Source organism: Shimia sp. W99 (assembly GCF_053851455.3).
Genome location: NZ_JBSQBU020000001.1, coordinates 2,501 through 60,171, shown reverse-complemented (window position 1 = coordinate 60,171; position 57,671 = coordinate 2,501). Strand labels below are relative to the sequence as shown.

General features: G+C 60.3%; 46 protein-coding genes, 1 tRNA gene and 2 rRNA genes (1 of these 49 cut by a window edge). 31 read left to right on the top strand and 18 right to left on the bottom strand.

Going from position 1 to position 57,671, the window contains the following annotated elements; translation table 11 throughout:
• On the top strand, positions 1-2,189 hold the 3' portion of the coding sequence (locus ACS3QZ_RS00260; protein WP_456036034.1) for a 3-hydroxyacyl-CoA dehydrogenase NAD-binding domain-containing protein. It extends 7 nt beyond the left edge of the window; the window shows 2,189 of its 2,196 coding nt (coding positions 8-2,196); the start codon falls outside the window, past its left edge; the stop codon is at positions 2,187-2,189.
• Positions 2,190-2,266: 77 nt separating this feature from the next.
• Here the strand turns inward: ACS3QZ_RS00260 and ACS3QZ_RS00255 are convergent, their stop codons facing one another.
• A complete protein-coding gene (locus tag ACS3QZ_RS00255; RefSeq protein ID WP_456036033.1) occupies positions 2,267-2,917 on the bottom strand; it encodes a Hint domain-containing protein in 651 nt (216 codons plus the stop codon).
• 139 nt (positions 2,918-3,056) lie between these two features.
• Positions 3,057-3,971 carry a DMT family transporter gene (locus ACS3QZ_RS00250; RefSeq protein ID WP_456036032.1) on the bottom strand — a complete coding sequence of 305 codons (915 nt, stop codon included), beginning with the start codon at positions 3,969-3,971 and terminating at the stop codon, positions 3,057-3,059.
• Between the two features lie 156 nt (positions 3,972-4,127).
• On the opposite strand from ACS3QZ_RS00250, the gene ACS3QZ_RS00245 reads away from it, so the two are divergent.
• Both ACS3QZ_RS00245 and ACS3QZ_RS00240 read left to right on the top strand, forming a co-directional pair.
• Entirely contained in the window at positions 4,128-5,756 is a 1,629-nt protein-coding gene (locus tag ACS3QZ_RS00245) for an AMP-binding protein (RefSeq protein ID WP_456036031.1), read from the top strand.
• 182 nt (positions 5,757-5,938) lie between these two features.
• A complete protein-coding gene (locus ACS3QZ_RS00240) occupies positions 5,939-6,946 on the top strand; it encodes a hypothetical protein (protein WP_456036030.1) in 1,008 nt (335 codons plus the stop codon).
• 16 nt (positions 6,947-6,962) lie between these two features.
• On the opposite strand, the gene ACS3QZ_RS00235 is transcribed toward ACS3QZ_RS00240, so the two are convergent.
• The 6 genes from ACS3QZ_RS00235 to ACS3QZ_RS00210 form a co-directional block, all read right to left on the bottom strand.
• Positions 6,963-8,426, bottom strand: coding sequence for an SPOR domain-containing protein (locus ACS3QZ_RS00235; RefSeq protein ID WP_456036029.1), 1,464 nt, complete (start codon positions 8,424-8,426; stop codon positions 6,963-6,965).
• A gap of 77 nt (positions 8,427-8,503) precedes the next feature.
• Complete coding sequence (gene upp / locus ACS3QZ_RS00230) at positions 8,504-9,136, bottom strand: uracil phosphoribosyltransferase (protein WP_093095273.1); 633 nt, start codon at positions 9,134-9,136, stop codon at positions 8,504-8,506.
• Positions 9,133-10,131, bottom strand: a complete 999-nt coding sequence (locus tag ACS3QZ_RS00225) for an adenosine deaminase (protein ID WP_456036028.1) — start codon at positions 10,129-10,131, stop codon at positions 9,133-9,135. Before ACS3QZ_RS00225 ends, upp begins: the two co-directional genes overlap by 4 nt.
• Positions 10,128-11,336, bottom strand: coding sequence for a phosphopentomutase (locus tag ACS3QZ_RS00220; protein ID WP_456036027.1), 1,209 nt, complete (start codon positions 11,334-11,336; stop codon positions 10,128-10,130). The genes ACS3QZ_RS00225 and ACS3QZ_RS00220 overlap by 4 nt, the downstream gene beginning before the upstream one ends.
• Positions 11,336-12,640: a thymidine phosphorylase gene (locus tag ACS3QZ_RS00215; RefSeq protein WP_456036026.1), complete on the bottom strand. Its 1,305-nt coding sequence runs from the start codon at positions 12,638-12,640 to the stop codon at positions 11,336-11,338. The genes ACS3QZ_RS00220 and ACS3QZ_RS00215 overlap by 1 nt, the downstream gene beginning before the upstream one ends.
• A gap of 1 nt (position 12,641) precedes the next feature.
• Positions 12,642-13,049, bottom strand: coding sequence for a cytidine deaminase (locus ACS3QZ_RS00210; protein ID WP_456036025.1), 408 nt, complete (start codon positions 13,047-13,049; stop codon positions 12,642-12,644).
• Between the two features lie 373 nt (positions 13,050-13,422).
• Between ACS3QZ_RS00210 and ACS3QZ_RS00205 the strand changes: the two genes are divergently transcribed.
• The 3 genes from ACS3QZ_RS00205 (at position 13,423) to ACS3QZ_RS00195 (ending at position 18,553) form a co-directional block, all read left to right on the top strand.
• Complete coding sequence (locus ACS3QZ_RS00205; protein WP_456036024.1) at positions 13,423-15,702, top strand: NADP-dependent malic enzyme; 2,280 nt, start codon at positions 13,423-13,425, stop codon at positions 15,700-15,702.
• Positions 15,703-15,981: 279 nt separating this feature from the next.
• Positions 15,982-17,874 carry a propionate-CoA ligase PrpE gene (gene prpE, locus ACS3QZ_RS00200; RefSeq protein WP_093095259.1) on the top strand — a complete coding sequence of 631 codons (1,893 nt, stop codon included), beginning with the start codon at positions 15,982-15,984 and terminating at the stop codon, positions 17,872-17,874.
• A gap of 133 nt (positions 17,875-18,007) precedes the next feature.
• Positions 18,008-18,553 (top strand): CIA30 family protein, encoded by a 546-nt coding sequence (locus ACS3QZ_RS00195; protein WP_456036023.1) that lies wholly within the window; start codon positions 18,008-18,010, stop codon positions 18,551-18,553.
• Between the two features lie 10 nt (positions 18,554-18,563).
• Here ACS3QZ_RS00195 and ACS3QZ_RS00190 read toward each other — a convergent pair whose 3' ends face one another.
• Positions 18,564-19,325 (bottom strand): NAD kinase, encoded by a 762-nt coding sequence (locus ACS3QZ_RS00190; RefSeq protein ID WP_456036022.1) that lies wholly within the window; start codon positions 19,323-19,325, stop codon positions 18,564-18,566.
• Positions 19,326-19,505: 180 nt separating this feature from the next.
• Between ACS3QZ_RS00190 and glyA the strand changes: the two genes are divergently transcribed.
• From glyA to ACS3QZ_RS00175, 3 genes are all read left to right on the top strand, one after another.
• Positions 19,506-20,798 (top strand): serine hydroxymethyltransferase, encoded by a 1,293-nt coding sequence (gene glyA / locus ACS3QZ_RS00185; protein ID WP_456036021.1) that lies wholly within the window; start codon positions 19,506-19,508, stop codon positions 20,796-20,798.
• A 180-nt stretch (positions 20,799-20,978) separates the two neighbouring features.
• Positions 20,979-22,154, top strand: a complete 1,176-nt coding sequence (locus tag ACS3QZ_RS00180) for a winged helix-turn-helix domain-containing protein (RefSeq protein WP_456036020.1) — start codon at positions 20,979-20,981, stop codon at positions 22,152-22,154.
• A 47-nt stretch (positions 22,155-22,201) separates the two neighbouring features.
• A complete protein-coding gene (locus ACS3QZ_RS00175; protein WP_456036019.1) occupies positions 22,202-23,107 on the top strand; it encodes a DUF817 domain-containing protein in 906 nt (301 codons plus the stop codon).
• Here ACS3QZ_RS00175 and ACS3QZ_RS00170 read toward each other — a convergent pair.
• Positions 23,046-23,420, bottom strand: a complete 375-nt coding sequence (locus tag ACS3QZ_RS00170) for a hypothetical protein (RefSeq protein ID WP_456036018.1) — start codon at positions 23,418-23,420, stop codon at positions 23,046-23,048. The two genes, ACS3QZ_RS00175 and ACS3QZ_RS00170, sit on opposite strands and share 62 nt — an antisense overlap.
• Before the next feature lie 76 nt (positions 23,421-23,496).
• Here ACS3QZ_RS00170 and ACS3QZ_RS00165 point away from each other — a divergent pair, with 76 nt between their 5' ends.
• Positions 23,497-24,267: an alpha/beta fold hydrolase gene (locus ACS3QZ_RS00165; protein ID WP_456036017.1), complete on the top strand. Its 771-nt coding sequence runs from the start codon at positions 23,497-23,499 to the stop codon at positions 24,265-24,267.
• On the opposite strand, the gene ACS3QZ_RS00160 is transcribed toward ACS3QZ_RS00165, so the two are convergent.
• A complete protein-coding gene (locus tag ACS3QZ_RS00160; protein WP_093095240.1) occupies positions 24,249-24,437 on the bottom strand; it encodes a CTP synthetase in 189 nt (62 codons plus the stop codon). The two genes, ACS3QZ_RS00165 and ACS3QZ_RS00160, sit on opposite strands and share 19 nt — an antisense overlap.
• Before the next feature lie 85 nt (positions 24,438-24,522).
• Positions 24,523-25,263, bottom strand: coding sequence for a YbaY family lipoprotein (locus ACS3QZ_RS00155; RefSeq protein WP_456036016.1), 741 nt, complete (start codon positions 25,261-25,263; stop codon positions 24,523-24,525).
• A gap of 165 nt (positions 25,264-25,428) precedes the next feature.
• Here ACS3QZ_RS00155 and ACS3QZ_RS00150 point away from each other — a divergent pair, with 165 nt between their 5' ends.
• From ACS3QZ_RS00150 to ACS3QZ_RS00130, 5 genes are all read left to right on the top strand, one after another.
• Positions 25,429-26,118, top strand: coding sequence for a response regulator (locus tag ACS3QZ_RS00150; RefSeq protein WP_456036015.1), 690 nt, complete (start codon positions 25,429-25,431; stop codon positions 26,116-26,118).
• 38 nt (positions 26,119-26,156) lie between these two features.
• Positions 26,157-27,329 carry an FIST N-terminal domain-containing protein gene (locus ACS3QZ_RS00145; protein WP_456036014.1) on the top strand — a complete coding sequence of 391 codons (1,173 nt, stop codon included), beginning with the start codon at positions 26,157-26,159 and terminating at the stop codon, positions 27,327-27,329.
• Positions 27,330-27,332: 3 nt separating this feature from the next.
• The gene (locus ACS3QZ_RS00140; RefSeq protein WP_456036013.1) at positions 27,333-29,600 is read left to right on the top strand and encodes a hybrid sensor histidine kinase/response regulator; all 2,268 of its coding nucleotides are present in this window, start codon (positions 27,333-27,335) and stop codon (positions 29,598-29,600) included.
• A gap of 96 nt (positions 29,601-29,696) precedes the next feature.
• Positions 29,697-30,263: a DUF4202 domain-containing protein gene (locus ACS3QZ_RS00135; protein ID WP_456036012.1), complete on the top strand. Its 567-nt coding sequence runs from the start codon at positions 29,697-29,699 to the stop codon at positions 30,261-30,263.
• Positions 30,260-30,961: a sirohydrochlorin chelatase gene (locus ACS3QZ_RS00130; protein WP_456036011.1), complete on the top strand. Its 702-nt coding sequence runs from the start codon at positions 30,260-30,262 to the stop codon at positions 30,959-30,961. Before ACS3QZ_RS00135 ends, ACS3QZ_RS00130 begins: the two co-directional genes overlap by 4 nt.
• 19 nt (positions 30,962-30,980) lie before the next feature.
• On the opposite strand, the gene ACS3QZ_RS00125 is transcribed toward ACS3QZ_RS00130, so the two are convergent.
• Complete coding sequence (locus tag ACS3QZ_RS00125; RefSeq protein WP_456036010.1) at positions 30,981-31,982, bottom strand: LacI family DNA-binding transcriptional regulator; 1,002 nt, start codon at positions 31,980-31,982, stop codon at positions 30,981-30,983.
• A gap of 177 nt (positions 31,983-32,159) precedes the next feature.
• Between ACS3QZ_RS00125 and gap the strand changes: the two genes are divergently transcribed.
• Genes gap through eda form a run of 4 tightly spaced genes read left to right on the top strand, consistent with a single transcriptional unit; the run spans position 32,160 to position 37,153 of the window.
• Positions 32,160-33,197, top strand: a complete 1,038-nt coding sequence (gene gap / locus ACS3QZ_RS00120) for a type I glyceraldehyde-3-phosphate dehydrogenase (protein ID WP_456036009.1) — start codon at positions 32,160-32,162, stop codon at positions 33,195-33,197.
• Positions 33,198-33,203: 6 nt separating this feature from the next.
• Positions 33,204-34,655 (top strand): glucose-6-phosphate dehydrogenase, encoded by a 1,452-nt coding sequence (gene zwf / locus ACS3QZ_RS00115; RefSeq protein WP_456036008.1) that lies wholly within the window; start codon positions 33,204-33,206, stop codon positions 34,653-34,655.
• A 38-nt stretch (positions 34,656-34,693) separates the two neighbouring features.
• Positions 34,694-36,502 carry a phosphogluconate dehydratase gene (gene edd, locus ACS3QZ_RS00110; protein ID WP_456036007.1) on the top strand — a complete coding sequence of 603 codons (1,809 nt, stop codon included), beginning with the start codon at positions 34,694-34,696 and terminating at the stop codon, positions 36,500-36,502.
• A gap of 3 nt (positions 36,503-36,505) precedes the next feature.
• A complete protein-coding gene (gene eda, locus ACS3QZ_RS00105) occupies positions 36,506-37,153 on the top strand; it encodes a bifunctional 4-hydroxy-2-oxoglutarate aldolase/2-dehydro-3-deoxy-phosphogluconate aldolase (protein ID WP_456036006.1) in 648 nt (215 codons plus the stop codon).
• Here the strand turns inward: eda and ACS3QZ_RS00100 are convergent.
• On the bottom strand, positions 37,136-38,041 hold the full coding sequence (locus ACS3QZ_RS00100; protein WP_456036005.1) for a hydrogen peroxide-inducible genes activator: 906 nt from the start codon (positions 38,039-38,041) through the stop codon (positions 37,136-37,138). The genes eda and ACS3QZ_RS00100 overlap by 18 nt on opposite strands.
• Before the next feature lie 173 nt (positions 38,042-38,214).
• On the opposite strand from ACS3QZ_RS00100, the gene katG reads away from it, so the two are divergent.
• The 8 genes from katG to mnhG all read left to right on the top strand — a co-directional run bounded on the left by katG (position 38,215) and on the right by mnhG (position 48,095).
• Positions 38,215-40,431 (top strand): catalase/peroxidase HPI, encoded by a 2,217-nt coding sequence (gene katG / locus ACS3QZ_RS00095; RefSeq protein WP_456036004.1) that lies wholly within the window; start codon positions 38,215-38,217, stop codon positions 40,429-40,431.
• A 199-nt stretch (positions 40,432-40,630) separates the two neighbouring features.
• Positions 40,631-41,395, top strand: coding sequence for an SDR family oxidoreductase (locus ACS3QZ_RS00090; protein WP_456036003.1), 765 nt, complete (start codon positions 40,631-40,633; stop codon positions 41,393-41,395).
• A 764-nt stretch (positions 41,396-42,159) separates the two neighbouring features.
• Complete coding sequence (locus ACS3QZ_RS00085; RefSeq protein ID WP_456036002.1) at positions 42,160-45,042, top strand: monovalent cation/H+ antiporter subunit A; 2,883 nt, start codon at positions 42,160-42,162, stop codon at positions 45,040-45,042.
• A 1-nt stretch (position 45,043) separates the two neighbouring features.
• The gene (locus ACS3QZ_RS00080) at positions 45,044-45,400 is read left to right on the top strand and encodes a Na+/H+ antiporter subunit C (protein WP_456036001.1); all 357 of its coding nucleotides are present in this window, start codon (positions 45,044-45,046) and stop codon (positions 45,398-45,400) included.
• Positions 45,397-46,938, top strand: coding sequence for a monovalent cation/H+ antiporter subunit D (locus ACS3QZ_RS00075; RefSeq protein WP_456036000.1), 1,542 nt, complete (start codon positions 45,397-45,399; stop codon positions 46,936-46,938). Before ACS3QZ_RS00080 ends, ACS3QZ_RS00075 begins: the two co-directional genes overlap by 4 nt.
• A 1-nt stretch (position 46,939) precedes the next feature.
• A complete protein-coding gene (locus ACS3QZ_RS00070) occupies positions 46,940-47,440 on the top strand; it encodes a Na+/H+ antiporter subunit E (RefSeq protein WP_456035999.1) in 501 nt (166 codons plus the stop codon).
• A gap of 8 nt (positions 47,441-47,448) precedes the next feature.
• A complete protein-coding gene (locus ACS3QZ_RS00065) occupies positions 47,449-47,724 on the top strand; it encodes a K+/H+ antiporter subunit F (RefSeq protein ID WP_423227764.1) in 276 nt (91 codons plus the stop codon).
• A complete protein-coding gene (gene mnhG, locus ACS3QZ_RS00060; RefSeq protein WP_456035998.1) occupies positions 47,721-48,095 on the top strand; it encodes a monovalent cation/H(+) antiporter subunit G in 375 nt (124 codons plus the stop codon). Before ACS3QZ_RS00065 ends, mnhG begins: the two co-directional genes overlap by 4 nt.
• A gap of 228 nt (positions 48,096-48,323) precedes the next feature.
• On the opposite strand, the gene ACS3QZ_RS00055 is transcribed toward mnhG, so the two are convergent.
• Positions 48,324-49,001 carry a TRAP transporter large permease subunit gene (locus ACS3QZ_RS00055; protein ID WP_456035997.1) on the bottom strand — a complete coding sequence of 226 codons (678 nt, stop codon included), beginning with the start codon at positions 48,999-49,001 and terminating at the stop codon, positions 48,324-48,326.
• Between ACS3QZ_RS00055 and istA the strand changes: the two genes are divergently transcribed.
• From istA to ACS3QZ_RS00035, 4 genes are all read left to right on the top strand, one after another.
• Positions 49,000-50,529 carry an IS21 family transposase gene (istA, locus tag ACS3QZ_RS00050; protein ID WP_456035996.1) on the top strand — a complete coding sequence of 510 codons (1,530 nt, stop codon included), beginning with the start codon at positions 49,000-49,002 and terminating at the stop codon, positions 50,527-50,529. The genes ACS3QZ_RS00055 and istA overlap by 2 nt on opposite strands.
• Positions 50,519-51,298 carry an IS21-like element helper ATPase IstB gene (istB, locus tag ACS3QZ_RS00045; RefSeq protein WP_456035995.1) on the top strand — a complete coding sequence of 260 codons (780 nt, stop codon included), beginning with the start codon at positions 50,519-50,521 and terminating at the stop codon, positions 51,296-51,298. The genes istA and istB overlap by 11 nt, the downstream gene beginning before the upstream one ends.
• A 303-nt stretch (positions 51,299-51,601) precedes the next feature.
• A protein-coding gene (locus ACS3QZ_RS00040; protein ID WP_456035994.1) for an IS3 family transposase occupies positions 51,602-52,740 on the top strand; the annotation gives its coding sequence in 2 pieces (ribosomal slippage) (positions 51,602-51,851 and positions 51,851-52,740; 1,140 coding nt in all).
• Between the two features lie 65 nt (positions 52,741-52,805).
• A protein-coding gene (locus ACS3QZ_RS00035) for an IS3 family transposase (RefSeq protein WP_456035993.1) occupies positions 52,806-53,965 on the top strand; the annotation gives its coding sequence in 2 pieces (ribosomal slippage) (positions 52,806-53,055 and positions 53,055-53,965; 1,161 coding nt in all).
• 161 nt (positions 53,966-54,126) lie between these two features.
• On the opposite strand, the gene ACS3QZ_RS00030 is transcribed toward ACS3QZ_RS00035, so the two are convergent.
• From ACS3QZ_RS00030 to ACS3QZ_RS00020, 3 genes are all read right to left on the bottom strand, one after another.
• A tRNA-Met gene (locus ACS3QZ_RS00030) sits at positions 54,127-54,203 on the bottom strand.
• Between the two features lie 94 nt (positions 54,204-54,297).
• A 5S ribosomal RNA gene (rrf, locus tag ACS3QZ_RS00025) occupies positions 54,298-54,412 on the bottom strand.
• Positions 54,413-54,514: 102 nt separating this feature from the next.
• Positions 54,515-57,343, bottom strand: a 23S ribosomal RNA gene (locus tag ACS3QZ_RS00020).
• Between the last annotated feature and the right edge of the window lie 328 nt (positions 57,344-57,671).

Sequence of the window (57,671 nt, the reverse complement as noted above, 5' to 3'; positions counted from 1 at the left end):
ATTTCACAATGAACGTGGGCGACGACGGCGTCGCCATCATCACCTGGGACGTGGCCGGCAAGAGCATGAACGTGCTGAGCGTCGACGCGTTCCCTGTCCTCGAAGGTTTTATCGACGAGGTTCTCTCCAACGACGCCATCAAGGGCGCCGTGATCACCTCGGGCAAAGACACCTTTGCAGGCGGCATGGACCTCAACGTGCTGGGCTCGATCCGCGCCAATGCGGGCGACGAACCGGCCCAGGCGCTGTTCGACTTCACGATGAACGGCCATAATTTCCTGCGCAAGATTGAACGCGCAGGCATGGACCCCAAAACCAACAAGGGCGGCAAGCCGATTGCCGCCGCCCTGCCCGGCACCGCGCTTGGCATCGGCCTGGAACTGCCGCTGGCCACGCATCGCATCTTCTGTGCCGACAACCCCAAGGCCAAGATCGGCCTGCCGGAAATCATGGTTGGCATCTTCCCGGGCATGGGCGGCACCACCCGCTTCGTGCGCAAGATGGGCGCCATGGCCGCCTCACCCTTCCTGCTACAGGGCAAAATGGTGGACCCCAAGAAAGCCAAGGCCGCAGGCATCATCGACGAAGTGGTCGACGATCCGGTTGCCGCCGCACGCGAATGGGTCCTCAACGCCAAGGACGCGGACCTCGTGAAACCCTGGGATGCCAAGGGCTACAAGATGCCCGGCGGCGAACCCTATCACCCCGCAGGCTTCATGACCTTCGTGGGCGCATCGGCCATGGTCAACGGCAACACCTGGGGTGTTTACCCCGCCGCCAAGGCCCTGCTGAGCGCCGTCTATGAAGGCGCAATGGTGCCGTTTGACACCGCGCTCAAGATCGAGGCGCGCTGGTTCGTCAACGTGCTGATGAACCCGTCCTCCTCGGCCATGATCCAGTCCCTGTTCATCAACAAGGAAGCTCTGGAAAAAGGCGCCAACCGTCCCGACGTACCGGACCAGACCGTCAAGAAGGTCGGCGTTCTGGGCGCGGGCATGATGGGCGCGGGCATCGCGCTGGTCTCGGCCAAGGCGGGCATGGATGTCGTGCTGATCGACACCTCGCAGGAAGCCGCTGACCGGGGCAAGGCCTATTCGGCCAACTTCATGGACAAGGGCATCAAGCGCAAGAAAGCCACCGAAGAGCAGAAAGAGGCGATGCTGGCCAAGATCAACGCCACCACCGATCTCAACGCGCTTTCGGACGTGGACCTGATCATCGAGGCTGTCTTCGAAGATCCCGGCGTCAAGGCGGAGATGACCAAGAAAGTCGAAGCAATCATCCCCGAGGATGCGATCTTTGCCTCCAACACCTCGACCCTGCCGATCACCGGTCTGGCCGAAGCGAGCGTGCGTAAAGATCAGTTCATCGGCATCCACTTCTTCTCGCCGGTCGAGAAAATGATGCTGGTCGAGATCATCAAGGGCAAGGAAACCGGCCCGCGCGCCGTAGCCAAGGCGCTCGACTATGTCCGCCAGATCCGCAAGACCCCGATCGTCGTCAATGACGAACGCTTCTTCTATGCCAACCGCTGTATCATCCCCTACATCAATGAAGGCGTGATGATGGCTGGCGAAGGCGTGGCGCGTCCGCTACTGGACCACGCTGCCCAGCTTCTGGGCTTCCCGGTGGGACCGATCCAGCTGGTCGATGAAACCTCGCTCGATCTCGGCGCCAAGATCGCCAAGGCGACCATGGCCGCGATGGGCGACGCCTATCCGAAGTCGATCGCCGATGATGTGACCTTCTGGATGGTCGACGAAGGCCGTTTTGGTCGCAAATCCAAGGCCGGGTTCTTCGACTATGACGAAAACGGCAAGCGTCTGGGCTACTGGAAAGGCTTCAACGACAAGTTCCCGCTGCTCGAAGAGCAGCCGGAAGTCATCGAAGTTCAGCACCGCCTGATCTTTGCACAGGTTCTCGAAGCCGTGCGCGCGCTGGAAGCCGGCGTTCTGGAAGACATCCGCGAAGGCGACGTCGGTGCGATCCTTGGCTGGGGCTTCATGCCGTGGTCGGGTGGCCCCTTCTCGTGGCTCGACATCGTTGGCGCGCCTTGGGCCGCCGAACGTTGTGACGAACTGACCGCCAAGTTCGGCGACCGTTTCGCCTGCCCGCCGCTTCTGCGTGAAATGGCCGACAAGGGTCAGACCTTCTATGGTCGCTACGGGCCAAAGGCCAAAGCCGCCTGATACGCTCGGGTTTGAAAAAGAAAAACGCCCGGTTGCCGCAGCAACCGGGCGTTTTTTTTTGCTTTCGGTGGTCCGGATCAGGCGACGGCGGCGTCATCCCCTGCGTCCAGCATCACCTCCAAAAGCGCTTTCGCAGCCCCCACCGTCAGCATCCGGTACCCGGTCACGCCGTTGTTCCTGGGCAACAGCCCCTCACGCAATCCCCAGTGGCTGGGACAGAACATCAGGCCACCATGGTTTGCAAAAATCATTTGATCCTGATCGAAAACCGGCATGAACGCGTCTGCCGACCCGCCCGGTTGCTGGCGATGAACACCGGGCAACTCCTCAAGCGCGGCCCCCGGCGCCACCGCATAAGGGTCGCCATGCACGTCCGACACATCCTCACATTCGATCAGCACGCCCTGATGTGGCAGCACCCAAAGGTCTTCGCGATTGTCCAGCGTGCCGGCAGGCACAACCAATGGCCAGAGCACTTTGGGGCACAGCTTCTCTTCGCTCCACGCCTCGTCGCGAATAAGGGCTGTCAGTTTCTGGAACCCATGGTCGAATGTCAGCACCTCGTCTCCGACAGAGAGGTGCTCAATCGGGACCCATCCGCCCCGACCCGCCACGCGAGTGCCTTCGATCAGGCCACACCCCGCGCCCGTCAAAACCGGATCATTCAAGGTCCGGTGCCGCCCTGCCTCAACATCCCGGCGCCGTGCGTTGCGTTTGATGCCGAACATCCTGTTCCTCACTTGGGAGACGACCTCATTCTCGTCTCAACCAATAAGCGAATAAATTTCGAAACAAGTTTGCTTCAAATGCGGTGGTTTTGCGGCATTGTCCGGGAAAATCAAACAGTTGTTTCCAATCAGACGTCAATCACCGCGAACGCAGGGCAATCACGGTGCCTGCCAGCACGATCAGGCCAATACCGACGCCCTGCCATAGCCCAAGGGTCTGGCCAAACATGACCCATGCCATTGCCGGGGCAAAGATCATTACCGAATATTCAAAGACCGCGACATTCGCCGGTTCGTCCATCTGGTAGGCACGGATGATCAAAAAGACCCCGCCCAGTGACCCAACTGCCTGCAAAACCACCCATGGCAACGCGTCCTGCACAGGCCAGACCCACGGCCGGGTCAGGTACTCGGTGCCCGACCCGCCGCCCAGGCTCAAACCGACAAGCACCATGGCCGCCAACCCACCCAGCATGATCATGTTCGCGCCCAGCAACGCCAGCGCACTCTCACCCGCACACCAGCTGCGCGTGGCAATGGCCGAAATCGCATAGAAGAACCCCGCAGCCACGGGCATCAGCATGACGGGGCTGAAGCGTTCGGTGTCCGGTTGCAGCACCAACAGGATACCGACAAACCCACACGCCACCGCCAGAATTCGAAAAGGCCCAATCCGCTGGCCCTGCACGACCACATTGATCAGCAGAACAAAGATCGGCGAGGTGAACAGCCCCGCCAGCGCCTGGGAAATCGGCATCAATCCCAGCGCGCCGAAATAGAGGAACATGGACGTCGCCAAAGCCGTTGCACGCCCCAGAACCGGCACCCAGCGACGGGGTCTGAGTGTGCCAAAACCAATCCGCGCCATGATAATGAGCAAAGGCAGCATGAGCACGCTGCGCATGACCACAAATTGCCAAAGACCCATGGTCTCGGAAATCACCGCGATGAAATTGTCGATGAATCCGATCACCACCATGGCGGACAGCATGGAAAGCGCCGCGCCGAGCGGACGGTTGCCGCCGACCCCGCTCTGGGATGCATCAAGGCTCATGTTGGATATGCTCTGCGTGTCATGTGGCGAGGAAACAGGATTTTTGCGTCATTGCAAGCCAACCTGCGACACCGCGCGCGGGATTGCCTCTTTTCAAGTGCGGCACCGCACCGCAAAATCGCCCGACCAAGACAGACCGCCAAGGGGAGGAATCGCATGGGCTGGATGAAGGATGAAACCGGGCTGGACAAATGCGCCGCCAATTACGTGCCGCTGACCCCGCTGTCGGGATTGAACCGGGCGCTTGAGGTTTTCCCCGATCATCTTGCCGTGGCCTATGGCGCGCATCGCAAGACCTACCGGGAATACCATGAGCGCGTGACCCGGCTTGCCTCGGCCCTGACCGGGCTGGGGGTTGCGCCCGGCGACGTGGTTTCCACCATCCTGCCCAACATCCCGGCTGCCGCCGAGGCGCATTTTGGCGTGCCTGCCTGTGGCGCCGTGCTAAACAGCATCAACATCCGGCTCGACGTGCACACGGTCGCCTATATCTTCGATCATGGCGAGGCCAAGGTTGTGCTTGTCGATACCGAGTTCCTGCCACTGGCCGAGGCTGCCTGTGAAGAGATGCAGGGCGATGCCCCGATCATCATCGAAGTGGCCGATGCTGCCAACGGCCACCCGGCCACGGGCCGCTATCCGGAATACGAAGATCTTCTGGCGGGGGGCGATCCGGGCTTTGACTGGATTCTGCCCGAAGACGAATGGGAAAGCATTGCCCTCAATTACACGTCCGGCACCACAGGGCACCCCAAGGGCGTGGTCTATCACCATCGCGGCGCCTACCTGAACGCGATGGGACAGGTGATCAGCTGGCGTATCGTGCTGCACCCGGTCTATCTCACCATCGTACCGCTGTTTCACTGCAACGGCTGGTGCCATACGTGGATGATGCCCATGGTCGGCGGCACGGTTGTCTGCTGCCGCGACATCACCGCTACCAATATTTTCAATGCCATCGCGGACGAGGGCGTGACTCACTTTGGCGGCGCACCGATCGTGCTCAACATGTTGGTCAACGCCCCTGAAAGCCAACGTCGCAGCTTTGACCACGTGGTCGAGGTCTTCACAGCCGGTGCCCCCCCCGCCCCGGCGACGCTGGCCAAGATCGAGCCGATGGGCTTTCACGTCACCCAGGTTTACGGGCTGACCGAGGTCTATGGCCCGGCCACCGAATGCCTGTGGGATCACGCCCGCTGGGACGATCTCGAAGGGGCCGACCGCGCCGCGATCAAGGCGCGTCAGGGCGTGGCGATGCCCTTTATCGAACATGTCACCGTGCTTGATGAAACCATGACCCAGATCCCGATGGACGGGGAAAACCAGGGCGAGATCATGATCCGTGGCAACGGCGTAATGAAGGGCTATCTCAAGAACCCCGACGCCACCGCAGAAGCCTTCAAGGGCGGGTATTTCCATTCCGGTGACATCGCGATCCAGCATCCCGACACTTATGTGCAGATCACCGACCGCGCCAAGGACATCATCATCTCGGGCGGCGAAAACATCTCTTCGGTCGAGGTGGAAGGCGTGCTCATGCACCACCCCGCCGTCAGCCTTGCAGCCGTTGTCGCGAAGCCCGACGAGAAATGGGGCGAAGTCCCCTGTGCCTTCATTGAACTTCTGGAGGGAGCCACCGCAGAGGAGGCCGAGGTGATTGCCTTTGCCCGCAAGGAGCTTGCCGGGTTCAAGACCCCCAAGAAAGTGGTCTTCCAGGAATTGCCCAAAACCTCGACAGGCAAGATCCAGAAATTCGCATTGCGCAAACTGGCTAAGGAAATCTGATTGCGCGCCATGCGGCGCACAGGTTTTTCCGGCGGGGGCGCTGCCCCCGTCACAGCCTGGGCTGTGACTCCCCTGGGGTATTTGAGACCGTTGAGAAATGGGAACGGGGCGTGGTTCTGCTTCTGGCAAGGTGTGGCAGGGCGTGATAGGTTGCGACGCAGAAGAGGCAGAGCAGGCCCTCCATGACAACGGCACTCGACAAATACCAGCGGCTGGAAGCGTCCGGGCTTTGGCGCGCCTCCCCGGATGAGCAGCGCAAGGATGTGATCGTGTCCATCGGGGATGCCACGCTGATCATCACCGACATGCAGGACCGTGCGCTGACTCATTGGTCGCTTCCGGCCGTGCGGCGGCGCAACCCCGGCACGCGGCCTGCCGTGTACCATCCGGATGGCGACCCCGGTGAAACGCTGGAAATCGCCGCCGATGAAACCGAGATGATCGAGGCCATCGAGAAGCTGCGCACCGCCGTGGCGCGGCAGGCCCCGAAGCCCGGTCGCTTGCGCACGCTGGTACTGGCCGGATCAGTGCTCAGCATCGCCGCGCTGGCAGTGTTCTGGTTGCCGGGCGCGCTGCTCAACCACGCGCTGGGGGTGGTTCCCGAGGCCAAGCGGCAGGATATTGGCGACGCCCTGCTTGAACAGGCCACGCGTCTGACCGGAGCACCCTGTCATTCGGTTCTGGCCAGTGCCGCCCTGCGCAAGCTTGAGCAGCGACTGAATTTGCGCAAGCTGGTTGTCGTGCCCAGCGGCGTTCCGTCGGCGGCCGCGCTGCCCGGTGGGATCGTCCTGGTCAACCGGAACGCCATCGAGGATTACGAAGAGCCAGACGTCGTGGCCGGTTTCATCATTGCCGAGAAACTGCGCAACCGGGATCCGCTTCGGGGTGTCCTGCAGGCGGCGGGGATTTCGGCCAGCTTTCGGCTCTTGACCACGGGCGACCTTTCAGACGAGATCCTGCGCGCCCATGCCGAAACGCTTGTCCTTGACCAGACCGATCGCCCTGCGGACGAGGCGCTCATTACGGCATTTGCAGAAAACAACCTGCGCATAAGCCCCTATGCCTATGCGCTGGATCCCTCAGGTGAAACCACACTGTCATTGATCGAGGCTGATCCCTTTACCGTCACGCCGGAGCCGGTGCTGAGCGATGGGGATTGGGTGGCGCTGCAGGGCATCTGCGACGGCTGATCGGCATTTACCGGGATCACTGACGAACGAACGCCCCGTTGAACCCGGCATCCCAAGATTTTTCCAACGCCTTCTCGGCGGCAGGGACCGTTGCGAACGGCCCGGCCAGAACCAAGCGCTGCGTCGCGCCTTCGCGTTCAAACTTGCCGATCCGAACGGGCAGTCCAAGGCGCTGGACGGAACGCGCGGCGGCTTGCGCCGCATCAGACGATCCAAAGGTACCGATCTGAACATAAGGTGTCCCGGCAAGGCGCAGGGATTTCTCAGATGCCGTCGAGCGGGTCGACACGACCGGGGCCGAAGGGGCCGAAACCGGCTCTGCCGCCACCGGGGCCGGTTCCGGTTCGAACGGGGCGCCCGTGCTGCTGGACTTCGAGGACAGGACGATCACTTCGCCGGTGCGGCGGTGGATCAGCTGGCGCGGCGTTTCCCGAGTCCATATCCGATCCGCCTGCGCCTTTCCGGCAAAGGTCATCTCGGCGCGGCGCGGGTTCAGCCGCCCGTCGTCGAATACACGCCGATACCCCGGCGGCACAGCCGCAGACACATGGGTCACGAGGTTGTGCTCGTAAACATGGCGCGGCACGACGCGGGTTTGCGGGTGCACGTCGCCTTCACGCACCACCTGCCCCACGGCACCGGGCGTAAGCGCGCTTTGGCGGTCAAACTGTATCTTGGGCGGCGGCGCGGTTGGGCCACCCCGACCCGGCGTGACCGGGCTTTCGCTTTGCGGACCACAGCGCACGGCCATCCCCTTGTAGGTCGTCGCACCGTTGCGACAGGGTGACAGGCTTCCGGCTGCGCGGGGCGGCTGGGCCGTCGTGCGGCGCGGCGCGGTTGCGGGCGCCGGCGCGGTTGTGGGCGCAGGTGCGGCCGCGGCCGCGCGTGCCTTCGGTTTCTGTGCCGTAGGTGTGGTGTAAAGCGGCGGCCTGGTTGCCGTTGTCGACGCCGCCTTGGGTTTTGGGGCGGGTTTGGGTTTCTGCGCCGCGCGCACGGTTGTGGTTTGTGGCTTCGGGGCCGGCTTTGGAGCTGCGGCTGTCGCTGCCTTCGGGGCGGGCTTTGCCGCGGGTTTGGCCACGGTGGTGGCCTTGGGGGCCGTGGTCGCCGCAGGCTTGCTTGCCGGTTTGGGGGTGCCAAAGATCGACGGCTGTTCGCTTGGTTTGGCAGCGGGCTGAATCTGGACAACATTCTTGTCCAGCTTCGGGGCAGGCGCCACCCCGACAGTGCCCTTTGGCAGGCTGGGTTTGAACCCGCAAATCACCTTGCGGTCGCGGGTCACACGCGGCACCCATGCGACGGCCCCATCCACACCTGCGCGGATATAGACACAGCCCCGGCTGTCCACATATTGCTTGCCCTTGTAACTCGCCGGGGGAAACTCTGCCGGCGTGTCCATCGGACTGAAGGATTGCGCGTTTACCACGCCCAACCCCAAAGATGCCGCGATCACGCTGATCGCGATGACTCTGGTCAGTTTCATTTTGCCCCCACAAGATGTAGGGGCAGTCTAGACGCAAATATCTATATGAGTAAACCGTTGATATCGCGGATTTACATCTATTTAGTACCGAACATCCGGTCGCCCGCATCCCCGAGGCCGGGCATGATATAGCCTTTTTCGTTCAGGCGTTCATCCAGCGATGCGGTCACGATCGGCACGTCGGGATGGGCCTCTTTCATGCGCGCCACGCCTTCCGGCGCGGCCAGAAGACACAGGAACCGGATGTCCTTGGCCCCCGCCTCTTTGAGCAGGTCGATTGCGGCGGCAGAGGAGTTGCCCGTCGCCAGCATCGGATCGACCGCAATCACCAGCCGCTCGTCCAGTTCCGAAGGCACCTTGAAGTAATATTGCACTGGCTCAAGCGTTTCTTCATCACGGTAGAGACCGACAAACCCCACCCGCGCCGACGGCACGAGTTCCAGCATCCCGTCCAGCAACCCGTTCCCGGCCCGCAGGATCGACACCAAGGCCAGCTTGCGCCCATCCAGAACCGGCGCATCCATCTCCTGCATCGGGGTCTGAATGCGCTTGGTCGTCATCGGCAACTCGCGCGTCACCTCATAGGCCAGAAGCTGGCTGATCTCGCGCAGCAGGCGACGGAACTCGGCCGTCGAGGTCTTGGTCCGGCGCATCAGCGTCAGCTTGTGTTGCACCAGCGGGTGATCGACGACGGTCAGGTGATCCATCAGGCTTTCTCCAGTTCTTTCTTGACCCGCGCGCGGGTGTCTTCATCGCAAAATGCCGCGTCGATCGCGACTGTGTTCAGGGCGCGGAAATCGTCCAAACCCCAGCCGAATGCCTCGGCCAGCATGTCATATTCGCGGCGCATCGTGGTGTGGAAAAAGGGCGGATCGTCTGTCGAAACCGTCACCTTCACCCCGGCGTCGCGCAAGCGCGCAATCGGGTGACTTTTGAAGTCCGGGTAAAGCCCCAGCACCACGTTTGATCCGGGACAGACTTCCAGCGTGATCTGGCGCGCCACGAGTTCCTGCACCAACGCACGATCCTCGATCGCGCGCACGCCATGGCCGATGCGTTCGACGTTCAGATCACGGATCGCTTCCCAGACGCTTTGTGGCCCGCCGAACTCTCCGGCATGGGTCGTGAGCCGCAAGCCCGCCTCGCGCGCCATGTCGAACGCATAGGCGAAATCGCCCTGATGCCCTTTGCCCTCGTCGCCACCCATTCCCAGCCCGACGATCCAGTCCCCGGCCGTTTCCGCCGCACACAACGCCGTGCGCTTGGCCTGATCAGGGCCGAAATGGCGCACCGGGGTGACGATGCCGCGCATGATGACACCAAAATCGACCTCTGCCCGGTTTGCCGCTTCCTGAATGGCGTGAAGGTATTCGCGCCACGCGGCCACATCCCCACCACCACAGAAATCGGGGCTGAGGAAGGTCTCGGTATAGATCACGCCGTTTTCGGCGCTCTTTTCCAACACCGCGCGGGTCAGCCGCGCAAAATCCTCCGGCGTCTGCAACACGCTTGTCGCCGCCTCGTAGACTTGCAGAAAATGCACGAAATTCTCGAACGCATAGCCGCCATCCGGGGCAAATATCCGGCTGATGTCGATCTTTTTTTCAAACGCCAGTTGCCGGATGAACTCCGGCGGCGCGGCCCCTTCGAAATGCAGATGCAACTCGACCTTGGGCAACTCGGCTGGCAATTCGGCTGACGTCACAGAAAGCTCCTTCCGCGCGGCGGGGTCACACCCAGATGGGTCGCAACGCTGGCCGCGACATCAACAAAGTCGACGATCCCCGCCTGCCCCGCGCCAACCCCGGCACACAGAACCGGCACCCGTTCGCGCGTATGATCCGTGCCGCTCCAGGTGGGGTCATTGCCATGATCGGCGGTCAGGATCAACAGATCGCCATCGCGCATCCCGTCAATGAACCTCCCGATCTCTGCATCGAACCATTCCAATGCGCGGGCATAGCCTGACACGTCGCGCCGATGCCCGTAAACACTGTCGAACTCGACAAAATTGGCAAATGTCAGGCTGTTGTCTTCCGCATTCTGCCCCAGCGCATGCAATTGCTGCATAAGGTCGGCGTCGCTGCCCTTCACGCAATCGGCAATGCCCGTCATCGAGAAGATGTCTCCGATCTTGCCGACACCATGCACGATGCCCGCCGCTTCGCTGATCCAGTTGCTCAGCACCGGCTCGGGCGGCGCAATGGCGAAATCCTTTCGGTTGGCCGTGCGCGTATAGCCGCTCTCGCGATCCCCGACAAAGGGGCGCGCAATCACCCGCCCGACCTTTTGCGCATGCAACATGGGCGCCAGCTCCCGGCACAGGGTCAGAAGGCGCTCCAAACCAAAATGCTCTTCATGCGCCGCAATCTGAAAGACGCTGTCCACCGAGGTGTAGCAGATCGGATAGCCGGTCCTGATATGCTCTTCGGCCAGATCTTCGATGATCAGGGTTCCAGAGGCGTGGCAGTTGCCCAGAATCCCGTCCGTCCCCGCAATTTCACAAACCCGCGCCACGAGGTCGTCAGGAAAACACGGTTCCCCCTTGGGAAAATAGGTCCAGCCCCACGGCACCGGCACCCCGGCCAGCTCCCAGTGACCCGACGGGGTATCCTTGCCGTTGGATTGCTCGGTGGCCGCGCCCCAAACGCCGGTTGGCGTGGCTTCCAGCCCCGGTGTGTCATCGCCCGACGCCAGTCTGATCGCCGCGCCCAGCCCCAGCGCATCCATGTGCGGCACCTGCAACGGCCCGCTCCGGCCCTCTTCGGCCCGTCCTTCAGCGCACGCCTGAACAATGTGGCCCAAGGTATTGGACCCCGTGTCAGGTAACTCACCGTTGAAAAACCGGTCCGCATCCGGCGCGCCACCGCACCCGACGGAATCCATCACCACCAGAAAGGCACGGGGCATCAGCGAATCCTCTCATGAACAAGAGGGGGACAATCGGGGCTTTGCGCGTCCAGCGCAATCGCATTCTGCACCGCCTGCGCCGCCCGCTGCGCCGCATCTTCGCGCGCCGCGTGCAGGCGCAACAAGGGTTGCCCCTTTTCCACCCATTGCCCAAGCCGCACCACTTCGGAAAAGCCAACCGCCGGGTTCACCACGTCGCTCTCCACCTGACGCCCCCCGCCAAGCGCGACCACCGCCAGCCCCAGCGCCTCGCCATCAATCGCGCTCACGTGCCCGCTCTCCATCGCGGGCACTTCGCGGATCACCGGCGCCTCGGGCAGGAACCGCCGCCAGTCGTCCGTGAACCGCACAGGTCCGCCCATCGCCGCGACCATGCGCCCGAAAACATCGGCGGCACGCCCATCGGACAAAGCACTCAGCATCCGCGTGATCCCGTCTTCCAGATCCTGCGCGATACCGGCATCGGCCAACAACACACCGCCCAGCGAGACCGACAGCTCCGCCAAAGCCCCGCCCTGACCGCCACATAGAACTTTCATGACCTCGGCCACCTCAAGCGCATTGCCCAGGCTGGCTGCAAGCGGCTGGCTCATATCGGAAATCACCGCGCTGGTCGGACACCCGGCCAGATTTGCAGTCTCCACCAGAGCCCCGGCAAGCGCGCGCGCCTCATCAACCGTTTTCATGAACGCGCCCGAGCCGCATTTCACGTCCAAAACCAGCCCTTCGAGTCCCGCCGCCAGCTTCTTGGACAGGATCGACGCGGTGATAAGGTCGAGGCTCTCCACCGTCGCCGTCACATCGCGCACCGCATATAGCCGCTTGTCGGCAGGGGCGATCTCGGCCGTCGCGCTGACAATTGCACAGCCCGCCTCGCGCACTACCTGCCCGAACCGCTCCTCGCTCAAGCCCGTGGACAGGCCCGGAATGGCCTCCATCTTGTCCAGCGTCCCACCGGTATGGCCCAAACCGCGCCCCGAAATCATCGGTACATAGGCCCCGCAGGCCGCCAAAGCCGGCGCGAGGATCAGCGACACGCAATCGCCCACGCCTCCGGTCGAATGTTTGTCAAGCACCGGCCCCGGCAAATCCCACTTGAGCGTATCGCCGCTGTCGCGCATCGCCAGCGTCAGGGCCACGCGCCCCTCCTCGCCCAGGCCCCTTAGACATACGCCCATCGCAAAGGCCCCGGCCTGCGCATCGCTCACCGCGCCATCGGCCAGCCCCCGCGCAAACCACGACAGCTCTGCGCGATCCGGTACCTCGCCCCGCCGCAGCTTGGCTATGATCGCCCGAGCATCCATCTCAGTCGCGGTCCCCGTGGCCCTCGGTCAGGTGATCCTTGCCAAAGGCACCCGGCAGAAGTTCGGCCAAGGTCATTTCCTGCCGCACGCCGTCTAGATTGGACAACGTCACCTTCGCATCACCGGTCCCGAACTCCGCCAGCTTCTGACGGCACCCGCCACAGGGCGTCACCGGCACCGGGCTGTCGGCCACGACGAACACCTCGGTCAGCCGCGTTTCGCCCGCCGCGACCATGGCCGCAATCGCGCCCGCCTCGGCACAGGTGCCTTCGGGATAGGCAATATTCTCCACGTTGCACCCCGCAAAGATCGTCCCATCGGGGGCACGGATCGCCGCCCCCACCTTGAAATGGGAATAGGGCGCATAGGCGTTTTCACGCACGGCAAAGGCAGCTTTTTCCAGACTCATGTTTCCTCCACGATCGTGCTTCCTGCATCCGGCAAGGCGAAGTTGGGAAATCCGACATCACCAATCGGCGCAGACTAGCGGGTTTTCAGACCAAGCGAGAACAAAAAACACGCCCTGCCCGCCGCGCACAAGGGCGCAGGAAATCCACGCGCATTTTCGGCGTTTTGGTGTAAAACGGGATATCGTCGCGCAACCCCCGCGTGGGCAGGCGTATTTCGGCCCGTGTTTTTGGCATGTATTCTCCCTCGCAGCCCGGAAACTGTGGAGCGGGCCTGCGCGATTTGCAAGAGTGTGCCGTTGCGTCAGGATTGCCCATTCCCTCGCGGCGAAAACTAGTTTAATGCTAAACCAAATTAAAAAGCCGAGTCCTGACATGTCCGAAAACAGCAATGAATCCCTGCGCCAGGCGGCGCTCTTCTATCACGCCAATCCCAAGCCGGGAAAACTCGAGGTGCGCGCGACCAAGCCGCTGGCCAATGGCCGCGACCTTTCCCGCGCCTACAGCCCGGGCGTGGCCGAGGCCTGCCTCGAGATCAAGGACGATCCGGCCAACGCCGCGCTCTACACCGCGCGCCAGAACCTTGTTGCCGTGGTTTCCAACGGTTCTGCCGTTCTGGGCCTTGGCAATATCGGTGCGCTGGCCTCCAAGCCGGTGATGGAAGGCAAGGCTGTTCTCTTCAAGAAATTCGCCAACATTGACTGTTTCGACATCGAGCTGGACGAACCGGACCCCGAGAAGCTCGCCGACATCGTCTGCGCCATGGGGCCGACCTTTGGCGCGATCAACCTCGAGGACATCAAGGCCCCCGACTGCTTCATCGTCGAAAAGCTCTGCCGCGAACGCATGAACATCCCGGTCTTCCATGACGACCAGCACGGCACCGCCATCGTGGTCGGAGCGGCGGCCACCAACGCCCTGCGCGTGGCCGGCAAGAAATTCGAAGATATCAAGATCGTTTCGACAGGTGGCGGCGCGGCGGGCATCGCCTGCCTAAACATGCTCCTGAAACTCGGCGTAAAACGCGAGAATGTCTGGCTCTGCGACATTCACGGGCTGGTCTACAAGGGCCGGACCGAGGACATGAACCCGCAAAAGGCCGAGTTCGCCCAGGACAGCGACCTGCGCACACTGGACGATGTGATTGACGGTGCAGACATGTTCCTTGGCCTCTCCGGTCCCGGTGTGCTCAAGCCCGAGATGGTCGCCCGCATGAACGACACGCCGATCATCTTCGCTCTGGCCAACCCGACGCCGGAGATCATGCCCGACCTCGTGCGCGAGGTGAAACCCGACGCCATCATGGCCACGGGCCGCAGCGACTTCCCGAACCAGGTCAACAACGTCCTGTGCTTCCCCTTCATCTTCCGGGGCGCGCTCGACGTGGGCGCGACCGAGATCAACGACGACATGGCGATTGCCTGCGTCGCCGGCATCGCGGAGCTGGCCCGGATCACCACCTCTGCCGAAGCCGCCGCCGCTTACAAGGGCGAACAGCTGACCTTTGGGCGCGAATACCTGATCCCCAAACCCTTTGACCCGCGCCTTGTCGGGGTTGTGTCGGCCGCCGTGGCCAAGGCCGCCATGGACAGCGGGGTTGCCACCCGCCCTATCGACGACCTGAACGCCTACAAGCAGAAACTGAACCAGTCTGTGTTCAAATCCGCCCTGCTCATGCGCCCCCTGTTCGAGGCCGCCCGCGCCTCAAGCCGCCGCATCGTCTTTGCCGAGGGTGAAGACGAACGGGTTCTGCGCGCGGCACAGGCCGTGCTTGAGGAAACCACTGAAACCCCGATCCTGATCGGTCGCCCCGAGGTGATCGAGGCACGCTGCGAACGCCACGGGCTTTCGGTCCGACCGGGGCGCGACTTCGAACTGGTGAACCCGGAAAACGACCCACGTTATCGCGACTACTGGACCTCCTATCACGAGCTGATGGAGCGTGACGGCGTCACCCCCGACATCGCCCGCGCCGTGATGCGCACCAATACGACCGCGATTGGCGCCGTCGCGGTGCAGCGCGGCGATGCCGACAGCCTGATCTGCGGCACTTTCGGCGAATACCGCTGGCACTTGAACTATGTCACGCAGGTACTGGGCCGCGACGGGCTCTCGCCCCACGGCGCCCTGTCGCTGATGATCCTCGAAGACGGGCCGCTGTTTGTCGCCGATACGCAGGTCATGGAACTGCCCACCCCGGAACAGATCGCCCGCATCACGATCGGCGCGGCGCGCCACATCCGCCGCTTCGGGCTGGAGCCGAAAATCGCGCTCTGCTCCCAATCACAATTCGGCAACCATCGCGAAGGTTCCGGCCGGCGCCTGCGCGACGCGATCGAACTCCTGGACCAGAAGGGATGCGACTTCATCTACGAAGGTGAAATGAACGTCGACACCGCGCTCGACCCGGACCTCTGCGCCCGCATCTTCCCCCGCTCGCGCCTCAAGGGCCAAGCGAACTGCCTGGTCTTTGCGCATGCTGATGCTGCCTCGGGGGTGCGCAACATCCTCAAGATGCGCTCGGACGGGCTCGAGGTTGGCCCCATCCTAATGGGCATGGGAAACAAGGCCCATATCGTCAGCCCCTCGATCACCGCGCGCGGGTTGCTGAACGTGGCCGCCATTGCTGGCACCCCGGTCACGCAGTACGGCTGAACCGCGCCCATCCAGGCATGTCAAAGATTTTCCAGAGGCGCAGCGAATCCTGCGCCTCTTTTTAATGGCGGTTTTGCAGACACAAGGTTTGCAGTTTTGCAAAATCCCAAAAAAATCTAGCGAACCCCGCTAAATGCAGGCGATTTGCAAAAATTTGCAATCAAGAACGCCCCATCTCTGCAAATATTTCGCGATAATGTGACGCGGCGTCCTCAAAGTTCTTGCCGCAAAGCCCATGCGTTGCGTAACACCTTTTCAGCGATTTCGGAGGAGAAGCTCATGTCGTACAAAGACGTTTACCAAGGTTGGAAAAATGATCCCGAGGGATTCTGGATGGAGGCCGCGCAGGCCATCGACTGGGATCAGGCCCCAAGCAAGGCTCTGTTTGACAAGGGTGATAACCTTTACGAATGGTTTGCCGATGCCAAGGTCAACACCTGCTGGAACGCCGTCGACCGTCATGTCGAGGCTGGCCGGGGCGAACAGACCGCCATCATCTACGATTCTCCCATCACCCACACCAAGCGCGCGATTTCCTATATCGAACTGCGCAACCGCGTGGCCTCGCTGGCAGGTGCCCTGCGCGCCAAGGGCATCGAAAAGGGCGACCGCGTCATCATCTACATGCCGATGATCCCCGAAGCGCTCGAAGCCATGCTCGCCTGCGCCCGTCTCGGCGCCGTGCATTCGGTGGTGTTCGGCGGCTTCGCGGCCAACGAGCTGGCCGTGCGCATTGACGATGCCAAACCCAAGGCGATCATCGCCGCCTCCTGCGGTCTCGAGCCGGGCCGCGTCGTGCACTACAAACCGCTTCTGGACGGCGCGATCGAGCTTTCCGCGCACAAACCGGACTTCACGGTCATCTTCCAGCGCGAACAGGAAGTCGCTCACCTCGAAGAGGGGCGTGACTTCAACTGGCACGGCTTCCAATACGGTGTTGAACCGGCCGAATGTGTCCCGGTCGAAGGCAACCACCCCGCCTACATCCTCTATACCTCGGGGACCACGGGCCAACCCAAAGGCGTGATCCGTCACACCGCGGGTCAGCTCGTGGCGCTGAATTGGACCATGAAGAACCTCTACAACGTCGACCCGGGCGACGTGTTCTGGGCCGCGTCGGACGTGGGCTGGGTCGTGGGCCACTCCTATATCTGCTACGGCCCGCTGATCCACGGCAACACCACCATCGTGTTCGAGGGCAAGCCTGTCGGCACCCCCGATGCCGGTACCTTCTGGCGCGTGATCTCCGAGCACAACGTCAAGTCGTTCTTCACCGCCCCGACCGCTTTCCGCGCCGTGAAACGCGAAGACCCGACCGGCGAATATGTCAAGAAATACGACCTCTCCTGCCTCAAACAGGTCTATCTGGCCGGCGAACGCGCTGACCCTGACACCATCGTCTGGGCACAGGACCAACTGAAGGTGCCGGTGGTCGACCACTGGTGGCAGACCGAAACCGGCTGGGCGATTGCCGCCAACCCGATCGGAATCGAGGAGCTGCCGACCAAGCTGGGCTCGCCCACGGTGCCGATGCCGGGCTATGACGTGACCATCCTGGACGATGCGGGCCATCCGGTGGAACCCGGCACGCTTGGTGCCATCGCCATCAAGCTGCCCTTGCCTCCGGGTACGCTGCCCAACCTGTGGAACGCCGAGGACCGCTTCAAAAAGAGCTACCTCAATTCCTTCCCGGGCTATTACGAAACCGGCGATGCCGGCATGATGGACGAAGACGGTTACGTCTACATCATGGCGCGCACGGATGACGTCATCAACGTCGCGGGCCACCGCCTCTCGACCGGCGCCATGGAAGAAGTGCTTGCGGGCCACCCGGACGTCGCGGAATGCGCCGTGATCGGTGTCGCCGACAGCCTCAAGGGCCAGATGCCCGTCGGCTTCCTCTGTCTGAACGCCGGCGTCGACCGCGATCATGGCGATGTGGTCAAGGAAGTTGTGAAACTGGTGCGCGAAAAGATCGGCCCCGTGGCCGCCTTCAAGCTGGCCATCGTTGTGGATCGCCTGCCCAAGACCCGCTCGGGCAAGATTCTGCGCGGCACCATGGTCAGCATCGCAGACGGAACCGATTGGAAAATGCCCGCCACCATCGACGATCCCGCCATCCTGGACGAGATCACCGAGGCGCTGCAAACCATCGGTTACGCCAAGGGCTAGTCTCCTACACTCCCCAAGACTGCCCTGGAAAGCCCCGCATTCGTGCGGGGCTTTTTCTTTGCGTCGGGACTGTCGAAATGGGCCAATCAACCGCCGGCATCGTATACTTGGAAACACAGGTTCGGAGCCAATGATGTTTCTTGCACGTCTCTTGTCGGTCGGGTTGACCCTGATCGCCCTTTCTTCAGCCACACAAGCGCAGACCATGGACTACACACCACCGCCCCCGCAAAACTGGGAATTCTTCACCGATCAGGTCATGGGTGGCGTCAGCTCCGGCAAGGTGCGTGTTGTCTCTGCATCAAGCGGCGCACACCTGCACCTCTCTGGAACGGTCAGCACTAAGAACCGCGGCGGTTTCATCCAGACCCGTGCGCGTCTCACGGCCCCGATCCCGGCGAATGCTCAGGGCCTGATCCTGCGGGTGCGCGGCAATGACACGCGTTACTTCGTACATCTGCGCACGCGGGGCACGCGCCTGCCATGGCAATATTACCAGGCCGGGTTTGACGTAACCGGCGCATGGCGCGAGATCCGCATCCCGTTTTCCGATTTCGAGCGCTCGGGAAGCCTGTTGCGCGCCACCATCAAACCTGACCGCATCACCAGTGTCGGCGTCGTTGCCTATGGCCGGGATCACGTCGCAGACGTTTATGCCGAGTGGATCGGCATCTATTGACGGGATGATGTCAGACGAACTGTTCGCGCAGCAGTCGCTCTTCCAGCCCATGACCCGGGTCGAACAGGATGCGGTGACGCACGCTTTCATCCGAACGCACCACAACCGAGGCCACGTTTTCCACCGACCGGCTGTCGGCATCGGCCATCACCGGGCGCTTGGCAGGCTCAACAACGTCAAACCGCACCTTCGCCATCTTGGGCAATAGCGCCCCACGCCAGCGGCGCGGACGGAACGGCGCAATCGCGGTGAGCGCCAGCACATCCGACCCGATGGGCAGGATCGGCCCATGCGCAGAATAGTTATAGGCGGTCGATCCGGCGGGAGTGCTGATCAGCGCCCCGTCACAAACCAGTTCCTCCATGCGCAGCCGCCCGTCGATGGTGATGCGCAGTTTCGCCGCCTGCGGACCCGCGCGCAGCAACGAGACTTCGTTGATCGCCAGCGCCTCGTGCACGCTGCCATCCACGCAGGTCGCGCGCATCGCCAATGGGTTGAGCACCTCTTCCTCTGCCTCGCTGAGGCGCTCCAGAAGATCGCTCTCGGAATAGGCATTCATCAGGAACCCGACCGTGCCCCGGTTCATGCCGTAAACCGGTTTGTTCAACCCGTTGATGCCGTGCAGTGTCTGCAACATGAACCCGTCCCCGCCCAGCGCGACGATCACGTCAGCCTCTTCCGGGGGGCAGTTACCATAGCGCCCGATCAACGCCGCCCGCGCTGTCTGGGCAACCGGGGCCTCGCTGGCCAGAAATGCGATTCTCTCGGGCATCTTTGCCTCGACCTTGCGTTTCCACTCCCCGACACGGGTTTCCGATCGGGGTATATGTTTATCCCCTGCACCATTGGCGGCGCAGGGGCAAGCCATTGCGTCGCTTTGGGACCTTTTATCCGTCAGGTCTTTCCTTTAGGACATCCGCCTACGTGAACACCTTATCCTGGAGCAAAGTCCATGACTGCATCCCGCGACCCCGGCTTTTTCACCGAAAGCCTGTCGAGCCGTGACCCGGAACTCTATGAGTCGATCACCAACGAACTTGGTCGCCAGCGCGACGAAATCGAACTGATCGCCTCGGAAAACATCGTCTCTGCCGCCGTGATGGAAGCGCAAGGGTCGGTCATGACCAACAAGTATGCCGAAGGCTACCCGGGCCGCCGCTACTATGGCGGGTGCCAGTATGTCGACGTGGCCGAGCAACTGGCCATCGACCGCGCCAAGGAACTTTTTGGATGCGGCTTTGCCAACGTGCAGCCGAACTCCGGGTCCCAGGCCAACCAGGGCGCGTTCCAAGCGCTGATCAAACCGGGCGACACCATCCTCGGCATGAACCTCGCTTCGGGCGGCCACCTGACCCACGGCGCTGCGCCCAACCAGTCGGGCAAATGGTTCAACGCGATTCAGTACGGCGTACGCAAGCAGGACAACCTGATTGACTATGACGAAGTGGCCGCGCTCGCTAAAGAGCACCAGCCCAAGCTGATCATCGCCGGTGGTTCGGCCATCCCTCGCCAGATCGACTTTGCCAAGTTCCGCGAGATTGCCGACTCGGTTGGAGCCTACCTGATGGTCGACATGGCCCATTTTGCCGGTCTGGTCGCTGCAGGCGAACACCCCTCGCCCTTCCCCTATGCCGACGTCGCCACCACGACGACCCACAAGACCCTGCGCGGTCCGCGCGGCGGCATGATCCTGACCAACAACGAAGAGATCGCCAAGAAGGTCAACTCGGCCATCTTCCCCGGCATTCAGGGCGGCCCGCTGATGCATGTGATCGCGGCCAAGGCGGTTGCCTTTGGCGAAGCGCTGCGTCCCGAGTTCAAAGCCTACCAGAAGCAGGTCCGCGCGAACGCGGTTGCGCTGGCGGATCAGCTGATGAAGGGTGGGCTCGACATCGTCACGGGTGGAACCGACACCCACGTGATGCTGGTTGACCTGCGCCCCAAAGGTGTGAAGGGCAACGCCACCGAAAAGGCACTGGGCCGCGCGCATATCACCTGCAACAAGAACGGCATCCCGTTCGACCCGGAAAAACCGATGGTCACCTCGGGCATCCGCCTTGGCACCCCGGCGGGCACGACCCGCGGCTTTGGTGAAGCAGAGTTCCGCCAGATCGCCGACATGATCGTCGAAGTGGTCGACGGTCTGGCCGCCAATGGCGAAGACGGCAACGGCGCCGTGGAAGACGCGGTCAAAGCCAAGGTCGCCGATCTTTGCGCCAAGTTCCCGCTTTACCCGAACCTCTGAGCCACGCGCAGAGTTGGATACAGCCGCCGCCCCTCGGGGCGGCGGTTTGCGTTTGCGGGGTGCGCCCCATCCGCAAGGACGTTCCAGGCCGCGCAGTCGGTTTTTTGAGTATTTTTGGCAAAATGAAGAGTTGGGAGAATTGAGCCTTGATGTCGGGTCGCCCGACGCTAGCCTGACAGGATGACGCTGCACCTCTCCAACCGCGACGCCCGCCGCCTGTGGCTCGCCAATCAGGGCCTCGCCCCGACCCCGACCGGCCCCGCCGATCCGCGGGCCACAATCCGCCAGCTCGGCTTCGTGCAGCTTGATTCCATTCAGGTGCTCGCCCGCGCCCATCACCACATCCTGTGGTCGCGCAACCAGAATTACCGCGAACCGATGCTGGATCGGATGCTCGCCAAGGATCGCAGCGTTTTTGAGCATTTTACACATGACGCCTCGGTCCTCCCGGTCGAAACCTACCCCTATTGGCGCCGCCAGTTCGGGCGCAAGGAAAAGACCATGGGCAATGCCAGCTGGTTTCGCGGCATGCCCGACGCAGAGGGGCGCGCCGCCATCAAGGCGCGGATCGCCCGTGAAGGGGCGCTTTCGACCATGGCGTTTGACTCGCAAATCGAAGGCCCCAAGGAAATGTGGCGCCGCCCACCGCACAAGCTGGCGCTCGATTTCATGTGGTACGCCGGCGAGCTTGCCACCTGTTACCGCGAGAATTTCCGCAAGTTCTATAACCTGAGCGAACGGGTGATCCCGGACCGGCATCGCGAAACAGAAATCGAAGACGCCACCGCGCTTGACTGGCTCTGCACGCAGGCGCTCGACCGGCTGGGCTTTGCGACCCCCGGTGACATCCAGCGCTTCTGGGATGCCACCACCAGCGCCGAAGTGCGCGGCTGGGTCGCCAAAGCCGATCTGCAACCCGTCGAAATTCAAACCGCGAACCGGGAAACGCTTTCCCTGTTGGCCCCGCCCGACCTGTCCGAAAGGCTGGCCGAGGCCCCGCCCCCCACATCGCGCCTGCGTATTCTGAGCCCGTTCGACCCGGTCGTGCGCGATCGAGACCGGCTCAAGAAACTCTTTGGCTTTGACTACCGCATCGAGATCTTTGTTCCGGCGGCCAAGCGCAAATGGGGCTATTATGTCTATCCGCTTCTTGAGGGCGACCGGTTCGTTGGACGGATCGAAGCCAAGGCGGACCGCGCCAGTGGCACGCTCACCATCCTGAACCTCTGGGCCGAACCCGGCGTACGCTGGACCAATGCGCGCGCCGCCAAGCTTGAGGCCGAACTCGATCGCATGGGCCGGTTCCTCGGCACGCGCGAGATTGTCTGGCAATGCCCCGCCCGGCCCAGCGCCTAGCCAGAAAAGCAGTTTACAGGCCCGGCCCAAGCCGCCTAACTGTCCGGATGGACACGCAAATCTCTTCCACACGCGCGCTTGAACGCCGCCTTGGCGACTGGATGCGCGCGCGCCTGCCCTTTGCGCTGGCGGAACTGGTGATGTTCTGCCTCAAACAGGGCTGGGCATCGCTGTTTGGTGGGCTGTTGCTGATCGGCATGATCGTGACCAACCGCATCTGGCAGGCGGACTGGCCGGTCGCGCGCTATGACGCCTTGCTGGCCTATGCGCTCGGGTTGCAAGTGCTGTTTCTCGCCCTGCGCATGGAATCACTGCGCGAAGCCAAGGTGATCCTGCTCTTTCACCTTACCGGCACCGTGATGGAAATCTTCAAGGTCAACGCCGGAAGCTGGGCCTATCCCGGCGACGGGGTGTTCAAGCTCTGGGGGGTGCCGCTGTTTTCGGGCTTCATGTATGCCTCGGTCGGGTCTTACATGGCGCGCGTCATCCGCCTGTTCGAGATGCGCTTTGCCCCCTATCCGCCTTTCTGGACAACCATGTTTTTGGCGACAGCCATCTATGTGAACTTCTTTGCGCACCATTTCCTGCCCGACATCCGGCTGGTGCTGTTTGCGGCAACTGTCCTGCTCTTTGCACGCACCCGCATCTGGTATCATATCGGCGGCAATTGGTACTGGATGCCCCTGCCGCTTGCTGCCTTCCTGTCCTCGGTCTTCCTGTGGCTGGCCGAAAATGTCGGCACCGCCACGCGCATCTGGCTTTATCACGGCCAGGGGGCAGGCGACTGGGTCAGCCTCGCCAAGATGGGCTCATGGTACCTTCTGCTCTATGTCAGCTTTGTCACAGTCACGATCGTGGTGCGCGATGTGCTCCTTCCCCAAGGTTGGCACCCTAGAGAAACCCCTGCCACTTCAGGAACAGGATCAGCAACACTGCCACCGCTATCAAGTTGAAACTCAGCGAACCCAGCGTGCTCAGGATCGTGCCCTTGCGCCGGTCCGCCCGATCCTCGGCCTTGAAGGCCCTCTGAATTCCATCGAACGCGGCCTCAACCTTGTCGGCATCCACCTGCAACATCAGCTTCGGGTGCCCGCCCAGCCTCTGCGCCTCGCTGATAACCCTGGCCTGATCATGCACGTGCTTGGGCACCCGGCGCCCGATCTTGTGCATCGCCTTGTCCAGCGTGTCGGCCTTGACCCCGTATTGCTCGCGCGCCAGGCGCAACAGGCGGGCCGTCTTTCTTTCGATATCAGCAGCGTCGATCATGGCCGAACCCTAGCCACACATCCTGACACACTCAACCACTCTGGAACCCGGCGCCAAGCCGCGCTATCACGCGGTCATGTTGAACCTCATCGAATACGGCACCGCCACCGACCTTCCCGACCTGCTGATCGTGCATGGCCTGTTTGGCTCGGGCCGAAATTGGAGCGCCATTGGCAAGCGCCTTGCCATGACCCGCCGCGTGGTTTCCGTGGATCAGCGCAACCACGGCCACAGCCCGTGGTTTGACACCCATTCCTACGAGGACATGGCCGCCGATCTGGCTGAAGTGATCGAGGCACAAGGCAAACCGATGGATGTGCTCGGGCACTCGATGGGCGGCAAGGCGGCCATGGTTCTGGCCCTCACCCGTCCCGAGCTTGTCAAACGCCTCATCGTGGCCGACATCGCGCCGGTCACCTATGAACATGACCAGACCCAGCACATCCAGTCGATGCGCGCCGTGGACCTGAGCACTGTCACCAAGCGTTCCGAGGCCATGGACCAGTTGGCCGAAACCGTTGACGACCCGGCCCTGCGCAGCTTCTTCACGCAATCGCTTGATCTGACCGACAAACGCTGGCGTCTCAATCTCGAAACGCTCGACCGCGAGATGCCAAAGATTCTCGCCTTTCCAGACGTCAGCAGCACCTATGACGGCCCGACCCTGTTCCTCTCAGGCGCCGACTCTGAATACGTGCGCCCCGAACACCGCCCCGTCATGCGCGCCCTGTTCCCCAAGGCACGCTTTGCCAAGATCACCGGCGCGGGCCATTGGCTTCACGCCGAAAAACCGCGCGAGTTCATCCAGTCGGTGCAGGCGTGGCTGGATCACGCCCCGGTTTCGTAAAGCTTCTTGGCAACGACCCATGTGACCGGAAAGGCGATGATGAATCCGATCAGCGCCGAAATCAGGATCGGGGCCAGCGTATCCTGACCGATGACAAGGGCAACGATAACCCCGATGCCGGCCAGCGTGGAACCGATGAACAGGTGCAGGATAAAGGCGAGTCGGAACATGAGAAAAACCTCGGTCGAAAATCTACGACCGAGGTTTATATGCGGTATTCGTTATGTGATTTGATCTAGGTCAGAAAGGCGGGAGTTATTCCGCCTTCAACCACATCAGCCCCTCGCCCGCCGCGTTGAGCAGAACCAGCGTGCCGTCGTCGATACGGTAAGATACAGTCTCCTCCATCGCCCTGAACACGGCCCGCTCCTGTTGATCCATAGGTCCGGGGCAGGCCATGTTCGTGACCGCCATCAGGCCAAACTTGAGCGCATCGCCTTCGTGTTCCACCCCACCATTGAACCTGTTGCAGCCGCTGGTCCCGGAGACCCGGCCCGCGACATCAAACGCCAAAAGCGGTAAGCGATCGGTATCAAGCTCGACCCCCGGCAGGGAGATCGCACTCCAGCTCGTGTCTTCCAGCCCCGGCATGTCCGGCTCGGACATCATATTCACCATCACATCCACCTTTTTCGGGGCATCCTGCGTCAGCGCCGGAAAGACCTGCGTAGTGCGGAACATGGTCCTTTCCTCCACGGTGATCTTCGCCTGCACCGCGAACCGCCCGCTTTCAGACACCATCGCATCGTCATAGGTCAACTGCCACTTGACCGGCACCTGACCTTCCGGGCGCACGGTGACGGCGCCAAGCAAAGTTGAGGGCGCATCGGCGCGCGACACATCAACCAACTGCACTTCGACCAGCGCACCGGGCGGCAGGGCGATCCGCTCGCGATAGGCGACGGTCCCTTCCAGCGTTTGAAACTCGGCCCAGGCGGGAAGCGCGGCCAAACCGACCCCCGCTGCCAGTGCTGCCCTCAGAAGTGCTGTGCGCATGATGTTGTTTCCTTGTTGTCCGGCCAATACCTAAGATTGCGACGACACCAATCAAGCCCGCTTGCCAATGCACGGCAGAACTTTGCCCAGCTTACGACCTTTGGCGCATTTGGCGCGGCTTCATTCCCCTGCTAGGCTGGTCCCGGAACAAAGGCCCCGATCGACATGACCCTGACCGCCACGCCCCGCTCCAAGCCCCGCTTCCACAGCGCCCTCGTGGTCGATGATCACCCGCTGTTCTGCGATGCGCTCACCATGACGCTTCAGGCCGTCTCGACCGTGCGCGAGATCGCGACCGCACCCCGGCTGGGCGACGCGCTTGAACAGCTGGAACAGGGCGCGACGCCGGACCTCGTCGTGCTGGATCTGAACCTGCCCGATGTGGACGGGCTTGATGGCCTGCTGCGCCTGCGCAAAGCCACGCGCGCGCCGATCGTGGTCGTTTCCTCCATGGCCGACAACCGCGTGATCTCGTCGGCAATTCAGGCCGGTGCCGCCGGGTTCATCCCCAAGCACAGCCAGCGAGACGTTTTTCGCCGTGCGCTCGACACCCTGTCACGCGGCGAAACCTTCGTTCCCGAAGGCTGCGTCCTGATGCAGGACGATGCCGCCTTGGCCCGCGATGATGCCCTTACGCGCCTTGCTTCGCTGACCAATCAACAGGCGCGCATCCTGCAGCTGATCTGCGAAGGCAAGCTCAACAAGCAGATCGCCTTTGAACTGTCGATTGCCGAAACCACGGTCAAGGCACATGTCACCGCGATCATGCGCAAGCTGGGCGTACACAGCCGAACCCAGGCGGTGCTGATCGCCAAGGAAACCAGTTTCGACCAGGTCTTGCGCCAAAACGGCTAGCCTGCCTATTCTGGCGGGCGTTCAAGGGAGGAGAGCGGATGGACGAGGTCAGCGGCCTGTCCATGGCAGAGCCTGTTCAGGCAACAGGACTGGTGCGCACGGCATTTGCCGAGTGCCGCGCCCCCGACGCCGTGGATCAACTGGTGGCCGCGCTTTCGCCTGCGGATCTCTCCCTCGTGATCCTGTTCCTGTCGCCTCAAACAGACTTGCAAGGCTTCATGCAAGCCGCAAGTGGCCGTTTCGCGCCCGCGCGTGTTGTCGGATGCACCACCGCCGGAGAGCTGGGGCGCGATGGCTATACCGAGGGCGAGATCGTTGCCATTGGCCTGCCCAGCGCCCATTTCGCCGCCGCGCCGCTTCTGATTGACGATCTCACCAACCTTGCCCCGCAAGACCTGATCGCCGACACCATTCGCAACCGCCACGCTCTTGCCGCCGATCACCCTGACTGGCACAGCGAGTTTGCCCTTTTGCTGGTCGATGGCCTCTCCACCCGAGAAGACGCGCTTGCCGCCGAGCTTGCCGTCGGACTTGGGCCGGTGCCGCTCTTTGGTGGCTCCGCCGGGGATGGCAACGATTTCGGCACCACCTACATTCTTCACGAAGACCAGCTGCGCACCAACGCCGCCGTGCTGATCCAGGTGCGCTCGGACTGCCCGATCCGGGTCTTCAACACCGACCACCTGCAGCCCACCCCGCGCCGCATGGTCGTGACCGGCGCCGACCCGGCCAAACGGCTGGTGCATGAAATCAACGCCGAACCGGCGGCGCGCGAATATGCGCGCCTGCTCGGCAAGGACCCCGAACAGCTGTCCACCTTCACCTTCGCCGCCCATCCGGTCGTGGTGCGTATCGGCGAACAGACCCATGTCCGCGCCATCCAGCGGGTCGCCGAAAACGGCGACCTCGTGTTCTTCTCGGCCATCGACGAAGGCGTGATCCTCACGCTGGCCGAACCGGAAAACATGGTCACGCATCTCGAACGCGAGCTTTCCGCCCTCTCCGAACAAGGGCCGCCCGACATGATCCTTGGGTGCGACTGCCTGCTCCGCCGGGTCGAGGCCGAGCAGAAACAAATGGCCAACGACCTCTCGCGCCTGCTCGCCCGCCACCGTGTCGTCGGCTTTTCCACCTATGGCGAACAGGTCAACTCGATGCATGTGAACCAGACCCTGACCGGGGTTGCGATCTATCCGCCAGAGCGGGGCTAAGCCATGCCCGAAAGCCTGATCAACCCGCAAGACAGCCTTGAGCGGCAGAACGAGAAACTGCTCAAGATCATCGGCACCCTGATGCGCCGCGCCGAACAGGGCGGTGATGCGGCCGGCGTTGCCTACGCGCAATTCGAACGTTCGGTCATGCTCGAAGACGAGGTCCGCGCCCGCACCCGCGAACTCGAACAGGCGCTTGACCTTCTCAACGACTCCAACGCCCAGCTTGCGCAGGCCAACGCCGCCGCCGAAGCCGCCCGCGCCAACCTCGCCAACGCCATCGAAACCGTGCAAGAGGGCTTTGCCCTGTTTGACGCCGACGAAACCCTTGTCATGTGCAACAGCCGCTTTGGCAAACACATGCGCGACATCCATCACCTGTTCAGACCGGGCCTGCAGTTTCGCGATTATGTCCGGCTGGTGTCCGAAAGCCCCTACCTGTCCCTGCCCGAAGGCGACACCCCCGCCGCATGGGCGGCGCAACGCCTTGCCCGGCACGAAGACAACCACGTCGTCTTCAACGCCCGCATGGCCGGGAGCCGCTGGTTGCAAGTCAGCGAACACCGCACCCCCGATGGCGGCACGGTGGTGCTGCAAACCGATGTCACCGACATGGTGCTTCTGGAACGTCAGGAACGCGAACGCCTGCTGGATGACCAGGCGCGGCTGATCAAGGCCACGCTCGAACACCTCAATCAGGGCATCTGTATCTTTGACAGCGCCGCGCGGCTGGTGGGCTGGAACGGGCGAGTCGGCGAACTCTTGTCGATCCCGGTCGGGCGCTTTCGCATCGGCTCGCCTTTTGCATCCATATTCGAACAACTCGGCAGGGACATGGCCTTTCTCGATGGCGCCGATGCCCAGACCCTGACCGACTGGGCCGCCAGCGACACGCGCCGCGCGCCCCTGTCCTTTGAAATCGCGGTCGGCGGCACCCGTACCCTTGCGGTCTTTGCCCAGCAGATGCCGGATGGCGGCTTCGTGATTTCCTTCACCGACATCTCCGCCGAACGCGCCGCCATGCGCGCCATTTCCGAGGTCAACGAAACACTAGAGCGGCGTGTAATGGAACGCACGCTCGAGCTTGAAGACGCGCTGGCCGAGGCCGAACGCGCCAATGCCTCCAAATCCCGCTTCGTGGCCGCCGCGAGCCATGACCTCCTGCAACCCTTGTCGGCGGCCAAGCTCTATGTCGCCTCGCTGGAAAGCGACCTCGAAGATGCCGCCCAGCGCGACCGGCTGGCCAAGACCAACAATGCTCTGCAAAGCGTCGAACATATCCTCGGGGCCTTGCTGGACATCTCACGGCTGGATTCGGGCGCCGCGTCCGTGGACATGGGGGAAATTGCGCTGCACGACATGCTTGCCCAACTTCATGACGAAATGCAGCCACTGGCCCGCGACAAGGGGCTGGCCTTTGCCCTCGATGCCGCCCCCGCCACGGTGAAAAGCGATGCCACCTACCTGCGCCGTATCCTGCAGAACCTGATCGCCAACGCCGTGCGCTATACCGACGCCGGGCGCGTCGACATTGCCGTCTCGCAGGAAGACGGACGTGTCCGGGTTGAAATCATCGACACCGGCCCCGGCATTCCCGAAGATCAGCAAGAGAAAGTCTTTGACGAGTTTCACCGCGTCAATGCCAGCGCCAGCCCCGCCGAAGGTCTTGGGTTGGGGCTCGCCATTGTCGACAGGGCCTGTCGCCTGCTGTCCCACCCGCTCGTCATGCACTCCGTCCCCGAACGCGGCACGCGCTTTGCCCTCGACCTGCCATTGGCCCGCCCTGCCCGGGCGCGCACCGCGTCCCCCCCGTCAACCGATGCGGACATGCCAGTCCATCGCATTGTGCTCCTGATCGAAAACGACGCCGAGCTGCGCCACGCCCTCACCGTGACGCTGGAAAGCTGGGGGGCAGACGTACTCGCCTGCGCCTCCGCACAAGAGGCATTTGCCCTTCTGGCCGAGATTGACATCGCGCCCGATGTTGTACTTGCCGACTATCAGCTCGATCACGGAGAATTCGGCACCGATGCCGTCGCAGCATTGCACGCCCAGTTTGGCCCGATCCCGGCCTGCGTGATCACCGCGAACCGCGACGCCGCGCTGGGGCAGACCTGCGCGGATCTGGGTGCCGCACTGCTCTACAAACCCATAAACCCGGACGCTCTGCGCCGGTTCGTGCTGACATCTGAACAAAACCTTTCTGAATCCGGGTCCGTTTCTCATCCGGCACCTCGATACCGACGTAATACCGACGTGATACCGACGTGATACCGAAGCGCCGAAATCGGGTTTTGCCGGGTTGCCCCTGCGCCTGCACCCACATAGGTTTCGCCTCGAACAGACCAGCCATCGGAGCCACCTTTCATGTCCAAACTTGACGTCACCCTAGCCGCCATTGATGCCGCCAACGCACAAGATCCGCGCCAGGATGAAGGCCAGCCCGAAGCCCTGCTTTATGGTCAACGCATGAGTTCCGAAGTCGCCCGCCTTTTCCCGGATGCGCCGGATGCCCTGCAAATCGCCGCCCGGGGCCAGCATATCGAACGCTGGGTCCTCAAGCGGGTTGACTATCCCGAGGGGCGCGCTGGCTATCTCAAATGGCGTCGCGATCTTGCCGCACATCACGCGACCCGCGTAGGCGAGATCATGGCCGATGCGGGCTATGACGCCGAAGACATCGACACCGTGGGCAAGATGCTCCGCAAGGAAGGCATCAAGCGCAACGAACTTGTTCAGGCGCTGGAAGACGTGATCTGTTTTGTGTTTCTCAAGTGGTACTTCGCCCCCTTCGCGGCCAAGCATTCCCACGAGAAAGTCGTTGATATTGTTCACAAAACGGCGCGAAAAATGTCGACAGATGCACGGACGCGCGCCCTGAGTGAATTTGATCTGCCTGATGACCTGCGCAACGCTGTCGAGACCGCCGCGTGACCGATGAGCCCCTCAAATACGCCTTGATCGTTGCCCACGGCCAACCCTCGGACCCGGCGCCCCCCGAACGCCGCCTGGCAGATTTGGCGCGCGATGTCGAAAGCCACCTCAAGGGGTGGCGCGTGCGCTCCGCCACCATCGCGGCCCCAAACGCGCTTGAGACACAGGTGGCCGAAATGCCCGCAGGTGGGGTCATCTACCCAATGTTCATGTCCGACGGCTGGTTCGTGAGCCGGGTGCTCCCCCGACGGCTTGGCGCAAACGCCCCGGACATTCTTGACCCGCTGGGGTTTGATCCGAACCTGCCAGCGCTGGCGTCGGATATTCTACGGAACGCGATCCTCGAAAATGGCTGGCGCGAGGAGGAAACATCGATCCTGCTTGCCGCCCATGGATCAGGTCGCGGTGACAAGGCGGCCAAGGCTGCCAGAGCTTTCGCAAACACCCTACAACCACTTGTTCCAAAATCAAAAATCACGCTCGGCTTCATCGAGGAAGAGCCTTATGTCGACGCGGCCGCTACAGGCCTTGGCCCGCACTCGATCTGTCTTCCCTTCTTTGCGCTGGAAGGGGATCACTGTCGAGAAGATATCCCGGAAGCGCTTGAAAAGGCTGACTTTCAGGGCAAGCTTCTCCGCCCATTGGGAGAGGATGCGAATATCCCGAAACTGATCGCACAGGCGCTCGACAACGCCTGATCTTTCCAGCCAGGACGGTTCAGAGAGACTGTCCGGGCACAGCCTTGGGGTCGAGCCTGACGATGTGCGGCGGCATGGGCATTCCTTGCCTTGCATCCAAAACGATCTGAGCCGCCTGTTGACCAATTTCAAAACGGTGTGCATCCGTCGTTGCCAATTGCATTGGCAGTCCCTTGAGCAGGTCGAGGTTGTTGAAGCCTGCAAGCGCAAGGTCCCCGGGGATCGAAATCCCCTCTGCCAGGCAATGCATGTACGCCCCCACGCACATCATGTCGCTGGAGAAATAGATGCAGTCCAGTTCGGGTGAGCGCGCAAGCAGTTGCCCGGTCAGGTTCCGCCCGGTTTCAATCGAGGACGCTCCGGAATAAAGCTCCTGATCCCAAAGTGTTACGCCGCTCTTTTCCAATTCACCCAGAAACCCCCGCAAACGTTTTTCGGCCCGGAAATCCTGCGGCATCTTCGTTCCGACAAATCCGATGCGCCGGTGCCCCTTGTCCAGAATGATCCGGGCCATGTCCTGCCCGGCTTGCAGATGGGAGATTCCCACGCAATGCTCGATCGGCGTGCCATCCACATCCATCACTTCGACCACGGGGCAGTCAGCAGCGCCCAGCATTCTGCGCGCCGGATCGGAATGTTCCAGCCCCGCGACAATCAACCCCGCCGGGCGCCAGCTCAGCATTTCTCGGATGACTTCCTCCTCTTCCTGCAGATCATAGCCGGTCACGCCAATCACAGGTTTCAGTTGCGTGTCGCGCAAACTTGACGAGATACCCGAGAGCACCTCGGGAAAAACAGAACTGTTTAGGCTGGGAACAACGACGCCGACAAGATTGACCTTGTTCGACGCCAGCGCCCCGGCAATGCGATTCGGAACGTATCCGACATCTCGGGCAATCTCTTGGATTTTTTGTTTCGTCGTCGGCGAAACGTCCGGCGCACCGCGAAGTGCGCGGGATGCGGTCATTTCACTGACCCCCGCCAGACGTGCAACATCTTTCAGAAGAAGCTTTTTTGCCATGGCTCGATGGTCCGACAACTTCCTCGAAACCGCAAGCAGGAATGCGCAATCGCAAAACGCCGGAGCAAGGGTTGATTTTTGAGATGGACACCTGTACCGATAGCGATACCGATAGCGCTAACGGTGAGCAAATTTGCGTTGATCCGGTTTCAGGTGCTGAGCATGTGGAGGAAAAACATGACCACGAAGATCGCCATCAACGGATTCGGGCGCATTGGGCGGAGCGTTTTGCGCGCGCTGATCGAAAGCGGTGCAAAAGACCTTGAGGTCGTTGCCATCAACGATCTCGCCCCCGCGCAAAACCTTCTTCACCTCCTCAAATATGACAGCGTACATGGCCGCCTGAAAACCCCCGTTACGCTTGAGGGCAACACCCTGAAACTGGCCGGCAGTACGATCCGTTTGACTTCAGAGCGCAACCCGCAGGACCTGCCATGGGCGGACGTTGACATCGCGTTTGAATGTACTGGGCTGTTCAAAAGCCGCGAAAATGCTGGACTGCTTCTCGCAAACGGGTCCAAGCGCGTCCTGATCTCTGCCCCTGGATCCGACGTGGACCGCACGGTTGTTTTTGGCGTCAACCATCAGGACCTCACGCATGAAGACGTGATCGTCTCAAACGCCTCCTGCACAACAAACTGCCTTGCGCCGGTCGCAAAGGTTCTGGACAAGGCCGTCGGCATTCGGACCGGCTACATGACCACGATCCACGCTTTCACCGGCGATCAGCCAAGTCACGACACCAATCATGACGATCTTTACCGCGCCCGCGCCGCTTCGATGTCGATGATCCCGACCTCAACCGGCGCCGCCCGTGCGATTTCTCATGTTCTCCCCCAGCTTGAGGGCAGGCTCGAGGGATCAGCCGTGCGCGTCCCGACGCCCAATGTCTCCATGGTGGATTTCTGTTTCATGCCCGAACGCGCCACGAGCCGAGAAGCTGTGAACGCAGCAATCCGCGAAGCCTCCCATGGCGAAATGGCTGGCATTCTGGGCTACGAAGAAGACCCGCTTGTCTCAATCGACTTCAACCACGATCCGCATTCTTCTGTCTTTGCTGCGGCGCAAACCTCAGTCACGCGTGACGGTATGGTGCGGGTGGTGAGCTGGTATGACAATGAGTGGGGCTTCTCCAATCGGATGCTGGACAATGGCCGCCTGATGGGGGCCCTTTTGCGCAGCGCGCCCACGGCGCCAATGCGCATGGCGGGGTAAAGACCGATGGCTGCGCGCGTCATTCCGGTCAGCCCCTTTGACCTCGTCATCTTTGGCGCAACAGGTGATCTTGCCCGCCGAAAGATCCTGCCGGGCTTGTTTCACAGGTTCCGTGTCGGCCAGATGCCGCTCGAATCCCGCATCATAGGCGCGGCACGTTCCGACATGACGGCGGATGCTTTCCGAGATCAGGTCAAGGCGGCGATGGAAGAGTTTGTGGCCGCCGACCAACGCCCCTCGGACGACCTCGCGGCCTTCCTCGAGCGGCTGTATTACGTACAGGCCGATGCAACCGGCGACGCCGGATGGAGTGAGTTGGCACAGCTGTTGCGCCCCGACATGATTCAGGCCTTCTACCTGTCCGTCTCCCCCGATCTCTTTGGTTCGATTGCCGATCAGCTCAGCAAGCGCGGGATTGCAACGCCAGACACTCGGATCGTCGTTGAAAAACCCTTTGGTCGCGATCTCGCTTCGGCCAAGGCCTTGAACGCAGATCTGCTTCGCAGTTTCGATGAAACCCAGATTTATCGGATCGATCATTACCTCGGCAAAGAGACAGTTCAGAACCTGATGGCACTACGCTTTGCCAATTCCCTGTTCGAGCCCCTTTGGAACAGCACGCATATCGATCATGTGCAAATCACTGTCGCCGAAGATATCGGCGTGGCGGGGCGTGGCGGGTATTATGACCGGTCCGGCGCGATGCGGGACATGGTGCAGAACCACCTTATGCAGCTCCTTTGCCTGATCGCGATGGAGCCGCCTTCGCGGTTTGAACCAAACGCGGTCCGCGACGAAAAGGTCAAGGTTATCGAGGCGCTTGGGGCTGTGGCCCTGGAAAACATCGTCCGCGGCCAATACCGCGACTGGAACGGCATGTCCGGGTATTCCGAAGATGCCGGGGCACCAGACTCGCGCACTGAAAGTTACGTTGCGCTCAAACTTGCCGTGGCCAACTGGCGATGGGCCGGGACACCGTTTTACCTGCGCACCGGAAAACGTCTGAGAACGCGCGCCTCGGAAATTGCTGTCGTATTCCGCGATCCACCCCACATGATCTTTCCGCCCATGGAAGGCCGCAAGGGCAATGCACTCATCATCCGTCTGCAACCAGATGAGGGCATAACGCTGCGCACCACCATCAAGGAACCCGGACCAGGCGGAATGCGGTTGAAAGAAGTCGACATGGACATGACATTTGCGGATGCCCTGGGAAGCGACTTGCATTCTCAGGATGCATATGAACGATTGATCATGGATGTAATCCGTGGCGACCAGACGCTATTCATGCGTGGGGACGAGGTCGAGGCGGCCTGGAGATGGGCCGATCCGATCATCGCGGCCTGGGAAGAATCGCCACTGCGTCCGGTTGCCTACGATGCGGGTGGCTCGGGACCGGAAGAGTCCCTGATGCTGTTGCATCGGGACGGTCGACGTTGGAGAGCGATCGGCGCCTGACGCCGGGGCAAAGCGAAATTTCTTTGAAGGGTTCCGATATGGCGCTCCAAAAAACCATAAAGACCGTGACCGACCGAATTGTCGCGCGGAGCGCTGAAACACGCCAGAAATATCTGGACCGGATGGATGCCGCGGCCAAAAGAGGCCCCGCACGCGGGCACCTGAACTGTTCCAACCAGGCGCATGCCTTCGCTGGCGCGGGCGTCGATCAATCAGCGCTTGCGAACGGGAATGCGGGCAATCTGGGGATCATCACCGCCTATAACGACATGCTGTCCGCACACCAGCCTTTCGAAACCTACCCGGCAATGATCCGCGACGCAGCCCGCGCAATCGGGGGCACAGCCCAGGTGGCCGGGGGCGTTCCGGCTATGTGTGACGGGGTCACGCAGGGCGAAGCCGGCATGGAGTTGAGCCTGTTTTCGCGGGACGTGATTGCATTGGCAACCGGCGTTGCGCTGAGCCACAACACGTTCGACGCAGCGGTATTTCTTGGTGTTTGCGACAAGATCGTTCCGGGGCTTGTCATCGGCGCCCAGGCTTTCGGGCACCTCCCTGCCGTTTTCCTTCCGGCAGGTCCGATGACAAGCGGGCTGGCCAATGACGAAAAAGCCAAAATCCGCCAGAAATTTGCCGCCGGAGAGGTCGGGCGAGACGCCCTGATGGCGGCGGAAATGGCCGCCTACCATGGTCCAGGAACGTGCACCTTTTACGGTACGGCAAACACGAACCAGATGTTGATGGAGTTCATGGGGCTACACCTCCCCGGCGCAAGCTTCGTCACACCTAACACGGCCCTGCGCAGCGCCCTGACCCGCGCCGGCGCGCAACGTGCGCTGTCGCTGAGTGCACTTGGCGACAGCTATACGCCTGTGTGCCAGATCCTCGACGAGCGCGCCTTCGTGAACGGGATCGTCGGGCTTAACGCGACTGGCGGGTCCACTAACCTACTCATTCATCTCGTGGCGATGGCCCGAGCGGGTGGCATCATTCTCGACTGGCAGGATTTCTCAGACCTCTCCGACGTCACACCATTGCTCGCGCGTGTCTATCCCAACGGGCTTGCGGATGTGAATCACTTCCACGCCGCCGGTGGACTGGGCTTTATGATTGGCGAGTTACTGGCCGCCGGGTTGTTGCATCCGGATACGCAAACCGTCGCTGGACAGGGCCTCGAAAACTACACCCGTGACCCCAAGCTGGTGGATGGCAATCTGCACTGGGTCGATGGTCCGACCGAAAGCCTGAACGACAAGATCCTGCGCGCTCACGACAGGGCATTCCAACCCACAGGCGGTCTCAAGCGTCTGAGCGGGAATATCGGCACGTCCGTCATGAAAGTCTCGGCGGTGGCGCCCGAACACCGCATTGTCGAGGCACCTGCCCGCGTGTTTCACGATCAGGATGCCGTCAAAGCCGCGTTCAAGGCTGGTGATCTGACCGGTGACATCGTTGTTGTTGTGCGTTTCCAGGGGCCGCAGGCCAACGGCATGCCCGAACTCCACAGCCTCACCCCGATCCTGTCTATTCTTCAGGGGCGTGGACAGAAAGTTGCCCTTGTCACCGATGGGCGCATGTCGGGCGCATCGGGCAAGATTCCTTCGGCCATTCACGTCAGCCCCGAAGCGCTCGATGGCGGTCCGATCGCCAAACTGCGTGACGGTGATCTTCTGCGTGTCGACGCGGAACAGGGTGTGTTGGAGGCTTTGGTCGAAAACCTTGACAGCCGCTCGTCTGCCACCGTGGACCTGTCAGGCGCACATGCAGGAACAGGTCGGGAACTGTTTTCGGCTTTCCGCAACGCAGTCGGTCCTGCCACGCGGGGCGCATCCATTTTCGAGGTCTGATCCATGCCTGTCACCCCGCAACAAGCCAGCGAACGCGCGCGCGAAATCTGCGCCATGGCCCCGATCATCCCCGTCCTGGTTGTCGACAATCCATTGGATGCCCGCCCCTTGGCAAAAGCACTCGTTGCTGGCGGACTGCCCGTTCTTGAAGTGACTTTACGCACACCTTCGGCTCTCGAGGTCATTACCGAAATGGCCAAGGTGGAAGGGGGCATCGTTGGCGCCGGTACCCTGCTGACCCCCAAGGATGTCCAGTTGGCCAAGGCCGCTGGGGCCACATTCGGTGTATCACCGGGCGCAACCGACCGGCTTCTCGCGGCATGCGAGGCCGAAGGTCTGCCGCTCCTACCCGGCGCGGCTACAGCCACCGAAGCCATGCGGCTTCTGGAGCGCGGATACGACATGCTCAAGTTTTTCCCTGCGGAAGCTTCGGGCGGTGCCAAGGCACTTGGCGCACTCGCCAGCCCCCTGCCCCAAATTACATTCTGCCCGACCGGGGGCGTGAGTCCGACCAATGCAAACGACTACCTTGCGCTCCCCAATGTGATCTGTGCTGGCGGAAGCTGGGTTGCCCCAAAGAACCTGATCTCGAAAGGCGCATGGGAGGAGATCGAAACCCTTGCGCGTGCCGCGTCACAACTTGGCGCGTAGTGCTTCGCCGGACTGTCGCACCACTTCGGCGATTTGCTTGAGTTGCGGCGCCAGCGGGCTGGTTTTTCGCCAGATCATTCCAATGGATCGGCGCGGCGTCGCGACATCGAACCGCGACACCGCCACTTTTGCAGAACGGGTTTCAACCGGGACGGCCATCTCCGGAATAAGCGTTACACCGATCCCGGCACCAACCATCTGAACAAGCGTCGACAGGCTGCTCCCGTCCAGCCCCTCCTTTGGAAGCGCGTTGCGCACATTGCAGAACGCCAGCGCCTGATCCCGAAAACAATGCCCTTCTTCCAACAGCAAAAGCCTCATCTTGCGCAGATCCTCTCCAGAAGGCACAGGTTTGTCACCATCCCATCCAGGCCTGACGAGGACGAACTCCTCGCTAAAAAGGGCGATTTCCTCAAAACCCGGCTCGTCAACCGGCAAGGCAAGTATGGCGGTATCCAGCCGACCTTCCGACAGTTCACGCAAAAGGGTGGATGTCAGCGTTTCGCGTACGTGAATGTCGAGATCGGGGTACCGTTGTGACAAGGCGCCAATAATACTGGGCAAAAGATAAGGGGCGATGGTGGGAATAACGCCGATTCGCAACCGCCCCGAAAACCCTGTTTGCGCCGCGCGCGCCATGTCGCCCAGTTCTTCGATCGAGCGGAGAATCTCGCGGGCACGAACGGCGAAATCTTCACCAAAGCTGGTCAGACGCACATTTCTGGCAGACCGCTCAAAGAGTTGCACCCCCAGGGTTTCTTCCAACTCTTTGATCTGAACCGACAAGGCAGGCTGGGAAATCGCGCAGACATCAGCGGCCCGACCGAAGTGGCGTTGTTGAACAAGGGCCTCGAAATAGCGCAGCTGGCGAAGGGTGATATTTATCATAATGAAAAACTATCAACCCCATAAAAAAGTACAACTTAGAATAATTATAAAGGCGCGCTAGTCTTTCCCTATCAGGCGGACATAAGCTCCGTCGGGCTCTGGCAACGCGCCAAACCGGTCGGTCTTGATGAGCCAACATGCCGGACTGCGCACAACAGGAATTGGAGGATTTCATGGACGGAAATGATATCAACACTGGCGGCAAATGCCCGGTCATGCATGCGCAGGCCACCTTGGGGGTCAATTCCAATCGCGATTGGTGGCCCAACCAGCTCAATCTGAAAATCCTGCACCAGCAATCCGACCTGTCCAATCCGATGGACGAGGAATTCAGCTATCGTGAAGCCTTCAAGAAGCTCGACTATGACGCTCTCAAGAAAGACCTCACGGCCCTGATGACGGACAGCCAGGATTGGTGGCCTGCCGATTATGGGCATTATGGTGGGCTTTTCATCCGCATGGCCTGGCACAGCGCGGGCACTTATCGCATCAGCGACGGGCGCGGCGGTGGCGCAACAGGCACGCAACGGTTTGCCCCGCTCAACAGCTGGCCCGACAATGGCAACCTCGACAAGGCGCGCCGCCTGCTTTGGCCGATCAAACAGAAATACGGGGACAAGATTTCCTGGGCCGACCTGATGCTTTTGGCCGGGAACGTGGCCATCGAATCCATGGGCGGCAAGACCTTTGGTTTTGCCGGAGGGCGACCCGACATTTGGGAGCCGGAAGAAGACATCTACTGGGGTGCGGAAACCGAGTGGCTGGCGCCCAGTGACGCGGACAACAGCCGCTATTCAGGTGACCGCGAATTGGACAACCCGCTGGCCGCCGTTCAGATGGGGCTGATCTATGTGAACCCCGAAGGACCGGACGGGAACCCCGATCCGGTGGCATCGGGTTATGATGTCATCGACACGTTCGGGCGCATGGCAATGAGCCCCGAAGAAACCGTCGCCCTGGTTGCGGGTGGCCACACCTTTGGCAAGGCGCATGGGGCTGGCAACCCGGATCTGGTTGGCGCGGAACCGGAAGGCGCCGCGATTGAAAACATGGGTCTTGGCTGGATCAATGCACATGGCAGCGGCAAGGGCGGCGACACGACAACGTCCGGGATCGAAGGGGCGTGGAAGCCCAACCCGACCCAGTGGGATCACGGCTACTTCGAAGTCCTGTTCGGTTACGAGTGGGAATTGACCAAGAGCCCGGCAGGCGCGCATCAGTGGGTTGCCAAGGATGTGAAACCCGAACACATGGTTGTCGACGCCCATGACCCGGACAAACGTCACGCTCCGATGATGACCACGGCGGATCTCTCGCTTCGCATGCATCCCACGCTCGAGCCGATTTCGCGGAACTTCCTGGAAAACCCGGATGCTTTTGCCGATGCATTTGCGCGGGCATGGTTCAAACTCCTCCATCGGGATATGGGACCGCGTTCTCTCTATCTTGGACCGGAAGCGCCCGAGGAAGAACTGATCTGGCAAGACAACGTACCAGCCGTCGATCACGCGCTGATCGACACTGCCGACCAGGCCGCTCTCAAGGCAAAAATCGTGGCGTCGGGGCTCTCGGTAGCTGACCTCGTATCCACGGCGTGGGCTTCGGCGTCCACCTTCCGTGGGTCGGACAAGCGCGGCGGAGCCAATGGTGCACGGATCAGGCTGGAGCCACAAAAGAACTGGGAGGCCAACGAACCGGAGAAACTCGCACGGGTCCTTGAAACCTTCGAAGGTATTCAGGCCGAATTCAACGGGTCTCAGGGTGACAAGAAAGTTTCGCTGGCAGACCTGATTGTCCTTGGCGGGAACGCCGGGATCGAGGAAGCCGCCAAGGCGGCCGGTCATGACCTCGAAGTGCCTTTTGCACCGGGCCGGACCGATGCGTCGGACGCCCAGACCGACGCCGAGTCCTTTGCCCCGCTCGAACCGCTCGCAGATGGGTTCCGCAATTTCCAGAAGGCAGAGTATTCGGTCTCTCCAGAGGAAATGCTTGTCGATCGCGCCCAGCTTTTGACGTTGTCGGCTCCGGAAATGACCGCGTTGGTTGGCGGTATGCGGGCCATGGGTGCCAATCATGGTGGCAGTTCGCACGGTGTCCTGACCAAGCGTCCGGGCGCGCTCAGCAATGACTTCTTTGTCAACCTGCTGGACATGAGCACCGAGTGGAAACCGGACACAGATAATCCCGGAGTTTTCATCGGACGCGACCGCAGCAATGGCGATCAGGTTTGGACAGGAACACGCGTTGATCTCGTATTTGGTTCCAATTCGCAGCTGAGGGCGCTGGCCGAGGTCTTTGGCAGCGCAGATGGCGAAAGCCGGTTCCTCGACACCTTCGTCTCCGCATGGACCAAGGTCATGAACGCCGATCGGTTTGACCTTCTGGACTGACAAAATCGCATTGCAGGATTCCGCAGGCGTCCCGAAACGCGGGGTGGCATACAGACCGTATGCCACCCCTTTTTGTCTTATACCCGCATATTGTGTGTTCCTCCGCCAATGACGTGGGGGCACGGGCTATGGACGAAGCGCGGTTGTCCAAGCAATCTGACAGGACAACAGCCCAGCTCACCAGCAACAGGATACCCTCATGACCGACTCTCTTTTTGACCTTTCGGGACGGGTCGCACTCGTTACAGGTGCAAGCCGCGGAATCGGTGAGGCCATTGCGCGCTGCCTCGCAGATCACGGCGCTCATGTGATCATCGCCAGCCGCAAGATTGGCCCCTGCGAAGAAGTGGCCGCGTCAATTCGCGACAACGGAGGCAAGGCGTCGGCGCTTGCCTGTCACATTGGTGAAACCGCTTCGATCACAGCCGCATTCGACGACATAGCGCAGACGCATGGCCGGCTAGACATTCTGGTCAACAACGCGGCCGCCAACCCGTATTTCGGTCCGATCCTCGATACGCCGGAAAGCTCGATTGACAAGACAATTGACGTCAACATCAAGGGATACTTCCTGGCCTCACAAATGGCCGGACGCATGATGCGCGCGCAAAAAAGCGGCGTTATCATCAACGTGGCATCCATTAACGCTTTGACCCCCGCGCCCATGCAAGCCGTCTATTCGATTTCCAAGGCAGCCGTCGTATCCATGACCAAAGCCTTTGCCAAGGAGTGTGCGGCGTTTGGTATTCGGGTCAACGCCATCCTGCCCGGCCTGACAAAAACCGATTTTGCCGGTGCACTTTTTGAACACGAAGGGATTTACAAACAGATCGTCAGTATGATCCCACAGGGCCGGCACGCCGTGCCGGACGAGATTTCAGGGGCGGCGCTCTACCTGGCGTCCGATGCCGCGTCCTTCACCACGGGGACAACGCTCGTCGTTGACGGCGGCATGACCGCCTGAAATGGCGCACCCTTCGATGAGAGACGCTGCTGAAAAAAACGTTCGCTTTTGAAAATCGCTGGCAGCGTCCCGCCTCGCCAAACAAATGATTTGCGCAAATGCAACTCGGAATCGGCCGGCTGTGTGTTGCCTGCAGGCGCATACATCTCGTTGCAAATCACCTTCCTTGCGGAGCGATTCGGGGCGGGCTTCCGAACACCAATGGTTTTCCTTTTGACTTGGGTCAGACGCCTATGCCTGCTCAAACCTTGCAAGAAAACAGCCGATCAAGAACGAGTGAACATGGGTCAGACCGTTCCCGGCAATTGAGACAAGCTGCGCCAATTGGGCGATACGGAACGGCCGCTGAAGATTGGTGCAGATTTCCACACGGCGCGTGAGCAACCTCTGTTCACGCTGCCTTTCCACGATTCTTGAAAAATACACCCCGCGCAGCCGTGGGCCTCACCCAACAGATCGTCTGTCCAATTTGACTTCATGGCGCTGAGTTATTTGACAAATTTCAGGCCACGCGGAACTTCTGCAAACAATGCACTCCCGCCTCCGGGGCATTTGCGCCACCGATCACCCCGCCCGGTTCATGGATAAGAACCAACAAGCTTTTCTAGGGCAGCCAACCCGCACGTTTCCCCGATTGAACAGTTTCCAAAGTGCCCGAAGTTTACGCTCCGGCACCTATGTCGAAAACAACCGTTGCTTCAATCGTTTCACAATCCGGATTCAGTTGGTTAAGAGTAAAAACGAAACTGGCTTGAGGAGTTCACGTGTCACTCTTTTTCATTGTTGCTCTTCCCTTTTTTGGTGCGCTGCTACCAGGACTCATGAACCCGGCAGGGCGGTCAGCCTGTGGTGGCGTGACTTTCACAGTCTCGCTTGCGGCATTTGTGGGTTTGTTGACGAACCTTCCATCCGTTCTCGCTGGCGAGGTGGTCAAGGTCCAGGTGAACTGGCTGCCAACTCTGGGACTGAACTTTTCTCTCATGCTCGACGGGTTGGGCTTTTTCTTTGCCTTCCTGATCCTTGGCATTGGCCTTCTGATCATAGCTTACGCCCGCCATTACCTCAGCCGCGACGACAACATGGGAGAGTTCTTTACCTACCTGCTGCTCTTCCAGGGCGCGATGGTGGGGATCGTTCTGAGTGACAACATTCTGCTTCTGTTAATTTTTTGGGAACTGACTTCGCTCTCTTCCTTCTTGCTGATCGGGTACTGGAAACACTTGCCCGAAGGCAGACAGGGCGCGCGCATGGCGCTGACCGTGACCGGGATGGGCGGGCTTTCCATGATCGCAGGCATGTTGCTGCTGGGGCAGATCGTCGGGAGTTACGACCTGAGCGTGATCCTGTCGAGCCGGGAACTTATTCAAGCCGATCCCCGGTATCTTCCGGCATTGATCCTAATACTCTTGGGCTGTTTTACGAAATCCGCCCAGTTCCCCTTCCACTTCTGGCTTCCGCACGCCATGGCCGCCCCAACCCCGGTTTCGGCTTACCTGCACTCGGCCACGATGGTCAAAGCAGGCATTTTCCTTATGGCCCGCATGTGGCCCGTATTGTCAGGAACCCCGGAATGGTTCGCGATCGTGACAACTGCTGGCCTGATCACCATGGTTCTCGGCGCTGTGATCGCGTTGTTCAAACACGACCTGAAAGCCCTTTTGGCCTTTTCCACGGTCAGCCATCTCGGTCTAATTACCATGCTGCTCGGTACAGGAACTGCCTTTGGTGCACTGGCCGCAATGTTCCACATCCTGAACCACGCAACCTTCAAGGCCGCGCTGTTCATGTCGGCGGGCATCATTGACCATGAAACCCACACACGCGACATTCGCCGCCTTGGTGGTTTGCGTCGGTTGATGCCGATCACCTTCGCGATCGCCACGCTCGCGGCGCTGTCCATGGCTGGCATTCCGCTGCTGAATGGCTTCCTGTCCAAGGAAATGATGCTGGAAGAAGCGCATCACACCATTCTGTTCCAGTCCCATTGGCTGGTCCCGGCTCTGGCCACGTTCGGGTCACTTTTTTCCGCCGCATATTGCTTCAGGTTGATCGGTCACACGTTTCTTGGTCCGGTTCGCGACGACTACCCTTCGAAACCGCATGATCCCGGCCTGGGCCTCTGGATGCCTCCATCGATCCTCGTCGTACTTGTGGTTGTGATCGGCCTGGCACCATTCCTTGCGGAACCTTTTGTCAAACTCGTTACAGCGTCTGTTCTGGGTGACACCGCCGAAGTCCCCAAGGCCCATTTCAAGATCTGGCATGGGCTGACACCCGCCCTGTACATGTCGATCATTGCAACGGTTGGCGGCTTGCTGGTTCTGGCCGCGTTCAAACCTTTGCTTAAAGTCTGGGATGCCACACCGCGCCCAGAGGCCAAGGTGATTTTCGAGGCGGTCATACGAATTGCGGTATCGACGGCCCGGGGATTGATCCTGCCGCTGCATAACGGCGCTTTCACACGGTACGCCGCCATCGGGTCGGTTGTGATCATCGCAGTAGGCGCCTATGCATGGCAAACCGGAACAGTCGGCGCACCGACGCGTACAGTGCAAGCGGCGGGGGCCGTTCCCATTGCCGGCTGGGTCATGCTGGTCGCGGCGACCGTCGCTTTGATGTTCCTGCACCGGAACCGTCTTTTCTCGCTCATGTTGATCGGGATCGTTGGTTTGATGGTTTCGATCGGCTTCATTTTCTTCAGTGCACCAGACCTGGCGATGACACAATTCACGGTCGAAGTGGTTACCATCATCCTGCTTCTTCTGGCCCTCAACTTCCTGCCAAAGCAGACCCCCGTCGAAAGCACGGTCCTGCGCCGCGTACGGGATGCAGGCGTCGGAATTGCGGGCGGGCTGGCGACGTTCATGCTGTCGTATCACTACTTGTTGCGGGATTCCGTGGCGACACCGATTTCCGAATTCCACCTGGCGAACTCCTACAAGGGCGGCGGTGGTACGAACGTGGTCAACGTGATCCTCGTGGATTTCCGCGGATTTGACACCTATGGCGAAATCATCGTTCTGGGGATTGCGGCACTGCTGATCTATGCCCTAACAGAGACACTCTTGAACGGTCCCGTCCGCGCCCGGTTGCTGAACCGCGAACCCGACCTGCCACAGGCCGGAGATACACATCCGATGATGATGGTAGTGCTAACGCGCGTGATGATGCCGTTGGTGCTTCTGGTCGGCTTTTACATCTTCCTGCGGGGACACAACGAACCCGGAGGCGGGTTCATTGCCGGTCTGATCGTGTCGATTGCCGTCGTGATGCAATATATGGCCAGCGGGTTTGCCTGGACATCTGCACGGCTGAAATACCCCTATCACGGGGTAATCGGCGCAGGCGTCCTGATTGCGGGATTCACAGGCATGGGTGCGTGGTTTTTCAGCAAGCCTTTCCTGACGTCGGATTTCACCTATGTGCGCATCCCGCCCTTCCAGAAATTCGAACTGGCGACAGCTGCACTGTTCGATCTGGGCGTATTCCTTGCCGTCGTTGGCGCGGTGATGCTGTCTCTTGAAAGCTTCTCTCGATTGGCGCGCCGTGCGAATATGCCAGACAGCGAATACCCCATGGATATCGATCCATCCCGTACCGATCCTCCCCCCGACAAAGCCGGATCAATGACACAGGAGGGCGTATGACATGGAGATTCTCGTCGCCTCGGCCATCGGCATCATGACCGCCGCCGGTCTCTACCTCGTCCTGCGTCTGCGGACTTTCCCGGTCATCCTGGGGATGTCCCTGCTGACCTATGCCGTGAACGTGTTCTTGTTTGCGTCCGGTCGCCTCACGACAGCCGCGCCTCCGGTGCTACGCGATGACATGTCGGTTTACACCGACCCTCTGCCGCAGGCATTGGTCCTGACCGCAATCGTGATCTCATTCGGCATGACGGCAGTGGTCGTCATGATCGGCCTTGGTGCATTCCTCGGGTCCAATGACGACCACGTGGACGACCAGCCGGAAGACGCACAAGACCAGGCGGAGGGCCAATCGTGACTCACTGGATAATTGCCCCCGTCGTTCTGCCGGCGTTGCTGGCACCGTTCATCGTGCTGGCCGCACGTTATCACATCGGGATACAACGCGTTTTCTCGGTTGTCGGCGTACTGGCCCTGATCGCCATTTCTGCGGGCCTGGCCTGGCAGGTGGCGGATGGCGACATATTGCTTTATCAACTCGGCGACTGGGCCGCCCCCTTCGGCATCGTGCTTGTCGGAGATCGCCTTTCGACGCTGATGGTGCTGTTGACGTCCCTGCTGGCGCTTTTCGTCCTGCTTTATGCTATCGGCTCGCGCTGGGATGATCGCGGGCGCCATTTCCATGCCCTGTTCCAGTTTCAGCTGATGGGGATCATGGGTGCCTTTCTGACAGGCGACCTGTTCAACCTGTTTGTCTTCTTCGAAGTCCTGCTGATCGCGTCTTATGGCCTGATGATCCACGCCGGGGGCAACACACGGCTTCGTGCAGGTGTTCAATACGTGTTGTTCAACCTGATCGGTTCGACCCTGTTCCTGTTCGCACTGGGGTCGATCTATGCCGAGACCGGCACCCTGAACATGGCGGATCTGGGTCAACGTGCCGCCCTGATCGGGCCAGACGCGACCGTGGGCATCCGCGTGGCCTCGGTCCTGCTGTTGATGGTGTTCGCGATCAAGGCGGCGGTTGTTCCGCTCCACTTCTGGCTCCCGTCAAGCTATGCAGAAGCTCCGGCCCCTGTTGCGGCGCTGTTTGCGATCATGACCAAGGTCGGCGCCTATGCAATCATCCGCGTCTATACGCTGATCTTCCCCCCCGATCTTGCAGTGACGGCCGGGCTGCAGGGCACTTGGCTGCTACCTGTTGCGCTGATTTCCCTGGCTTTGGGCATGATCGGCGTTCTGGCCGCAAAAAAGCTCGACAGGCTTGTTGCCTTTTCCGTGATTGGCTCCATGGGTATGGTGATGGTCGCAATCTCGTTCTTCACGGCAGAGGGAATTGCGGCGGCGCTGTACTACATCGTTCACTCCACATTTGCGGGCGCCGCATTGTTCCTCGTCTCAGATCTGGTTCGTACAGGCCGCTCCAATCTGGACCTCACGGCCCAGCCACCTATGGCGGGAACTTCGCTCACGTCCGGGCTGTTTTTTGTATGCGCCATCGCGATGGCCGGGCTTCCCCCCCTGTCGGGATTCCTCGGCAAGTTGATGGTTCTCGACGCCGCCAGTGGCACCGACATGCTCTCATGGATCTGGGCGATCATTCTCGGCTCGAGCCTGATCAGCATCGTCGGTTTTGCGCGCGCTGGGTCGGTGCTATTCTGGAAATCCCACGGCGTTGAAACGCCCGAAGACGCGGTGGCCACATCTCGCCCAACCACCTTGTCCTATGTATCGGTTGGGGGGCTTATCACGCTCCTTATCGCGCACACTGTGTTTGCCGGACAGGTTCACGGCTACGCCACGACCATCTCCCAACAGCTCTTTGCTCCAGAACCCTATGTCTCGACCGTGTTGGAAACACCCGGCAAACTGAGCACTCCGAAGGAGGACCACTGACATGACACGTTTGTTCAACAGATTGGTGCCCCACCCTGTCCTCACCTTGCTGCTGGCTGTGGTTTGGACCATGCTCCAAAACGACGTTTCGGCGGGTATGGTTGTGTTCGGGATCATCCTTGGCATCGTCATTCCATGGGGGACGTCGATCTGGTGGCCCGACACCCCCAAAGGGGTGCGCGTGGGCAAGTTGATCAGCTACACTCTGCTGGTCATCTGGGACATCGTCGTCGCCAACATCCAGGTGGCATGGATCGTTCTGACCGTGCCGAATTCCAAGCTCAAGCCAGCCTGGATCGTGGTACCTCTGGAACTGCGCCAACCCGAGGCTATCACGGTGTTGGCCGGGACCATCACGCTGACCCCGGGAACGGTATCGTCCGACCTTTCCGACGAAGGCCACAGCTTGCTGGTACACGTATTGCACACCGATGATCCGGACAGCGTGCGGGACGAAATCAAGACGCGATACGAGCGCCGCCTCAAGGAGATCTTCTCATGAACATGGCTATGCAAGTTGTCGACGCAACCATTGCCATCGCGTTCGTCGCCTTGGCCCTGGGGCAGATTTTTTCAATGGTCCGCCTTGCCCTTGGACCAACACCGGGGGATCGCATTCTGGCCCTCGATACGATGGTTATCAACGCGCTTGGGCTTGTGGTGATGCTGGGGATTTCGCAAGGAGTGCAAATCTATTTCGAAGTGTCCCTTTTGATCGCGATGCTTGGCTTCGTTTCAACCGTGGCTTTGGCGCGGTTCATCCTTCGGGGAGACATTATCGAATGACACTTGAGATCCTCGGATATTACGCCGTTGCAATCTGCTTGTTGATCGGATCCGGTTTTGTTCTGGTCAGCGTGATCGGACTTTTGAAGTTCAACGACCCCATGACCCGTCTGCACGCACCGACCAAGGTCGGGACCGTCGGCATTGGCATGCTGCTTTTGGCCTCCATCATTCACTCCGCTCTTCTGGGAGAGTTTTCTTTCCATGAGCTGCTGATCACCGCATTCCTTTTTGCGACGGCCCCCATCTCGGCAAACTTCATTGCCAAGGTGAATATCCATCGCGAAGCCTGTGAAACACCTCCCAACCCTCCGCAGGACGATACGTGGTCAACTCTGAACGTGCCGGAGCCCGAGCAAAAAGCAAGCTAAGGGGTTCCGGGGCCGCATGCCGCTCTACGCCCCGCAACAAAAGGTCAACGCTCCTGGCGGCCCCACACAGCCTGGTGTATTTTGAGCAGCTCTCAACCGCCTCGAACTTCTGGAGGAAAATTCGGCAGACAAAAAAACAGCTGCCAGTCGCAATGACATGAGGCAGCTGTCCCGTTGGGGGATGAAACCGGGCCGGTCGGGGCAAAATCCCCCCGACCGGCATTTCTGTTAGAAGATCAGGTTCGGCAGCCACAATGCGATCTGCGGAAACGCCACGACAAGCGCCAGTCCGATGATCTGCAGAACAACAAACGGGATCGCTGCCCAATAGATGTCGCCAATCGAGATGCTGTTTGGCGCCACAGAGCGCATGTAGAACAGGTTGTAGCCGAAGGGCGGCGTCAGATAGGCGGATTGCATCGACAGGATGAACAATACCGCGAACCAGGTCGTATCGAAGCCAAGCTCACGAACGATCGGAACGAACAGCGGCACCGTGATGAAGACGATGGCGAAATCATCCAGAAACATGCCGAGGATAAAGTAGGTCGCCAGCATGGCGATGATCACCATCATCGGCGCCACTTCAAAATCCTCGATCAACTCGCCCACGACCATGCCCGCACCAACACCAACGTAGATCTTGGAGAAGAACACCGCCGCGATTGTAATCCACATCAGCATGCCCATCAATTTCGTGGTTGTGATCATCACGTAGCGCAGCATGTCCCAGTTCAGACGCCCCTGCACCGCCGCGATCAGCAGCGATCCGAATGCACCGATGGCCGAAGTGTTGATTTCCGCTGAGAAGTGACCCGGTAGCCCCCTAAGTTTCCACTGAGAATTGACCCATGTGAACACGTTGCCCTGACGGATTCGGTCGGGGAGATTTGGAGTGATCGACATGGGATTTTTGAGTGTTATCCGACGCTGGGCATTGCGTGACAAAATGCCAATCCGCGAGATTTCAAGGCGCACCGGCCTGTCTCGCAACACCATCAGAAAGTACCTACGCGAGGGCGCGGTTGAGCCGAAGTTCAAGACGCCATCTCGTCCAAGCAAGTTGGATCCGTATGCGGATCGGTTGTCGGCCTGGTTGCTGGCGCAGACGCGGAAGCCACGCAAGGAACGTCGAACCGTGAAGCAAATGCATGCTGACTTGGTCAAGCTTGGCTATGATGGGTCGTACGGTCGCGTGGCGGCCTTTGCCCGAGCTTGGCGTGCCGATCGGCATCGAGCGGAACAAACGACCGGGCGCGGAACCTTTGTGCCCTTGGTGTTTCAACCCGGCGAGGCATTCCAGTTCGACTGGAGCGAAGACTGGGCCAATATCGGTGGCGAGCGGGTCAAGCTGCAGGTCGCCCATATCAAGTTGTCACACAGCCGGGCGTTCCTGGTGCGGGCCTACCCGCTGCAAACACATGAGATGCTATTCGACGCCCACTGGCACGCGTTCCGCGTCTTCGGCGGCGTGCCCGGTCGCGGGATCTACGACAACATGAAGACGGCCGTAGATCGTGTTGGCAAAGGCAAGCAGCGCGATATCAACGCACGTTTCAAGGCCATGGCCAGCCACTATGTGTTTGAGCCTGAGTTCTGCAACCCGGCAGCCGGTTGGGAGAAGGGACAGGTGGAGAAGAACGTTCAGGACGCTCGGAATCGCCTATGGCAGGTCATGCCTGTCTTCGGCGATCTGAATGAGCTGAACCAATGGCTTGAGGATCGTTGCATCGCCTTATGGGCAGAGACACCACACAAGGCTTTGCCTGGTTCTATCGCCGATGTCTGGGAAGCCGAGAAGCCCACGCTCATGGTACTGCCCCCGGCCTTCGATGGGTTTGTGGAGCACAGCAAGCGGGTGTCGCCCACCTGCCTGATCACCTTCGAACGCAATCGCTACAGCGTCCCGGCCAGCTTTGCGAACCGCCGCGTCAGCCTGCATGTCTATCCGGATCGGCTGGTTGTGGTGGCCGAAGGCCATACCGTTTGCGCCCATGACCGCATCATCGAGCGATCTCACCACAAACCAGGCAGGGTGATCTATGATTGGCGTCATTATCTTGCTGTTATCCAACGCAAACCCGGCGCCCTGCGCAATGGTGCGCCGTTCGTCGAGATGCCGGACGCCTTCCGCCGTCTGCAGGATCATATGTTGCGCAAGGAGGGCGGTGACCGCGAGATGGTCGATATCTTATCCCTGGTTCTGCACCATGACGAAGACGCCGTTCTGTGTGCTGTAGAACTCGCGCTGGAAGCAGGCGTGCCCACCAAGACGCATGTCCTGAACCTGCTTCACAGGCCAATCGATAAGAAGCAGACAGACTTGCCAGAGGTCGATCCGCCAGAGGCTCTGGCCCTGGACACAGCGCCAAAGGCCAATGTCGATCGCTATGATGATCTGAGACAGGCCGGGGAGAAGCGCCATGCGTCATGATCCTGCAGGCGCTTCGGTCGTGATCATGCTCCGCAGCCTGAAGTTGCATGACATGGCGCAAGCCGTTGACGATCTCGTTGCCCAGGGCGCACCGGCGTTCGAAGCGGCAACGCCAATGTTGTCCCAACTTCTCAAGGCGGAAATGGCCGAACGGGAAGTCCGGTCCATTGCCTACCAAACTAAGGTGGCGCGCTTCCCGTCCTACAAGGACCTCGCAGGCTTTGACTTCAAGTCCAGCGAGATCAACGAGGCCAGCGTTCGGCAGTTGCACCGTGGCGAGTTCATGGAGAACGCGGAAAACGTCGTCCTGATCGGTGGCCCCGGCACGGGCAAAAGCCACATCGCCACAGCTCTCGGCGTCCAGGCCATCGAGCATCACAGATGCAAGGTGCGCTTCTACTCGACGGTGGAACTCGTCAACTCCCTGGAGCAGGAAAAGGCGCTCGGAAAGGCCGGCAAACTGGCCGAGATGCTGACCAAGATCGACTTGGTCATCCTCGACGAACTCGGCTATCTGCCGTTCAGTTCATCCGGCGGCGCGCTGTTGTTCCACCTCCTCAGCAAACTCTACGAACGCACCAGTGTGGTCATCACCACCAACCTCAGCTTCTCAGAGTGGGCCCAGGTCTTCGGCGACGCAAAAATGACCACAGCGCTTCTCGACAGGCTCACACACCGCTGCCACATCCTGGAAACCGGCAACGACAGCTACCGCTACAAAGCCAGCTCAGAAGCCGCAAAAAAAAGAGAAAGGAGACACCCGCATTGACCACAACATGACCGCTGAGACATAAACGAAGGTGGGTCAGTTCTCGGTGAAAATACCGGGTCACTTCTCAGCGGAAATCAACAGCGGAAGTCTACAGGGATCAAGTTGCCAACCTGAGCAACGCTCTCAGCGACGCATCCACCAAGGCAGAGGCGACCAGCATCATTCGCTCGTTGCTAACGGAGATTCGGCTGATCCTGGAAGATGGCACCTTGGCCATTGAGTTGGTTGGAGATGACCTGTCCCCCGAAACTTCCCTCGTTGTGATGTAGAGTTTGCTCAACCTTTCGAAGGAGCAAACGCATGCGAAAGAGCCGTTTCACGGAAGCCCAGATCATCGGGATGATCAAAGAACAGGAAGCCGGAATGCCGACAGCGGAGGTGTGCCGCAAGCACGGTCTCAGCCAGGGCACGTTCTACAAATACAAGTCGAAGTACGGCGGCATGGAGGTGTCGGACGTCGCGAAGCTGAAGGCGATGGAAGATGAGAATGCCAGGCTCAAACGCCTGCTGGCTGATACGATGCTGGACAATGCTGTACTGAAGGATCTTCTGGGAAAGAACTGACGACGCCGAATGAGCGGCGAGAGGCAGCGCTGAAGGCGATGCGGGATCACGACATCTCGCAACGCCGGGCCTGCCGACTTGTCGGTGTCGATCCGAAGACAGTCCGGCGTGAACGCCCGCCGGATAATCCTGAGATACGCAAGGAGATGAAAGCGGTTGCAGCCAAGCGCCGCTGGTTTGGCTACCGGCGGATCGGGGTGATGCTGGAACGCAAAGGGATGATCATGAACCACAAGAAGCTGTATCGGCTGTACACGGAGGAGAAGCTGGGCGTCAGGCGGCGACGGGGCCGCAAACGGGCCCGTGGCTCCCGGACACCGATGCCAGAAGCTCTGAGGCCTGGTGAACGCTGGTCACTGGACTTCCTGTCCGACACGTTCGGGGCCTCGCGCCGGTTCCGAATTCTGGCGGTGAACGATGATTGTTGCCGTGAGAACCTGTGCCTGATGGCTGATACAAGCATCTCGGGCGCCCGCGTGGCGCGGGAACTGGATGCGCTGGTCAGGCTCTATGGCAAACCGGTTGGCATTGTCTCTGACAACGGCACCGAGTTCACCAGCCGGGTGATCCTGAAATGGGCGAACGAGAACGATGTCGACTGGCACTACATCGACCCGGGCAAGCCGCAGCAGAACGCCTTCATCGAAAGCTTCAACGGTAGCCTGCGCGACGAGCTACTGAACGAAGAGATGTTCGATAATCTGGACGATGCTCGCCGAAAGCTGGCGCTCTGGCGATACGACTACAACAACGTAAGGCCGCACTCGTCGCTCGGCAACAAAACACCCGCAGAAGCGCGTCGAGCGCTTGAGCAATTTGAGGGCTCCGCGCCCGACGCTCTTGCCCAAACCGAAACCGAGGAATATGAAAACTGACCTGCCCCCCAAATTCTCCCTCGTTCTGATGTAGAGTTTGCTCAACCTTTCGAAGGAGCAAACAGATGCGAAAGAGCCGTTTCACGGAAGCGCAAATCATTGGGATGATCAAAGAGCAGGAAGCAGGCATGCCGACAGCGGAGGTGTGCCGCAAGCACGGTCTCAGCCAGGGCACGTTCTACAAGTACAAATCGAAGTATGGCGGCATGGAGGTGTCGGATGTCGCTAAGCTGAGGGCGATGGAAGACGAGAACGCCAGGCTCAAGCGCCTTCTGGCAGATACGATGCTGGACAATGCCGTTCTGAAAGACTTGCTGGGAAAGAACTGACGACGCCAACCGAACGGCGGGATGCAGCGCTCAAGGCGATGCGGGATCATGACATCTCGCAGCGCCGAGCGTGCAGGCTCGTTGGTGTCGATCCCAAAACTGTCAGGCGTGAACGCCCGCCCGACAATCCTGAGATCAGGGAGGAGATGAAAGCCGTCGCAGTCCAGCGGCGCCGGTTCGGCTATCGGCGGATCGGCGTTATGCTGGAGCGCAAGGGGATGATCATGAACCACAAGAAGCTGTACCGCCTCTACACGGAGGAGAAGCTGGGCGTCAGGCGACGAAGGGGTCGCAAACGGGCGCGGGGATCGCGGACGCCAATGCCCGAGGCTCTGAGGCCCGGCGAACGCTGGTCTCTGGACTTCCTGTCCGACACGTTCGGGGCATCGCGACGGTTCCGCATTCTGGCGGTGAACGATGATTGCTGCCGCGAGAACCTGTGTCTGATGGCCGATACCAGCATCTCGGGTGCCCGTGTGGCGCGGGAACTGGATGCGCTTGTCCGGGTCTATGGTAGGCCCGCCAGCATAGTCAGTGACAACGGCACCGAGTTCACCAGTCGGGCGATCCTGAAATGGGCGAACAACAACGGCGTCGATTGGCATTACATCGATCCGGGCAAGCCCCAGCAGAACGCCTTCATCGAGTCCTTCAACGGCAGCCTCCGGGACGAGTTGCTGAACGAGGAGATGTTCGACAGCTTGGAAGATGCACGGCGAATTCTGGCCCTCTGGCGCTACGACTACAACAACGTCAGGCCGCACTCATCGCTCGGCAATCAAACACCCGCGGAAGCGCGCCGGGCGCTTGAGCCAAATGAGGGCTCCGCGCCCGGCGCGCTTGCCCAAACCGAAACCGAAGAATATGAAAACCAGACCCGCAGACTCTCGTTTTGAATGAGGGACCATCGGGGGGCAGGTCAAAACCAGACCCGCAAACTCTCGTTATGAATGAGGGAGCCTCGGGGGGCAGGTCAGAGAACTTGCGGGTTTGTTGGCATTGAGCGCGTCCCAAAACAACAAAAGCCACCCGGAGGTGGCTTCTTGTTCGACAGTAGTGGTTGCGGGGGTAGGATTTGAACCTACGACCTTCAGGTTATGAGCCTGACGAGCTACCGGGCTGCTCCACCCCGCGACAGGCGGCTATTGGGGCCGCATGGCCTCATGCAAGAACGGTAGAGGCCTGGTATCATCGTTTGAGAGATACGTTAAGGGAAGTCGTTTACTAGGTTTGGCGATGACCTACTCTCCCACACCTTAAGATGCAGTACCATCGGCGCTACGGTGCTTAACGGCCGGGTTCGGGATGGGACCGGGTGTTTCACTCGCGCTATGATCACCAAACCGAGTAAACGGCTTCGCTTAATTTCGCCTTTCGGCGTGTCCAAGTCACGTACGTCAGTGTTTTGTGTATGCTTTTGATTTCCAGTCTGTCTTTTACTGGATCAAATCAAGCCTATCGGGCAATTAGTACCGGTCAACTGAATGCATTGCTGCACTTACATCTCCGGCCTATCGACGAGGTGGTCTACCTCGGCCCTCAGGGATACCTTGTTTTGAGGGGGGCTTCCCGCTTAGATGCCTTCAGCGGTTATCCTGTCCGATCATAGCTACCCTGCACTGCTGCTGGCGCAACAACAGGTCCACCAGTGGATCGTTCACCCCGGTCCTCTCGTACTAGGGGCAACTCCTCTCAAGTATCCTACACCCACGGCAGATAGGGACCGAACTGTCTCACGACGTTCTAAACCCAGCTCACGTACCTCTTTAAACGGCGAACAGCCGTACCCTTGGGACCTGCTCCAGCCCCAGGATGAGATGAGCCGACATCGAGGTGCCAAACACTGCCGTCGATATGGACTCTTGGGCAGTATCAGCCTGTTATCCCCGGCGTACCTTTTATCCGTTGAGCGATGGCCCTCCCACTTGGGACCACCGGATCACTATGGCCGTCTTTCGACTCTGCTCGACTTGTCAGTCTCGCAGTCAGGCTGGCTTCTGCCATTGCACTCAACGAGCGATTTCCGACCGCTCTGAGCCAACCTTCGCGCGCCTCCGTTACGCTTTAGGAGGCGACCGCCCCAGTCAAACTACCCGCCACGCAGGGTCCCGGATCCGGATAACGGACCGCGGTTAGACATCAAGCAGAATAAGGGTGGTATCTCAAGGGAGGCTCCACCGGAACTGGCGTCCCGGTTTCAAAGCCCACCACCTATCCTGCACATATTGTGCCTGATGCCAGTGCGAAGCTGTAGTAAAGGTGCACGGGGTCTTTCCGTCTAACCGCGGGAAGCCTGCATCTTGACAGGCAATTCAATTTCGCTGAGTCGATGTTGGAGACAGCGGGGAAGTCGTTACGCCATTCGTGCAGGTCGGAACTTACCCGACAAGGAATTTCGCTACCTTAGGACCGTTATAGTTACGGCCGCCGTTTACCTGGGCTTCAATTCAGAGCTCTCACCCCTCCTTTTAACCTTCAGGCACCGGGCAGGCGTCAGACCCTATACGTCGTCTTGCGACTTCGCAGAGCCCTGTGTTTTTAGTAAACAGTCGCCACCCCCTGGTTTGTGCCCCCAGCCAATACTTGCGTAGAAACTGGGCCTCCTTCTCGCGAACTTACGGAGGTATTTTGCCGAGTTCCTTCAACATCGTTCTCTCAAGCGCCTTGGTATGCTCTACCAGTCCACCTGTGTTGGTTTAGGGTACGGTCTGATGGAGGGCTATTTCCAGGAACCGATCAGCGGCCCACCCAATCCGATAAGGGTGAACAACAGTCACGATCCGTCACATCCTCCTGGCCCAGTAATATTAAACTGGTTCCCATCGCCTACGGCTTTCGCCCTCGGCTTAGGGGCCGGCTTACCCTGCTCAGATTAGCTTTAAGCAGGAACCCTTGGACTTTCGGCGAGAGTGTCTCTCACACTCTTTGTCGCTACTCATGTCATCATTCTCACTAGTGATCTCTCCACCGGATCGCTCACGCGCCGGCTTCACAGAAAGCTCCTTATCCTCCATGACCTTCCGAAGAAGGCTAAAGAGGACAGGAACTATGTCACACTACGCTCTGCTACCATGCACTATGTGCATCCTAGACTTCGGCTCATGGCTTGAGCCCCGTTACATCTTCGCCGCAGGACAACTTATTTAGACCAGTGAGCTGTTACGCTATCTTTAAAGGATGGCTGCTTCTAAGCCAACCTCCTGGTTGTTTTGGTCGTCCCACCTGCTTTCCCACTTAGCCATGAATTAGGGGCCTTAGTCGTAGGTCAGGGTTGTTTCCCTCTCCACTACGGACGTTAGCATCCGCAGTGTGTCTGCCATCTAGTACTCCCGGGTATTCGGAGTTTGGTTAGGATCAGTAAGCCTGTGGGGCCCCATTACCCATCCAGTGCTCTACCCCCCGGGGTATTCGGATGACGCTCTACCTAAATAGATTTCGCAGAGAACCAGCTATCTCCGAGTTTGATTGGCCTTTCACCCCTAGGCACAACTCATCCCGACCTTTTTCAACAGGTGTGGGTTCGGACCTCCAGTAAGTGTTACCTTACCTTCATCCTGGTCATGCCTAGATCACTCGGTTTCGGGTCTGATCCATCTAACTCGACGCCCTATTAAGACTCGCTTTCGCTGCGCCTACACCTAACGGCTTAAGCTTGCTAGATAGACCAAGTCGATGACCCATTATACAAAAGGTACGCCGTCAGCTCGCAAGGAGCCTCCGACTGATTGTAGGCGTTCGGTTTCAGGTACTGTTTCACTCCCCTCGTCGGGGTGCTTTTCACCTTTCCCTCACGGTACTGGTTCGCTATCGGTCAGTAAGGAGTACTTAGCCTTCGAAGGTGGTCCTCCGATCTTCAGACAGGATTTCACGTGTCCCGCCCTACTTAATACATCCGATCATGCTTCCCATACGGGGCTGTCACCCACTATGGCCGACCTTTCCAGGTCGTTCTGGTCACAATCTCGGCTTGGCTGGTCCCCGTTCGCTCGCCGCTACTAGGGGAGTATCAATTGATTTCCTTTCCTCCGGGTACTTAGATGTTTCAGTTCCCCGGGTTTGCTCTTAAGACCCTATGTATTCAGGTCAAAAGTACCTGGTTAAGAACATTATAAACTACCGAAGTAATTATAATGAACTTTCAGGTGGGTTCCCCCATTCAGAGATCCATGGATCAAAGCTTATTCTCAGCTCCTCATGGCTTATCGCAGAGTATCACGTCTTTCATCGCCTCTTACTGCCAAGGCATCCACCAAACGCCCTTCTCGCGCTTGATTTGATCCAGAAAGAGAGAGACTGCTGAGTGTCCTACCGCCTTGCGGCTACTTGAGGACGCCGTCACTCGTGACTGCATAAGCTGGCAAGCAATGCAGTCCTGTTTCTGAACCAAAAGTCATACTTTCCCGCTCCTTACCCTGGAACCCGCGCTGCCGATGTCGGTCGGCCCCACGCAGAGGATAAGGAACTTGTGAGCAACATCGCTGTTGCTCGGGTTAGTGTACTTGACTTGGACAACTCTGTTCGTTTCAGCTGGCAGACGCATGGAAGATCGAGGAAACAATCTTGTCATACGCTCGCCTATCCGAAGATAGGCACCAAACTGAG

What these genes read in the sequence shown, in the direction of transcription:
- ACS3QZ_RS00255 (WP_456036033.1), bottom strand. Translation starts at nt 2,917, where the DNA reads ATGTTCGGCATCAAACGCAACGCACGGCGCCGGGATGTTGAGGCAGGG.
- ACS3QZ_RS00250 (WP_456036032.1), bottom strand. Translation starts at nt 3,971, where the DNA reads ATGAGCCTTGATGCATCCCAGAGCGGGGTCGGCGGCAACCGTCCGCTC.
- ACS3QZ_RS00245 (WP_456036031.1), top strand. Translation starts at nt 4,128, where the DNA reads ATGGGCTGGATGAAGGATGAAACCGGGCTGGACAAATGCGCCGCCAAT.
- ACS3QZ_RS00240 (WP_456036030.1), top strand. Translation starts at nt 5,939, where the DNA reads ATGACAACGGCACTCGACAAATACCAGCGGCTGGAAGCGTCCGGGCTT.
- ACS3QZ_RS00235 (WP_456036029.1), bottom strand. Translation starts at nt 8,426, where the DNA reads ATGAAACTGACCAGAGTCATCGCGATCAGCGTGATCGCGGCATCTTTG.
- ACS3QZ_RS00220 (WP_456036027.1), bottom strand. Translation starts at nt 11,336, where the DNA reads ATGCCCCGTGCCTTTCTGGTGGTGATGGATTCCGTCGGGTGCGGTGGC.
- ACS3QZ_RS00215 (WP_456036026.1), bottom strand. Translation starts at nt 12,640, where the DNA reads ATGGATGCTCGGGCGATCATAGCCAAGCTGCGGCGGGGCGAGGTACCG.
- ACS3QZ_RS00210 (WP_456036025.1), bottom strand. Translation starts at nt 13,049, where the DNA reads ATGAGTCTGGAAAAAGCTGCCTTTGCCGTGCGTGAAAACGCCTATGCG.
- ACS3QZ_RS00205 (WP_456036024.1), top strand. Translation starts at nt 13,423, where the DNA reads ATGTCCGAAAACAGCAATGAATCCCTGCGCCAGGCGGCGCTCTTCTAT.
- prpE (WP_093095259.1), top strand. Translation starts at nt 15,982, where the DNA reads ATGTCGTACAAAGACGTTTACCAAGGTTGGAAAAATGATCCCGAGGGA.
- ACS3QZ_RS00195 (WP_456036023.1), top strand. Translation starts at nt 18,008, where the DNA reads ATGTTTCTTGCACGTCTCTTGTCGGTCGGGTTGACCCTGATCGCCCTT.
- ACS3QZ_RS00190 (WP_456036022.1), bottom strand. Translation starts at nt 19,325, where the DNA reads ATGCCCGAGAGAATCGCATTTCTGGCCAGCGAGGCCCCGGTTGCCCAG.
- glyA (WP_456036021.1), top strand. Translation starts at nt 19,506, where the DNA reads ATGACTGCATCCCGCGACCCCGGCTTTTTCACCGAAAGCCTGTCGAGC.
- ACS3QZ_RS00180 (WP_456036020.1), top strand. Translation starts at nt 20,979, where the DNA reads ATGACGCTGCACCTCTCCAACCGCGACGCCCGCCGCCTGTGGCTCGCC.
- ACS3QZ_RS00175 (WP_456036019.1), top strand. Translation starts at nt 22,202, where the DNA reads ATGGACACGCAAATCTCTTCCACACGCGCGCTTGAACGCCGCCTTGGC.
- ACS3QZ_RS00170 (WP_456036018.1), bottom strand. Translation starts at nt 23,420, where the DNA reads ATGATCGACGCTGCTGATATCGAAAGAAAGACGGCCCGCCTGTTGCGC.
- ACS3QZ_RS00165 (WP_456036017.1), top strand. Translation starts at nt 23,497, where the DNA reads ATGTTGAACCTCATCGAATACGGCACCGCCACCGACCTTCCCGACCTG.
- ACS3QZ_RS00160 (WP_093095240.1), bottom strand. Translation starts at nt 24,437, where the DNA reads ATGTTCCGACTCGCCTTTATCCTGCACCTGTTCATCGGTTCCACGCTG.
- ACS3QZ_RS00155 (WP_456036016.1), bottom strand. Translation starts at nt 25,263, where the DNA reads ATGCGCACAGCACTTCTGAGGGCAGCACTGGCAGCGGGGGTCGGTTTG.
- ACS3QZ_RS00150 (WP_456036015.1), top strand. Translation starts at nt 25,429, where the DNA reads ATGACCCTGACCGCCACGCCCCGCTCCAAGCCCCGCTTCCACAGCGCC.
- ACS3QZ_RS00145 (WP_456036014.1), top strand. Translation starts at nt 26,157, where the DNA reads ATGGACGAGGTCAGCGGCCTGTCCATGGCAGAGCCTGTTCAGGCAACA.
- ACS3QZ_RS00140 (WP_456036013.1), top strand. Translation starts at nt 27,333, where the DNA reads ATGCCCGAAAGCCTGATCAACCCGCAAGACAGCCTTGAGCGGCAGAAC.
- ACS3QZ_RS00135 (WP_456036012.1), top strand. Translation starts at nt 29,697, where the DNA reads ATGTCCAAACTTGACGTCACCCTAGCCGCCATTGATGCCGCCAACGCA.
- ACS3QZ_RS00125 (WP_456036010.1), bottom strand. Translation starts at nt 31,982, where the DNA reads ATGGCAAAAAAGCTTCTTCTGAAAGATGTTGCACGTCTGGCGGGGGTC.
- gap (WP_456036009.1), top strand. Translation starts at nt 32,160, where the DNA reads ATGACCACGAAGATCGCCATCAACGGATTCGGGCGCATTGGGCGGAGC.
- zwf (WP_456036008.1), top strand. Translation starts at nt 33,204, where the DNA reads ATGGCTGCGCGCGTCATTCCGGTCAGCCCCTTTGACCTCGTCATCTTT.
- edd (WP_456036007.1), top strand. Translation starts at nt 34,694, where the DNA reads ATGGCGCTCCAAAAAACCATAAAGACCGTGACCGACCGAATTGTCGCG.
- eda (WP_456036006.1), top strand. Translation starts at nt 36,506, where the DNA reads ATGCCTGTCACCCCGCAACAAGCCAGCGAACGCGCGCGCGAAATCTGC.
- ACS3QZ_RS00100 (WP_456036005.1), bottom strand. Translation starts at nt 38,041, where the DNA reads ATGATAAATATCACCCTTCGCCAGCTGCGCTATTTCGAGGCCCTTGTT.
- katG (WP_456036004.1), top strand. Translation starts at nt 38,215, where the DNA reads ATGGACGGAAATGATATCAACACTGGCGGCAAATGCCCGGTCATGCAT.
- ACS3QZ_RS00090 (WP_456036003.1), top strand. Translation starts at nt 40,631, where the DNA reads ATGACCGACTCTCTTTTTGACCTTTCGGGACGGGTCGCACTCGTTACA.
- ACS3QZ_RS00080 (WP_456036001.1), top strand. Translation starts at nt 45,044, where the DNA reads ATGGAGATTCTCGTCGCCTCGGCCATCGGCATCATGACCGCCGCCGGT.
- ACS3QZ_RS00070 (WP_456035999.1), top strand. Translation starts at nt 46,940, where the DNA reads ATGACACGTTTGTTCAACAGATTGGTGCCCCACCCTGTCCTCACCTTG.
- ACS3QZ_RS00065 (WP_423227764.1), top strand. Translation starts at nt 47,449, where the DNA reads ATGCAAGTTGTCGACGCAACCATTGCCATCGCGTTCGTCGCCTTGGCC.
- mnhG (WP_456035998.1), top strand. Translation starts at nt 47,721, where the DNA reads ATGACACTTGAGATCCTCGGATATTACGCCGTTGCAATCTGCTTGTTG.
- istA (WP_456035996.1), top strand. Translation starts at nt 49,000, where the DNA reads ATGGGATTTTTGAGTGTTATCCGACGCTGGGCATTGCGTGACAAAATG.
- ACS3QZ_RS00055 (WP_456035997.1), bottom strand. Translation starts at nt 49,001, where the DNA reads ATGTCGATCACTCCAAATCTCCCCGACCGAATCCGTCAGGGCAACGTG.
- istB (WP_456035995.1), top strand. Translation starts at nt 50,519, where the DNA reads ATGCGTCATGATCCTGCAGGCGCTTCGGTCGTGATCATGCTCCGCAGC.